The organism is Mesorhizobium sp. M0698, assembly GCF_040320455.1.
In the GTDB taxonomy this organism is placed as follows: Bacteria; Pseudomonadota; Alphaproteobacteria; order Rhizobiales; family Rhizobiaceae; genus Mesorhizobium.
The window spans coordinates 112,532-167,323 of record NZ_JAMYPQ010000012.1; the positions used below are offsets into that span (position 1 = coordinate 112,532).

At 62.8% G+C, this 54,792-nt stretch carries 60 protein-coding genes and 1 pseudogene (2 of these 61 only partly in view); 32 read left to right on the forward strand and 29 right to left on the reverse strand.

Annotation, left to right across the window (positions count from 1 at the left end):
* The 5 genes from NKI16_RS22475 to NKI16_RS22495 form a co-directional block, all read left to right on the forward strand.
* Positions 1-387, forward strand: partial view of a carbohydrate ABC transporter permease gene (locus tag NKI16_RS22475; RefSeq protein ID WP_352575248.1) — the end only. 537 nt of this gene lie to the left of the window's left edge; the window shows 387 of its 924 coding nt (coding positions 538-924); its start codon lies beyond the left edge, outside the window; it ends in the stop codon at positions 385-387.
* Between the two features lie 8 nt (positions 388-395).
* Positions 396-1,235 (forward strand): carbohydrate ABC transporter permease, encoded by an 840-nt coding sequence (locus tag NKI16_RS22480; RefSeq protein WP_023679838.1) that lies wholly within the window; start codon positions 396-398, stop codon positions 1,233-1,235.
* Positions 1,232-1,609, forward strand: coding sequence for a DUF4304 domain-containing protein (locus NKI16_RS22485; RefSeq protein WP_352620797.1), 378 nt, complete (start codon positions 1,232-1,234; stop codon positions 1,607-1,609). Before NKI16_RS22480 ends, NKI16_RS22485 begins: the two co-directional genes overlap by 4 nt.
* 92 nt (positions 1,610-1,701) lie before the next feature.
* Positions 1,702-2,757 (forward strand): Gfo/Idh/MocA family protein, encoded by a 1,056-nt coding sequence (locus NKI16_RS22490; RefSeq protein WP_023679836.1) that lies wholly within the window; start codon positions 1,702-1,704, stop codon positions 2,755-2,757.
* A 15-nt stretch (positions 2,758-2,772) separates the two neighbouring features.
* Positions 2,773-3,771, forward strand: coding sequence for an ABC transporter ATP-binding protein (locus tag NKI16_RS22495; protein WP_023679835.1), 999 nt, complete (start codon positions 2,773-2,775; stop codon positions 3,769-3,771).
* Between the two features lie 208 nt (positions 3,772-3,979).
* Here NKI16_RS22495 and NKI16_RS22500 read toward each other — a convergent pair whose 3' ends face one another.
* From NKI16_RS22500 to NKI16_RS22520, 5 genes are all read right to left on the reverse strand, one after another.
* Positions 3,980-4,825, reverse strand: a complete 846-nt coding sequence (locus NKI16_RS22500; RefSeq protein WP_352620795.1) for a fumarylacetoacetate hydrolase family protein — start codon at positions 4,823-4,825, stop codon at positions 3,980-3,982.
* A 166-nt stretch (positions 4,826-4,991) separates the two neighbouring features.
* A complete protein-coding gene (locus tag NKI16_RS22505; protein WP_254815741.1) occupies positions 4,992-5,723 on the reverse strand; it encodes an SDR family oxidoreductase in 732 nt (243 codons plus the stop codon).
* Positions 5,724-5,899: 176 nt separating this feature from the next.
* Entirely contained in the window at positions 5,900-8,272 is a 2,373-nt protein-coding gene (locus NKI16_RS22510) for an aldehyde dehydrogenase family protein (protein WP_352691316.1), read from the reverse strand.
* 13 nt (positions 8,273-8,285) lie between these two features.
* A complete protein-coding gene (gene deoC, locus NKI16_RS22515; protein WP_031211867.1) occupies positions 8,286-9,335 on the reverse strand; it encodes a deoxyribose-phosphate aldolase in 1,050 nt (349 codons plus the stop codon).
* A gap of 162 nt (positions 9,336-9,497) precedes the next feature.
* Complete coding sequence (locus tag NKI16_RS22520) at positions 9,498-10,325, reverse strand: ferredoxin--NADP reductase (protein WP_023677121.1); 828 nt, start codon at positions 10,323-10,325, stop codon at positions 9,498-9,500.
* A gap of 218 nt (positions 10,326-10,543) precedes the next feature.
* Between NKI16_RS22520 and NKI16_RS22525 the strand changes: the two genes are divergently transcribed.
* The 3 genes from NKI16_RS22525 to NKI16_RS22535 are packed head-to-tail and all read left to right on the forward strand — an operon-like array spanning position 10,544 to position 14,686.
* Positions 10,544-12,628 carry a hydantoinase/oxoprolinase family protein gene (locus NKI16_RS22525; RefSeq protein ID WP_352571525.1) on the forward strand — a complete coding sequence of 695 codons (2,085 nt, stop codon included), beginning with the start codon at positions 10,544-10,546 and terminating at the stop codon, positions 12,626-12,628.
* Position 12,629: 1 nt separating this feature from the next.
* Entirely contained in the window at positions 12,630-14,315 is a 1,686-nt protein-coding gene (locus NKI16_RS22530) for a hydantoinase B/oxoprolinase family protein (protein WP_352782503.1), read from the forward strand.
* Entirely contained in the window at positions 14,312-14,686 is a 375-nt protein-coding gene (locus tag NKI16_RS22535; RefSeq protein WP_352617851.1) for a hypothetical protein, read from the forward strand. The genes NKI16_RS22530 and NKI16_RS22535 overlap by 4 nt, the downstream gene beginning before the upstream one ends.
* Before the next feature lie 45 nt (positions 14,687-14,731).
* On the opposite strand, the gene NKI16_RS22540 is transcribed toward NKI16_RS22535, so the two are convergent.
* From NKI16_RS22540 to NKI16_RS22555, 4 genes are all read right to left on the reverse strand, one after another.
* A complete protein-coding gene (locus NKI16_RS22540) occupies positions 14,732-15,388 on the reverse strand; it encodes a methionine ABC transporter permease (RefSeq protein WP_352782501.1) in 657 nt (218 codons plus the stop codon).
* On the reverse strand, positions 15,369-16,433 hold the full coding sequence (locus NKI16_RS22545; RefSeq protein WP_352782630.1) for a methionine ABC transporter ATP-binding protein: 1,065 nt from the start codon (positions 16,431-16,433) through the stop codon (positions 15,369-15,371). The genes NKI16_RS22540 and NKI16_RS22545 overlap by 20 nt, the downstream gene beginning before the upstream one ends.
* A gap of 133 nt (positions 16,434-16,566) precedes the next feature.
* Positions 16,567-17,415 (reverse strand): MetQ/NlpA family lipoprotein, encoded by an 849-nt coding sequence (locus tag NKI16_RS22550; protein WP_023677115.1) that lies wholly within the window; start codon positions 17,413-17,415, stop codon positions 16,567-16,569.
* Positions 17,416-17,760: 345 nt separating this feature from the next.
* Complete coding sequence (locus NKI16_RS22555; RefSeq protein WP_023677114.1) at positions 17,761-18,060, reverse strand: DUF1236 domain-containing protein; 300 nt, start codon at positions 18,058-18,060, stop codon at positions 17,761-17,763.
* A 204-nt stretch (positions 18,061-18,264) separates the two neighbouring features.
* On the opposite strand from NKI16_RS22555, the gene NKI16_RS22560 reads away from it, so the two are divergent.
* On the forward strand, positions 18,265-19,053 hold the full coding sequence (locus NKI16_RS22560) for a DUF1236 domain-containing protein (RefSeq protein WP_352683906.1): 789 nt from the start codon (positions 18,265-18,267) through the stop codon (positions 19,051-19,053).
* Positions 19,054-19,158: 105 nt separating this feature from the next.
* Here the strand turns inward: NKI16_RS22560 and NKI16_RS22565 are convergent, their stop codons facing one another.
* Positions 19,159-19,401: a polymerase gene (locus tag NKI16_RS22565; RefSeq protein ID WP_352782499.1), complete on the reverse strand. Its 243-nt coding sequence runs from the start codon at positions 19,399-19,401 to the stop codon at positions 19,159-19,161.
* Positions 19,402-19,648: 247 nt separating this feature from the next.
* Positions 19,649-20,203, reverse strand: a complete 555-nt coding sequence (locus tag NKI16_RS22570; RefSeq protein ID WP_352575226.1) for a DUF4142 domain-containing protein — start codon at positions 20,201-20,203, stop codon at positions 19,649-19,651.
* Between the two features lie 233 nt (positions 20,204-20,436).
* On the opposite strand from NKI16_RS22570, the gene NKI16_RS22575 reads away from it, so the two are divergent.
* Positions 20,437-20,679 (forward strand): hypothetical protein, encoded by a 243-nt coding sequence (locus tag NKI16_RS22575; protein ID WP_352755699.1) that lies wholly within the window; start codon positions 20,437-20,439, stop codon positions 20,677-20,679.
* 75 nt (positions 20,680-20,754) lie between these two features.
* On the opposite strand, the gene NKI16_RS22580 is transcribed toward NKI16_RS22575, so the two are convergent.
* The gene (locus NKI16_RS22580; protein WP_023720549.1) at positions 20,755-21,066 is read right to left on the reverse strand and encodes a hypothetical protein; all 312 of its coding nucleotides are present in this window, start codon (positions 21,064-21,066) and stop codon (positions 20,755-20,757) included.
* Between the two features lie 309 nt (positions 21,067-21,375).
* Between NKI16_RS22580 and NKI16_RS22585 the strand changes: the two genes are divergently transcribed.
* Complete coding sequence (locus tag NKI16_RS22585) at positions 21,376-21,540, forward strand: DUF3309 family protein (protein WP_023677107.1); 165 nt, start codon at positions 21,376-21,378, stop codon at positions 21,538-21,540.
* A gap of 266 nt (positions 21,541-21,806) precedes the next feature.
* Here the strand turns inward: NKI16_RS22585 and NKI16_RS22590 are convergent, their stop codons facing one another.
* The gene (locus tag NKI16_RS22590) at positions 21,807-22,004 is read right to left on the reverse strand and encodes a hypothetical protein (protein WP_292655400.1); all 198 of its coding nucleotides are present in this window, start codon (positions 22,002-22,004) and stop codon (positions 21,807-21,809) included.
* A 558-nt stretch (positions 22,005-22,562) separates the two neighbouring features.
* Here NKI16_RS22590 and NKI16_RS22595 point away from each other — a divergent pair.
* Together NKI16_RS22595 and NKI16_RS22600 are read left to right on the forward strand one after the other, a co-directional pair.
* Positions 22,563-23,237 (forward strand): Crp/Fnr family transcriptional regulator, encoded by a 675-nt coding sequence (locus NKI16_RS22595; RefSeq protein ID WP_502894436.1) that lies wholly within the window; start codon positions 22,563-22,565, stop codon positions 23,235-23,237.
* 169 nt (positions 23,238-23,406) lie between these two features.
* Positions 23,407-23,934, forward strand: a complete 528-nt coding sequence (locus tag NKI16_RS22600; RefSeq protein WP_292655403.1) for a YciE/YciF ferroxidase family protein — start codon at positions 23,407-23,409, stop codon at positions 23,932-23,934.
* A 136-nt stretch (positions 23,935-24,070) separates the two neighbouring features.
* Here NKI16_RS22600 and NKI16_RS22605 read toward each other — a convergent pair whose 3' ends face one another.
* Positions 24,071-25,069 carry an ATP-dependent DNA ligase gene (locus tag NKI16_RS22605; protein WP_352782497.1) on the reverse strand — a complete coding sequence of 333 codons (999 nt, stop codon included), beginning with the start codon at positions 25,067-25,069 and terminating at the stop codon, positions 24,071-24,073.
* A 424-nt stretch (positions 25,070-25,493) separates the two neighbouring features.
* Between NKI16_RS22605 and NKI16_RS22610 the strand changes: the two genes are divergently transcribed.
* Entirely contained in the window at positions 25,494-26,198 is a 705-nt protein-coding gene (locus tag NKI16_RS22610; protein ID WP_352782495.1) for an MgtC/SapB family protein, read from the forward strand.
* A gap of 202 nt (positions 26,199-26,400) precedes the next feature.
* Entirely contained in the window at positions 26,401-27,663 is a 1,263-nt protein-coding gene (locus tag NKI16_RS22615) for a DUF763 domain-containing protein (RefSeq protein WP_352614262.1), read from the forward strand.
* 10 nt (positions 27,664-27,673) lie between these two features.
* Here NKI16_RS22615 and NKI16_RS22620 read toward each other — a convergent pair whose 3' ends face one another.
* The 6 genes from NKI16_RS22620 to NKI16_RS22645 form a co-directional block, all read right to left on the reverse strand.
* Positions 27,674-28,117: a PPC domain-containing DNA-binding protein gene (locus NKI16_RS22620; RefSeq protein ID WP_352782493.1), complete on the reverse strand. Its 444-nt coding sequence runs from the start codon at positions 28,115-28,117 to the stop codon at positions 27,674-27,676.
* A 24-nt stretch (positions 28,118-28,141) separates the two neighbouring features.
* Positions 28,142-28,294, reverse strand: coding sequence for a peptide ABC transporter permease (locus NKI16_RS22625; protein WP_352457805.1), 153 nt, complete (start codon positions 28,292-28,294; stop codon positions 28,142-28,144).
* A 201-nt stretch (positions 28,295-28,495) separates the two neighbouring features.
* Positions 28,496-30,211, reverse strand: a complete 1,716-nt coding sequence (locus NKI16_RS22630) for an HAD family hydrolase (RefSeq protein ID WP_352782491.1) — start codon at positions 30,209-30,211, stop codon at positions 28,496-28,498.
* 4 nt (positions 30,212-30,215) lie between these two features.
* Positions 30,216-31,187, reverse strand: a complete 972-nt coding sequence (locus NKI16_RS22635; RefSeq protein WP_352571871.1) for an SDR family oxidoreductase — start codon at positions 31,185-31,187, stop codon at positions 30,216-30,218.
* 49 nt (positions 31,188-31,236) lie between these two features.
* Entirely contained in the window at positions 31,237-32,346 is a 1,110-nt protein-coding gene (locus tag NKI16_RS22640) for an FAD-dependent oxidoreductase (RefSeq protein WP_352571870.1), read from the reverse strand.
* A 9-nt stretch (positions 32,347-32,355) separates the two neighbouring features.
* On the reverse strand, positions 32,356-32,679 hold the full coding sequence (locus tag NKI16_RS22645; RefSeq protein ID WP_352571869.1) for a hypothetical protein: 324 nt from the start codon (positions 32,677-32,679) through the stop codon (positions 32,356-32,358).
* A gap of 202 nt (positions 32,680-32,881) precedes the next feature.
* Here NKI16_RS22645 and NKI16_RS22650 point away from each other — a divergent pair, with 202 nt between their 5' ends.
* From NKI16_RS22650 to NKI16_RS22705, 12 genes are read left to right on the forward strand one after another with little or no spacing between them, the layout of a single operon-like run.
* Complete coding sequence (locus NKI16_RS22650; RefSeq protein ID WP_502896720.1) at positions 32,882-33,538, forward strand: cytochrome c3 family protein; 657 nt, start codon at positions 32,882-32,884, stop codon at positions 33,536-33,538.
* The gene (locus NKI16_RS22655; protein ID WP_352923697.1) at positions 33,522-36,689 is read left to right on the forward strand and encodes a TAT-variant-translocated molybdopterin oxidoreductase; all 3,168 of its coding nucleotides are present in this window, start codon (positions 33,522-33,524) and stop codon (positions 36,687-36,689) included. Before NKI16_RS22650 ends, NKI16_RS22655 begins: the two co-directional genes overlap by 17 nt.
* A complete protein-coding gene (gene nrfD, locus NKI16_RS22660) occupies positions 36,584-37,870 on the forward strand; it encodes an NrfD/PsrC family molybdoenzyme membrane anchor subunit (protein ID WP_502897615.1) in 1,287 nt (428 codons plus the stop codon). The genes NKI16_RS22655 and nrfD overlap by 106 nt, the downstream gene beginning before the upstream one ends.
* Positions 37,867-38,394 (forward strand): DUF3341 domain-containing protein, encoded by a 528-nt coding sequence (locus NKI16_RS22665; RefSeq protein ID WP_352457813.1) that lies wholly within the window; start codon positions 37,867-37,869, stop codon positions 38,392-38,394. The genes nrfD and NKI16_RS22665 overlap by 4 nt, the downstream gene beginning before the upstream one ends.
* Before the next feature lie 2 nt (positions 38,395-38,396).
* Positions 38,397-38,930 carry a c-type cytochrome gene (locus tag NKI16_RS22670; RefSeq protein ID WP_352457837.1) on the forward strand — a complete coding sequence of 178 codons (534 nt, stop codon included), beginning with the start codon at positions 38,397-38,399 and terminating at the stop codon, positions 38,928-38,930.
* On the forward strand, positions 38,927-40,075 hold the full coding sequence (locus NKI16_RS22675) for a hypothetical protein (RefSeq protein ID WP_352571865.1): 1,149 nt from the start codon (positions 38,927-38,929) through the stop codon (positions 40,073-40,075). Before NKI16_RS22670 ends, NKI16_RS22675 begins: the two co-directional genes overlap by 4 nt.
* Entirely contained in the window at positions 40,068-40,520 is a 453-nt protein-coding gene (locus NKI16_RS22680) for a hypothetical protein (RefSeq protein WP_023677086.1), read from the forward strand. Before NKI16_RS22675 ends, NKI16_RS22680 begins: the two co-directional genes overlap by 8 nt.
* Positions 40,517-41,266 carry an SCO family protein gene (locus tag NKI16_RS22685; RefSeq protein WP_352457816.1) on the forward strand — a complete coding sequence of 250 codons (750 nt, stop codon included), beginning with the start codon at positions 40,517-40,519 and terminating at the stop codon, positions 41,264-41,266. The genes NKI16_RS22680 and NKI16_RS22685 overlap by 4 nt, the downstream gene beginning before the upstream one ends.
* On the forward strand, positions 41,263-42,234 hold the full coding sequence (gene coxB / locus NKI16_RS22690; RefSeq protein ID WP_352620771.1) for a cytochrome c oxidase subunit II: 972 nt from the start codon (positions 41,263-41,265) through the stop codon (positions 42,232-42,234). Before NKI16_RS22685 ends, coxB begins: the two co-directional genes overlap by 4 nt.
* A complete protein-coding gene (gene ctaD, locus NKI16_RS22695; protein ID WP_352571862.1) occupies positions 42,231-43,868 on the forward strand; it encodes a cytochrome c oxidase subunit I in 1,638 nt (545 codons plus the stop codon). The genes coxB and ctaD overlap by 4 nt, the downstream gene beginning before the upstream one ends.
* A complete protein-coding gene (locus NKI16_RS22700; protein WP_352571861.1) occupies positions 43,865-44,503 on the forward strand; it encodes a cytochrome c oxidase subunit 3 in 639 nt (212 codons plus the stop codon). Before ctaD ends, NKI16_RS22700 begins: the two co-directional genes overlap by 4 nt.
* Positions 44,500-44,754 carry a cytochrome C oxidase subunit IV family protein gene (locus tag NKI16_RS22705; protein ID WP_023677081.1) on the forward strand — a complete coding sequence of 85 codons (255 nt, stop codon included), beginning with the start codon at positions 44,500-44,502 and terminating at the stop codon, positions 44,752-44,754. The genes NKI16_RS22700 and NKI16_RS22705 overlap by 4 nt, the downstream gene beginning before the upstream one ends.
* A 47-nt stretch (positions 44,755-44,801) precedes the next feature.
* Here the strand turns inward: NKI16_RS22705 and NKI16_RS22710 are convergent, their stop codons facing one another.
* The 3 genes from NKI16_RS22710 to NKI16_RS22720 form a co-directional block, all read right to left on the reverse strand.
* Positions 44,802-45,095, reverse strand: a complete 294-nt coding sequence (locus NKI16_RS22710) for a hypothetical protein (RefSeq protein WP_352571860.1) — start codon at positions 45,093-45,095, stop codon at positions 44,802-44,804.
* 478 nt (positions 45,096-45,573) lie between these two features.
* The gene (locus NKI16_RS22715) at positions 45,574-46,974 is read right to left on the reverse strand and encodes a phospholipase D family protein (protein ID WP_352571858.1); all 1,401 of its coding nucleotides are present in this window, start codon (positions 46,972-46,974) and stop codon (positions 45,574-45,576) included.
* 63 nt (positions 46,975-47,037) lie between these two features.
* Entirely contained in the window at positions 47,038-47,853 is an 816-nt protein-coding gene (locus NKI16_RS22720) for an endonuclease/exonuclease/phosphatase family protein (protein WP_023677076.1), read from the reverse strand.
* A gap of 243 nt (positions 47,854-48,096) precedes the next feature.
* Here NKI16_RS22720 and NKI16_RS22725 point away from each other — a divergent pair, with 243 nt between their 5' ends.
* Together NKI16_RS22725 and NKI16_RS22730 are read left to right on the forward strand one after the other, a co-directional pair.
* On the forward strand, positions 48,097-48,999 hold the full coding sequence (locus tag NKI16_RS22725; RefSeq protein WP_352571857.1) for an alpha/beta fold hydrolase: 903 nt from the start codon (positions 48,097-48,099) through the stop codon (positions 48,997-48,999).
* 63 nt (positions 49,000-49,062) lie between these two features.
* Positions 49,063-49,473, forward strand: coding sequence for a DUF427 domain-containing protein (locus tag NKI16_RS22730; RefSeq protein ID WP_352473066.1), 411 nt, complete (start codon positions 49,063-49,065; stop codon positions 49,471-49,473).
* 32 nt (positions 49,474-49,505) lie between these two features.
* Here NKI16_RS22730 and NKI16_RS22735 read toward each other — a convergent pair whose 3' ends face one another.
* The 4 genes from NKI16_RS22735 to ku form a co-directional block, all read right to left on the reverse strand.
* Positions 49,506-49,922, reverse strand: a complete 417-nt coding sequence (locus NKI16_RS22735) for an HD domain-containing protein (RefSeq protein ID WP_352923701.1) — start codon at positions 49,920-49,922, stop codon at positions 49,506-49,508.
* 128 nt (positions 49,923-50,050) lie between these two features.
* Positions 50,051-50,422: an avidin/streptavidin family protein gene (locus NKI16_RS22740; RefSeq protein WP_352571855.1), complete on the reverse strand. Its 372-nt coding sequence runs from the start codon at positions 50,420-50,422 to the stop codon at positions 50,051-50,053.
* Positions 50,423-50,497: 75 nt separating this feature from the next.
* A complete protein-coding gene (locus NKI16_RS22745) occupies positions 50,498-51,898 on the reverse strand; it encodes a PAS domain-containing HWE histidine kinase family protein (protein ID WP_352782486.1) in 1,401 nt (466 codons plus the stop codon).
* A 93-nt stretch (positions 51,899-51,991) separates the two neighbouring features.
* Positions 51,992-52,825 carry a non-homologous end joining protein Ku gene (gene ku / locus NKI16_RS22750; protein ID WP_023677071.1) on the reverse strand — a complete coding sequence of 278 codons (834 nt, stop codon included), beginning with the start codon at positions 52,823-52,825 and terminating at the stop codon, positions 51,992-51,994.
* Positions 52,826-52,944: 119 nt separating this feature from the next.
* Between ku and NKI16_RS22755 the strand changes: the two genes are divergently transcribed.
* Positions 52,945-53,409: an NUDIX hydrolase gene (locus NKI16_RS22755; RefSeq protein WP_352577665.1), complete on the forward strand. Its 465-nt coding sequence runs from the start codon at positions 52,945-52,947 to the stop codon at positions 53,407-53,409.
* Between the two features lie 54 nt (positions 53,410-53,463).
* On the opposite strand, the gene NKI16_RS22760 is transcribed toward NKI16_RS22755, so the two are convergent.
* Positions 53,464-54,066, reverse strand: a complete 603-nt coding sequence (locus NKI16_RS22760; protein ID WP_352577664.1) for an alpha-ketoglutarate-dependent dioxygenase AlkB — start codon at positions 54,064-54,066, stop codon at positions 53,464-53,466.
* A 112-nt stretch (positions 54,067-54,178) separates the two neighbouring features.
* On the opposite strand from NKI16_RS22760, the gene NKI16_RS22765 reads away from it, so the two are divergent.
* Both NKI16_RS22765 and NKI16_RS22770 read left to right on the forward strand, forming a co-directional pair.
* A complete protein-coding gene (locus NKI16_RS22765; RefSeq protein WP_352588791.1) occupies positions 54,179-54,394 on the forward strand; it encodes a KTSC domain-containing protein in 216 nt (71 codons plus the stop codon).
* 161 nt (positions 54,395-54,555) lie between these two features.
* Positions 54,556-54,711 (forward strand): annotated as a pseudogene (locus NKI16_RS22770) (histidine kinase); the annotation flags it as partial.
* Positions 54,712-54,748: 37 nt separating this feature from the next.
* Here the strand turns inward: NKI16_RS22770 and NKI16_RS22775 are convergent.
* Positions 54,749-54,792 carry the end of an acetate/propionate family kinase gene (locus NKI16_RS22775; protein ID WP_352782484.1) on the reverse strand. Its footprint extends 1,138 nt past the window's final position, so 44 of the gene's 1,182 nt are visible here — the last part of the coding sequence; its start codon lies off the right edge, out of view — the gene reads right to left on this strand; it ends in the stop codon at positions 54,749-54,751.

Consider the following 54,792-nt stretch of genomic DNA (forward strand, 5'->3'; position numbering starts at 1 on the left):
ATGCTGATCTATGCGGCGCTCTTATCCATCCCCGAAGAGGTGATCGAGGCGGCTGAATGCGACGGCATCACCGGCATGTCGCAGTTCTGGAAGATCAAGCTGCCGCTGATCCTGCCGTCGATAGGCATCATCTCGATCCTGACCTTCGTCGGTAATTTCAACGCGTTCGACCTGATCTACACAGCGCAAGGGGCGCTGGCCGGGCCGAACTATTCAACCGATATCCTCGGCACCTTCCTCTACCGCGCCTTCTTCGGCTTCCAGTTGCAGATCGGTGATCCCAACATGGGCGCGGCAATCGCCACGATGATGTTCCTGATCATCCTGGGCGGCGTCTGCGTCTACCTGTTCCTCGTGCAGACGCGCCTGCGTCGCTACCAGTTCTGAGGCGCCACATGAGCACGGCAACCCGCTCGCTGCCCCGCACCATTGGCGCGCATGCGATCCTTCTGACCTACACGGCGATCGCGCTGTTTCCGGTAATCATCGTCATCGTCAACTCATTCAAGTCGCGCGCCGCCATCTTCGGTGCGCCGCTGGCGCCGCCGACGCCGAAAACCTTCGATCTAATCGGCTACACGACGGTGATCGGCCAGGGCGATTTCATCCACTATTTCCAGAACAGCCTTGTCGTCACCGTCGCCTCGCTGTTCTTCGTGCTTTTGTTCGGCGCCATGGCGGCTTTCTCGCTGTCGGAATACCGCTTCCGCGGCAATTCGCTGATGGGGCTCTATCTGGCGCTCGGCATCATGATCCCGATCCGCCTTGCCACCGTCGCCATCCTGCAATTGATGGTGGCGAGCGGGCTAGTCAACACGCTGACGGCGCTGATCCTGGTCTATACCGCGCAAGGCCTGCCGCTTGCCGTCTTCATCCTGTCGGAATTCATGAAGCAGGTCTCGGACGATCTGAAGAATGCGGGCAGGATCGACGGCCTGTCCGAATACACCATCTTTTTCCGGCTGGTGCTGCCGCTGGTGCGCCCATCGATGGCGACCGTCGCCGTCTTCACCATGATCCCGATCTGGAACGATCTGTGGTTCCCGCTGATCCTGGCGCCGTCGGAGGAGACCAAGACGGTGACGCTCGGCGCCCAGCTGTTTCTCGGCCAGTTCGTCACCAACTGGAACGCCATCCTGGCGGCGCTGTCGCTGGCAATCATGCCGGTACTGATCCTCTACGTCATCTTCTCGCGGCAGCTGATCCGCGGCATCACTTCGGGGGCGGTCAAGTGAGTGAGGGTCGGGACGCGATCATTCGAGGCCTCACCGAGTCGGCAATCCGCCACAGATTCCGCGGCGTTCGCCAAACAAACTATTATCGCGAATGGCCGGAAACGGTCTGTCTGCTTAACCTTCAGAAGTCTGCCTGGGGACCGCAGTTCTATCTCAATGCAGCAGTCTGGCTGACTCGGTTCGGGATCGAGCGTCGACCAAAGGAATACAACTGTCATATCATCTGGCGTGTCAACTCCCTGATGGTTAGCGAGCAATCCAAGGCATTCACCGAGGCGCTGGATCTGGATCGTCCGTTGCCGGACGACCGGAGGTCTTCTCTGATCAAAGAGGGGGGTCGATACATACGGGTTCGGACTTCTGGCACGTTGTGAAAGCGAAAAGGCTGCTCTGCAGATCGCCAGTGAGTATGGATCGAGTATTAGGATGGACCTGAAAGCCCGCGCTCTACAAAAGGCAAACTGAAATGGACCAACCTCTTCGCGTTGTCATCGCCGGCCTCGGCAACATGGGGCGCAGCCATGCGCTGGCGTATCACACCAATCCGGGATTCCAGATCGCCGCGCTGGTCAACCGCTCCGATGTGCCGCTGCCGGAAGGGCTTTCGAGCTACGGCATCAGGCGCTCCTTCGACGAGGCGCTGCGTGACGAACGGCCCGACGTCGCCTGCATCGCCACCTATTCCGACAGCCATGCTGACTATGCCGTCAAGGCGTTCGAGGCCGGCTGCCACGTCTTCCTCGAAAAGCCGCTGGCAACCACCGTCGCGGATGCAGAGCGCGTGGTCGCGGCAGCCAAGGCCAACGGCAAGAAACTGGTGATCGGCTACATCCTGCGCCATCACCCGTCCTGGATCCGGCTGATCGCCGAGGCACGCAAGCTCGGCGGCCCTTACGTGTTCCGCATGAACCTCAACCAGCAATCCTCCGGCCATAGCTGGGAGACGCACAAGCAGTTGATGCAGACGACATCGCCGATCGTCGATTGCGGCGTGCATTATCTCGACGTGATGCTGCAGATCACCGACGCCAGACCAGTCGAGGTGCGCGGCATGGGGCTACGGCTGAGCGACGAGATCGCGCCGTCGATGTACAATTACGGTCATCTGCAGGTGCTGTTCGACGACGGTTCGGTCGGCTGGTACGAGGCCGGCTGGGGGCCGATGATTTCGGAGACGGCTTTCTTCGTGAAAGACGTGATTTCGCCCAATGGCTGCGTGTCGATCGTCATGAAGGAGGGTGTCAGGTCCGACGACATCGACACCCACACCAAGACCTCGACCATCCGCCTGCACAGTGCGGCGACCGGAGCCGACGGCAAATTCGCCAAACCGGACGAGATGCTGTCGATGCAAGGCGAGCCCGGCCATCAGGACCTCTGCGACCTGGAACAGGCGTTTGTGCTGAAGGCGATCCGCGAGGATCTGGACTTGACCCGTCACATGGACGACGCGGTGAAGTCGCTCGCCGTCTGCCTTGCCGCAGACGAGAGCGTGCGCAGCGGCCTCGCCGTGAAACTCTAGAACAGGGACGACGCCGTGGGCTCGCTGAACATCGAGAACGTAAAAAAGGCCTTTGGGCCGGTCGAGGTGCTGAAGGGCATCAACCTCGAGGTGACCGATGGCGAGTTCGTCGTCTTCGTCGGTCCATCCGGCTGCGGAAAGTCGACACTGCTGAGGGTCATCGCCGGGCTGGAGGACTCGACCTCGGGCCGCGTGGTCATCGACGGGGCGGACGTCTCCGCCACCCCGCCGGCCAAACGCGGCATCGCCATGGTGTTCCAGACGTATGCGCTCTATCCGCATCTGACGGTGAAGAACAATATGGGCCTCGGCCTCAAGCAGGCGGGCACACCGGCGGCCGAGATCGACCGCCGCATCGGCATCGCCTCCTCGATGCTGTCGCTGGAGCCCTACCTCTCGAGGCGGCCGGCCGAGCTCTCCGGCGGCCAGCGCCAGCGCGTCGCCATCGGCCGCGCCGTGGTGCGTGAGCCCAAGCTGTTTCTGTTCGACGAGCCGCTGTCGAACCTCGACGCCGCACTGCGCGTCAACACCAGGCTGGAGATCGCGCAATTGCATCGCCGGCTGAAGGCCACGATGATCTATGTCACCCACGACCAGGTCGAGGCGATGACGCTGGCCGACAAGATCGTGGTCCTTAATGCGGGCAGGATCGAGCAGATCGGCGGACCGATGGAGCTTTACAATTCGCCGGCAAATGAATTCGTCGCCGGCTTCATCGGCTCACCGAAGATGAACTTCGTCGACGGCGCCAGGCTTGGCGAAACGGCAAAGACCATCGGCGTCCGTCCCGAACATCTGACCGTCGATCCCAAGTCCGGCGCCTGGAAAGGCACGGTCGTCCATGCCGAGCACCTTGGCGCCGACACCAACCTCTATCTCGACTGCGAGAAGGCCGGCTTGATCACAGTGCGCATTTTTGGCGTCTATAACGCCGAACCTGGTGCCACGCTCTACGCGACGCCGGATCCGGCGAAGACATACCGGTTTGGAGCCGACGGGAAGGTGCTGAAATAGCTGGTGCCGACTCCCCTTCTCCCCTGTGGGAGAAGCTGGCCGAGCGAAGCTCGGTCGGATGAGGGGTGTTGGAAGGATCGCTGCCCTGAAAGCGTAAGTGCCTAAAATCCCCTGATGTTTTCACGCCTCGTTTCTTCCAGCACCCCTCATCCGTCTCGGCGCTGCGCGCCGATCCACCTTCTCCCACAAGGGGAGAAGGAAGAGCGCCCTACGCATCCGCCTTGAACGTCTGCTTCTGGATGCCCAGCCCCTCGATACCGAGCTCGACCACATCGCCGGGCTTCAGGAAGACCGGCGGCTTCATGCCGAGGCCGACGCCGGGCGGCGTGCCGGTCGAGATGATGTCGCCCGGGTGCAGCGACATGAACTGGCTGAGATAGGAGACGAGATAAGCGACGCCGAAGACCATGGTCTTGGTCGAGCCGTTCTGCATCGTCTTGCCGTTGACCGTCAGCCACATCGGGATGTTCTGCGGGTCCTTGACCTCGTCCTTGGTCACCAGCCACGGGCCGATCGGCCCGAACGTGTCGCAGGACTTGCCCTTGGTCCACTGGCCCTGGCGCTCGGCCTGGAAGGCGCGCTCGGAGACGTCGTGCGCGACGCAATAGCCGGCGACATAATCCAGCGCCTCGGCCTCGGTGACATACTTTGCAGTCTTGCCGATCACCACGCCGAGCTCGACCTCCCAGTCGGTCTTCACCGAGCCGCGCGGGATCAGCACGTCGTCATTCGGCCCGACAATAGCCGAGCTTGCCTTCATGAAGATGATCGGCTCCGGCGGCACGGCGGCACCGGTTTCGGCGGCGTGGTCGGAATAGTTGAGACCGATGCAGATGAATTTGCCGGTGCCGGCGACGCAGGCGCCGATCCGCGGCTTGCCGGAAACCGCCGGCAGCGTCTTCGGGTCGAGCTTCGACAATGTCTCGAGCGATGCCGGGTCAAGCGCCTTGCCGGCAATGTCGGTGACATGGGCGGAGAGGTCGCGGATCGTTCCATCGGCATCGAGCAGGCCGGGGCGTTCGCTCCCCGCCTCGCCATAGCGCAGCAGTTTCATGCAGTTTTCTCCCAGTTGCGACCAGAGGCCGTTTGCAAACTCGCTCCGCTGCGGCGAATGGCGTGGGTTTCGAGAACCGGAGCGGAGCGTACTTAAAGTACGTGAGCACCGGAAGCGCAGAAAGCCGCGTCAGGCGCCCGGCGGAGTAGGGTTTTCAAATGGCCTCTTAGATCGACCAGCCACCGTCGATATTATAAGCCTGCCCCGACGTATAGGTGGCGCCGGCCAGATAGACGGCGAGATCGGCGATTTCCTCGGGCGTGCCGAGCCGGCCCATCGGCTGGCGGGCGATGAAGGCGGCGCGAGCTGCTTCGTAGTCGCCCTGCGCATGCATGCGGTCCTGCAGCGACGGGCTTTCGACCGTGCCCGGACAGATCGCATTGCAGCGTATGCCCTTGCCGACATAGTCGGCGGCGACCGACTTGGTCAGGCCGATGACGGCTGCCTTGGTCAGGCCATAGACGAAGCGGTTCGGCACGCCCTTGGTCGAACTGGCCAGCGATGCCATGTTGATGATCGAGCCGTCGCCGCGCTCCAGCATGCCGGGCAGCACGGCGCGGATGGTGCGGATCATCGAGCGGACATTGAGATCATAGGCAAAGTCGAGATCGCCGTCCTTCATCTCGAGGATCGAGCCGGAATGGACGAAGCCGGCGCAATTGAACAGCACGTCGACGGCGCCGATCTCGGCAAAAGCGGCGTTCACCGCCTCGTCGTTCAGCACGTCGAGCTTGCGGGTCTTGATACCGGGCGTCTTGCCGAGGTCGGCGAGCACCACCTCGTTGATATCGGTGGCATGGACGACGGCGCCGGCCTTGGCGAACGCCAGCGCGCTCGCCCGGCCGATGCCTTGCGCCGCCGCCGTGACGACAACGATTTTGCCTGTCAGATCCGCCATGCTTTTCTCCTCGCCCGTCTGTGGTCGTTCGGCTTTTACCGGCGCAAGGCCGGGGCGCAATGTGCCAGCCGGGCACTACCATCCCGCCTGTTTCGATATTCGCCTGCCAGCCAAATGTTTTTTCTCGGTAAAGAACATTTGTTGGCCCGTCAAGCCCGGACGTCCCTCCGGGACACTCAGTCGCCGTAGGGCACCCAGACGTTCTTGACCTCGATCGCTCGGCGCAGCAAGGCATCGCCGGCTGCTTCGTTCGACGCCCAGTCGAGGCTGTGGCCGTTGCCGGTCCAGACGCGTTTGAGATTGCCGATGGACTCGGCCTCGGCCTTGGCGCAAGTCTCGGCATCGGCGAACACCCAGAGCCCGTCGACATCGTCATGCTTGGCCAATACGCCGGCAAGCTCGGCGCTACTGCCGGTGACGATATTGATGGCGCCTGCCGGAACGTCGGAATATTCGACGACCTGGTAGAGGTCGGTGGCAAGCAGCGGGTATTTTTCGGACGGCACGGCGACCACGGTGTTGCCCATGGCGAGCGCCGGCGCCACCAGCGAGATCAAGCCAAGCAAAGGTGCGTTGTCCGACGCGACAATACCGACGACCCCGACCGGTTCGTGCAGTGCCAGCGTGACGGCGCGGGCCGGCGGCTGGTGGACGCGACCCTCGAATTTGTCGGCCAAGCCGGCATAGAGGAACAGCCGCTCGATCGACAGTTCGACCTCTTCACGCGCCGCCTTGGCGGTCGCGCCGGTAAGTTGGGTGAGGCGCACAGCAAACTCGTCGGCGCGGCCCGAAAGGTTTTCGGCCAGGTAATAGAGCACCTGGCTGCGGTTGTAGGCGGTCGCCTCCGGCCAGGCCTTGCAGGCGCGCGCGGCCGCGACGGCGTCGCGGATATCCTTGCGGTTGCCGAGACCAACCTCGCCGGCAAGCTTGCCCTTGGCGGTGGCGACGGCGAAGGAATAATTGCCGTCCGGCCGGACCTGCTTGCCGCCGATGAACAGCTTTGCCGTGCGGTCGATGGCGTCGCCTTCGGCCTGCTCGACAGGTTGCGCCGAAGACGTCGCCGGTTTGATAACCGGGCCGAGCGGCAGTTTTGCCGAGAGATATTCGAACATGCCCTCGCGCCCGCCTTCGCGGCCAAAGCCGCTCTCGCGGTAACCGCCAAAGCCGCAGGAGGCGTCGAACATATTGGTGCCGTTGACCCAGACGACGCCGGCCTTCAATTGCGGCGCGACGTGCAGGGCAAGATTGATGTTCTCGCTCCACACCGAAGCGGCCAGGCCATAGCGCGTGTTGTTGGCGAGCTCGACCGCTTCCTCGGTGTTGCGAAAGGTCATGGTGGCAAGCACCGGCCCGAACACCTCTTCCTGTGCCAGAATGTTAGCCGGCGAAACACCTGTCGCCAGCGTTGGCAGATGGTAATAGCCCGAGGAGGGCAGCGCCGAGTCCGGCTGCCAGCAGATTGCGCCCTGCTTGGCGCCCTCGGCGATCAGGCCCTTGACGCGATCGAGCTGGGTCAAATCGACCAGCGGGCCGATATCGGTGTTCTTGTCGAGCGGGCTGCCGACGCGCAGCCGGCTCATACGCGTCTTGACCTTGGCGATGAAGGCATCGGCGATGCCCTCCTGCACCAGAAGGCGCGAGCCGGCACAGCAGACTTGGCCCTGGTTGAACCAGATGCCGTCGACCAGCCCCTCGACGGCGCTGTCGAGATCGGCATCCTCAAAGACGACAAAGGCCGACTTGCCGCCAAGCTCCAGCGACAGTTTCTTGCCCGAACCGGCGGTGGCTTTGCGGATGATCTTGCCGACCTCGGACGAACCGGTGAAGGCGATCTTCTGGATGCCGGGATGATTGACGATTGCCCCACCCGCTTCCGGCCCGCCCTGGACGATGTTGACGACGCCCTTCGGCACGCCTGATCGTTCACAGATCTCGGCGAACAGGATCGCGGTGAGCGGCGTGAATTCGGCTGGCTTCAGCACCACGGTGCAGCCGGCGGCGAGCGCCGGCGCGATCTTCCAGGCCAGCATCAAGAGCGGGAAGTTCCACGGGATGATCTGGCCGACGACGCCGACCCCCTTATGGCCTGGAAAATCCCTGTCCAGCGCCTGCGCCCAGCCGGCATGATGGATGAAATGGCGGATGGCCAGCGGCACGTCGATGTCGCGGCTTTCGCGGATCGGCTTGCCATTGTCGATCGATTCCAGCACCGCGAACAGGCGTTGGTGACGCTGCATGGCGCGGCCGATGGCGTAGAGCACTTTGGCGCGTTGATAACCGGTGCTGGCGCTCCATTTCGGCAGCGCTTTTGTGGCGGCCGAAACCGCCGCGTCGATATCGGCGGCACCGGCATCCGACACCTTGGCCAGCAGCTTTCCCGAGGACGGATCGCTGGTGTCGAAGGTTTTGCCTCCGCTGGCTGCCTTCCAGTCGCCGCCGATAAACAGCGCTTTGCCGAAATCCCGCGCGGCAAGCCACGCATCGGCCTCGTTGCGCGCCTCCGGCGCCGGGCCGTATTCCATGGCATGATAGCGTTCGAGAATGTTCATGGCGCGCTCCGAATCACGCCATCGCGTGGCGATGATTGGCCGAGTAGTGGCCGGTCAGATGATGCTCGAGCTGGCGCTCGATGTCGGTCAAAAGGCTCGATGCTCCGAAGCGGAACAGCTCCGGCTCCAGCCACGGCCGGCCCAGTTCTTCTTTCATCAGCACCAGCCAGTCGAGCGAGGCTTTTGCCGTGGAAATGCCACCGGCCGGCTTGAAGCCGATGAGATAGCCGGTTTCCTCGAAATAGGCGCGGATGGCGCGCACCATGGCAAGGCCGACCGGCAGCGTCGCGTTGACGCTTTCCTTGCCGGTCGAGGTCTTGATGAAATCTGCACCCGCCATCATCGCCACCATCGAGGCGAGCATGACGTTGCGCAGCGTCGCGAGGTCGCCGGTGCCGAGGATCACCTTCAGATGGGCCTCGCCGCAAGCGGCGCGCATCGAGACAATCTCGTTATAGAGCTCCTGCCATTTCGCCCCGAATACCAGGCCGCGCGGGATGACGACGTCGATCTCGTCGGCGCCGTCCCTTACCGATGCTTCGATCTCCTGCAGACGTGTCGAAAGCGGTGCAAGGCCGTGCGGGAAAGCCGTGGAAACGGCGGCGACATGGACGCCGCTGCCGCGCAGCGCTTCGACGGCAGTGGCGACGAAGGGCTGATAGACGCAGACCGCCGCCGGGCGGATCTTTTCACCAGTAATGCCGAGCCCCTCGGCAATGTCGCGACGGAACGGGTTGACCGCCTTGGCACAAAGCCGGCGCACGCGCTCTTCCGTGTCGTTCGAGTTCAGCGTCGTCAGGTCCATGCAGGCGACGGCGCGCAGCAGCCAGGCGGCCTGGTTATCGGCCTTGATCGAGCGTCTTTTGGTCAGGCTGGCGACGCGGCGTTCCAGCGCCGAGCGGTTGACGCCGCGCATCGATTCCATGAAGCCGAGATCGAGCCTCATGCCGGGATTGCGAGCAATGCCATGGGCTTGCGGGATTGGTGCATTGGCGGCGGCGCGTGCCGGCAGCGGCGTGACCTTCGATATGCCGACGTCGGTTTCGCGGATTGTGCTGCTCATCTCCTGCCCCTTGTTCAGCGACTTATGCCGAAGATAGACCGTGAAGCAGCGCTTCACGAGTCCTTCAAGCGGTCATAGCGGAAAAAGACAGTCAAGGCAGCCGATTTTTGACCGCATGATCAAAATCAGGGTCTCGAACCAGTGGACGCTGAACTGCGCGTCTCAGCCGACGAAGGCGCGCTCGACGACGAAGCTTGCCGGATGATGCAGCGAGCCTTCCTGGAAGCCGTGGCTTTCGGCCAGTTCCTTGACGTCCTTCAGCATATGCATCGAGCCGCAGATCATGATGCGGTCGGTTTCGGGATTGAGCCTGTCGATGCCGAGATCGGTGTAGAATTTGCCCGAGCCGATCAGCGCGGTGATGCGGCCCATGCGCTCGGAGGTCTCGCGCGTCGTCGAATTATACAGCGTGACGCGGCCGCCGGTCAGTTCGCCGATCAGCGGATCGTTCTCCAGTGCGGCCACCAGTTCCTGGCCGTAGGTGAGCTCGGCATTGTCGCGGCAGGTATGGGTCAGGATAACCTGCTCGAACTTCTCATAGGTATCGGGATCGCGCAGCAGGCTGGCGAATGGAGCAATGCCGGTGCCGGTCGAGATCATGAACAGGCGCTTGGCCGGCGTCAGCGCGTCGACCACCAGCGTGCCGGTCGACTTCTGCCGTATGATGACGGTATCGCCGATCTCGATTTTCTGCAGCTCCGAGGTAAGCGGGCCGTCCGGCACTTTGATCGAGAAGAATTCGAGTTCGTCGTCCCAGGCAGGGCTGGCGATCGAATAGGCGCGGAACACCGGCTTCTCGGCATTGGGCAGGCCGATCATGACGAACTCGCCGGAACGGAAGCGCAGCGATTGCGGCCGGGTGATGCGGAACGAAAACAGCCGGTCGGTATAATGCTTCACCGAGACGACGGTTTCGGCATAGACATTGGCCGGTATCGGGAACTGCAACGGCCGGGCGCCGGCAGTGTTGAACGCGGATATGGTGTTCATCAAACCTAACCTTCCGGGCCAGCTCAGCGCCCGCGCCAAATCTTCACCTGCGCGCCCGAACCGGTCAGGTTCCAGCGTGCCGTTTGCACACTCCGAAGCGGTAAGCTCTTGTGTCCGGAATTTATTAGTATACAAACGATATTTGCGTCAAGACGCCGCCGTAAAACAGCTTTCCAAACTGAGGCATGTAAGCAGTTCGGGCATTTCGGGTTTCGACAATGGAACAGAATTTTTCGGCGCAAGCTCTGGATTCGACGGGCAGCGTCGTCGCCGGTATCGATGTCGGCGGCACCTTTACCGACCTGCTTCTGATCGACGGCCGTGACGGCGGCCGGGTGCATATCGCCAAGACCCCGACGACGGTCGACAACCAGGCTTTCGGCGTCGTTGCAGCTCTTGGTGCCACCGGCTTTCCCGTCGACGGCATCGACCTCATCGTGCACGGCACGACGACCACCACCAACGCGGTGCTGGAGCGCCGGCTGGCCAAAACCGGCATGATCACCACGCGCGGCTTTCGTGACGTCATCGAGCTTGGCCGGCGGACACGGCCGCAAGCCTATGGCATGACAGGCACGTTCGTGCCGATCATTCCGCGCAATCTGCGGCTCGAAGTGTCGGAGCGGGTCGAGGCCTCGGGCGCGGTGCGCATACCGCTCGACGAGGCCGAGATGCGGGCAGCGATTTCACAACTGATCGCGGCCGGCTGCGAATCCCTCGTCATCCATTTCCTGCATTCCTACGCCAACCCGAGGCATGAGCGGCGTGCCGCCGAGATCGCGGCCGAGCTTTGGCCGAACGGCTACATCACGACAGGCCATGCGCTGCTTTCGGAAGCGCGCGAATTCGAGCGCGGCGTCACCGCTTCGGTCAACGCCTCGGTGCAACCGATCCTCGAACGCTATGTCGAGCGGCTGCGCAAGGAGCTGGCGTCAAAAGGCTACGCCCGCGACTTCCTGATCATGAACGGCAATGGCGGCATGATCTCGGCCCGCTTTGTCACACGTGAGTCGGCCAAGACCGTCATGTCCGGCCCCGCTTCCGGCGTCATTGCTGCCGCCTATACGGGAAAACGCGCCGGCTTCGAAAACCTGGTCACCTATGACATGGGCGGCACCTCGACCGACGTGGCGCTGATCCGCAACGCCGAGCCGGCGGTGTCGAACGAGATCGAGATCGAGTATGCGATGCCGATCCACGTGCCGATGGTGGCGGTGCATACGGTCGGCGCCGGCGGCGGCTCGATCGCCCGCGTCGATGCGGCCGGTCTGATCCAGATCGGCCCGGAAAGCGCCGGCGCCAATCCCGGCCCGATCTGCTACGGACGCGGCGGCTTGGAGCCGACCATTACCGACGCTAATCTGGTGCTCGGCAGGCTGGCGCCGAAGAAGCTGCTCGCGGTGGAAAACCCGGTCACCGTCGAACGGGTCACCGGCATATTCGAGGACAGGATCGGCCGCGCCACAGGCTTGTCCGGCGTCGAGGCGGCGGGTGCGGTGCTGCGGCTCGGCAACGTGAAGATGGCCGGCGCCATCCGCATGGTGTCGGTGTCGCGCGGCCACGACCCGCGCGATTTCGCGCTGTTCGCCTTCGGCGGCGCCGGGCCGCTGCATGCGACGGCACTGGCGCGCGAGCTCGGCCTGCCCAAGGTGCTGGTGCCGGCGCGGCCGGGCATCACCAATGCGCTCGGCTGCGTCGTCGCCGATCTGCGCCATGATTTCGTTAATACGGTCAACCAGCCGGTGGCCCGTCTCGATGAAATCCAACTCCACGAGACATTGGAACGGCACCGAAACGAAGGCAAGGAGCTGATCGGCAAGGAGGCGGTGAAGCCGGAAATGATCCGCGTCACGCATTCCGCCGACATGCAGTTCGTCGGCCAGACGCATATCATCAACGTGCCGCTGCCGTCGTCTGCGGTGACACGCGAGGGACTGCAGCAACTGTTCGAGAAGGCCTATTTCGCCCGCTTCAAGGTCCAGTTGCCGGAAATCCGCGCCAATCTGGTCAACCTCAACACCTCGGTCACCGGCGTGCGGCCGGCAATCGATCTGTCCCGGCTGATCGACCCGGCTGGGCGCGCCAAAACGCTCGAAGAGGCGCGGCGCGAGATCCGGCCTGTCTGGTATGGCGGGCGCTGGTACGACACGCCGGTCTACAGCAGAGAGAAGTTGCCGCTCGACGCAACAATCGAAGGTCCGGCGATCCTCGAACAGATGGACGCGACGACTGTGCTGGAGCCCGGTGACCGGGCGCGATCGGATGCCGACGGCAACATCATCATCGATATCGGCGAGGCCTGAGATGGAAAAACTCGACGCCATCACCCTTTCGGTCATCCAGGCGGCGCTACAGCAAGTCTGCGACGAAATGGACCTGACATTTTCGCGCGCCGCCTTCTCGCCTGTCATCGCCGAGGCCAATGACCGTTCGGATGGCATCTATTCGGCGCTCGATGGTTCGCTGATCGCGCAAGGCAGCCAGGGCCTGCCGGTGTTCGTCGGCGTCATGCAGTATTCGACCAAAACGGTGATCGAGATGATCGCCGACGGTCGCTGCCTGCCGCCCGAGCCAGGCGATATCTACATCGTCAACGATCCCTATCTCGGCGGCACCCATTTGATGGATGTGCGCTTCGCCATGCCGGTCTACCGCGACGGCAGGATATTCTGCTGGCTGTCGAACACCGGCCACTGGCCCGACATCGGTGGTTCGGTGCCGGGCGGCTTCTCCGCCTCGGCAACAGCGGTCGAGCAGGAAGGCTTGCGGCTGCCGCCGGTGAAATTATTCAAGAAGGGCATGCTCGACCCTGAGATCTACGCCATCATCTGCTCCAATATCAGGGTTGCCGACCAGCGCATCGGCGACATCCGCGCGCAGGCGGCGGCACTGCTGATCGGTCAGGACCGACTGAACGGAATCCTGGATCGTTACGGAGATGAAACGGTCGTCGATGCGATCGCCGAACTGCGCCGCCGCGCCGCTGAACAGATGCGCGTCAACATATCGGCCATTCCCGACGGAATCTATCGCTCGCAGGCCTTCGTCGATTCAGACGGGGTGGTAAACGAGCCGCTGATCATCGCGCTGGCAGTCGAGAAAAAAGGCGACACGCTCAGCTTCGACTTCTCGGGCTCATCAAAGCCCTGCGCCGGGCCGATGAACAGCGTGCTGGCGACGACCTTGTCCTCGGTCTATCTCGCCATGCGGCACATTTTCCCCGATGTGCCGATCAGCGCCGGCGCCTTCGAGCCGCTGATCGTCAAGCGGCCGGAAGGCACCTTCCTCGACGCCAAATATCCGCGGCCGGTATCGGGCTGCGCGGCCGAGGTTTCGCAGCGCATCGCCGAGGCGGTGTTCGCGGCGATGGTGCAGGCGTTGCCGGACAAGGTGACGGCGGCTCCCGCCGGCTCCAGCGGCAATTTCGCGCTCGGCGGCAACGATCCGGCGCGCGGCCGCGATTATGTCATGTACCAGATCTCCGGCGGCGGCTATGGCGGCAATGCCGGTCACGACGGCCTGACCAATGGCTGCTCGACCATCGGCATTTCCAAGTCGCCACCGGTCGAAATCATGGAGCAGGCCTTCCCGGTGCTCTACCGCCACTACGCCCTGCGCGAAGGCTCGGGCGGCGCCGGCAAGCATCGCGGCGGTTTTGGCCTCGCCTATGAGGTCGAGATCCTGCGCGGCGACGCCCGCGCCTCTTTCGTCATGGATCACGGCCGCTTCGGCCCGCAAGGCGCGCTCGGCGGCAAGGACGGCGCGGTCAACACGGTCACCGTGTTCCGCGACGGCAAGGAACATGTGCCGCCGCACCTCTCCAAGGAACAGGACATCGCGCTGAAGGCAGGCGACCGCGTGCGCGTTAGCACGCCGGGCGGCGGCGGCTACGGCGATCCGTTGCAGCGGGATCCGGAATTGGTCGCTCGGGACGTCAGGCTAGGGTACTATACCGCCGAGCAAGCCAGGGACCTGTTCGGGATCAAATGAATCCACAAGAGAAATTCAAATGCCGTGTCTGCGGCCTCGATCAATCTCCCGATCTGCCATGGGGCGAGAACGGCAAAGAACCCAGCTACATCATATGTTCGTGCTGTGGAGTGGAGTTCGGCTACGAAGACGACGGCCTCGGCAATTGTTTGTCAATTCGCCGGCATTGGGTGGAGGTTCGGCGATGCAAGTGGTTCGCGCCGGAGGATCGGCCGCTTGATTGGGACATGCCCGCTCAAATCAGAGGTATTCCGTTAGCCTATAAAGGCGCAGAGGATGAGCAACTGATCCAACGATATCTGCAGGCCGGAGAGCCGCCGCTACAAGGCTTGGCGGCGCTGAGCGCGGTGGAGAAGCCGGACCGGCTGTGAGGGTTTTACCGGGTGCTGGCATATCGCCCAGACCGCTGCGCACCGCTATGCCCTGTGGTCCAGCCTCGCGACCAGCCGGTCGCCGGCCCACTGGATGCCGCAGACCAGGATGATCAGCACAATGACAACGGCGATCATGACGGACGTCTCGAAGCGCTGGTAGCCGTAGCGGATGGCGAGGTCGCCGAGCCCGCCGGCGCCGATGGCGCCGGCCATCGCCGAGGCGCCGATCAGCGTCACCAGCGTCACCGTGAAGCCGGCGACGATGCCGGGCAACGCTTCCGGCACCAGCACCTCTCGAATGATCGTCCAGCGGTTGCCGCCCATGGCGCGTGCTGCCTCGATCAGCCCGTGGTCGACCTCGCGCAGCGACACTTCGGCGATCCGGGCATAGTAGGGCGTCGCCGCGATCGACAGCGGCACAATCGCTGCCCAGGTGCCGATCGAGGTGCCGACGATCAGCCGCGTCACCGGGATCAGCGCAACCAGCAGGATGATGAAAGGCACCGAGCGGAAGCCGTTGATGACCGCTGCGAGCGCGCGGTTCACCCACAGGTTTTCGGCGATACCGCCGCGGTCGGTGGCGACCAGCGCCAGGCCGAGCGGCAGCCCGAAAACCAGCGAGATGAGGCCGGAGGCGGCCGTCATCAGGATCGTTTCCCAGATCGAACGGACGAGAAGCTCAAACAGAACCGGCGACATGGCCAAGCACCTCCACCCGCGCTTGGCGGGCTTTCAAGAACGCGATCACCTCTGCCAGGTGAGCTTCATTGCTGCCGGCGACCGCCACGAACAGTGTCCCGACAGGCTGCAGCTGGACGTGATCGATGCCGCCATGCACGAGGCGGAACGAGCCGGGAACTGCCGAGGCAAGATCGGACAAAAGCGGGCTTCGGGCGGCCTCACCCGCCACGTCGATCCTGAGGATCGCCTCCACGCCGGCGTTCTGCGTTAGCCGGCTTGCGATCTCCGCCGGCAATTGCGGCCGGATGCCGCCGAGCAGGCTTTGTGTGATCGCCGACTTCGGATCGGCAAACACCGACCACACCGGCCCTTGCTCGACGATCCGCCCAGCGTCGATCACCGCGACACGATCGGCGATCGAACGGATCACCTCCATCTCATGGGTGATGAGCAGGATGGTCAGGCCGAGCTGCCGGTTGATATCTCTGAGCAAGGCGAGGATGGAGCGCGTCGTCTCCGGGTCCAATGCCGAGGTCGCTTCGTCGGACAGCAGCAGCGCCGGGCGCGCCGCAAGCGCCCGGGCAATGCCGACGCGCTGCTTCTGCCCGCCCGACAGCGACGCCGGATAGGCTTTCGCCTTCTCCGACAGGCCGACGAGCTCGAGCAGCTCGGCAGCGCGCGCCAGGCGTTCGGCCCTGGGCCGGCCTTCGATCTTGAGCGGCAGCGCTACATTGTCTTCGACCGTCTTGGCAGACAGCAGGTTGAAATGCTGGAAGATCATGCCGATACGCCGGCGCAGCGGTTGCAATTCGCGCTCGCCGAGCCGGCTGATGTCGCGGCCTTCGATGAAGACCTGTCCTGTATCCGGCCGCTCCAGGCCGTTCAGGCAGCGTATCAGCGTCGACTTGCCGGCGCCGCTCCGGCCGATGATGCCGAGGATCTCGCCCTGGCGCACGCTGAGCGATACGCCGTCCAGCGCCGCTGTCGCGCCGAAGCAGCGCTTCAGCTCGATGAGGCGCACGACATCGTTCGGTCCCGCGGAGCGGCCGCCGACGGGATGCATGACTTCGGTGACCGAGGCGAAATGCTGGTTCATGAAAGTTCCTGTATTCGTGCCCGCAAAACGCGATCGCGGTCCGCGTTGGAGCGCGGACCGCTTTATCATGCCGGGCTTCAGCGCCAAGTCGAGCTCGGTATCAATAGGCGCTGATGCCGGTTCCCTTGTAGACTCGGTCGAATTCGGCCTTCACCTTTTCGTTCTGGTAGGAGGCGACCAATGTCTTTACCCAGGGCTGGTTTTCATTGCCGGCCTTGACCGCGATGAAGTTGCGGTAGGGATTGTCGGCCACCGCCTCCTGGGCGATGCGGTTCTCCGGTGTGAGGCCGCTTTTAAGCGCCCAATCCGTGTTGACCACGGCCCCGTCGAGGTCTTCCACCGAGCGCCCGACAATCCCGGCGTCAAGCTCCTTGACGACCAATTTCTTCGGGTTTTCGGCAATGTCGGTCGTCGTAGCCAGAATGCCGGTGCCTTCCCTGAGCTTGATCAGACCTTCGCTCTGCAGAACGCGCAGTGCGCGGCCCTCGTTGGACGGGTCGTTCGGCACGCCAATGACGGCGCCTTCGGGCAGGTCGGCAATCTTCGTGTACTTCTTGGAATAGAGGCCGATCGGCCAGACCCCGGTATAGCCGACCGGGACGATGTGATAGCCCTGCGTCTTGATCTGGTTGTCGAGATAGGGCTTGTGCTGGAAGGCGTTGGCGTCGATTTCGCCACGCTCGAGTGCTTCATTCGGCTGGGTGTAGTCGTTGAACACCACGGTCTCGATCGTCAGCCCCCTCTCCGCCGCCTGGGCGGTGACGACGCGCCACACATCCTCGTCCTCGCCGCTCATGATGCCGACCTTGACCGCCGTCTTGTCTTCGGCGAACGACGGCGCAGCAAGGCCGACAATCCCAACCGCCGACGCGAAAAGTACAGCCAGACCGGCGCGCCGGTTTATACTTGCGGAGAGAAATGAGAGCAAAGTGTTGGTATTCCCAGACATGATCTATCCCGTCGGTTCTGAAGTCGTTGCGGCCAGGCGGAGTGCCAAGCCTTGCTGGCATCATCGGGAATGCTGACCGTCGGATCAAAGCACCGTATTTCCCGCGAAATGCGAAGCCAGGAATATTCTCTCAAAGTTTCGGGCCTGGCGAGCACAGGGCGTGCTGGGATCATGCGTTCTAAGCCAATGCTGGTTCAGAAATTGTCCGGACGTCGTCTCCGATATGAGGCCCGCCGTGCTTCGAAGCGGCGGGCCTTTCTGCGTCCGAATGCCCAACACGGGCAGCAGTGTGGGATGTCGACAATGCTGGACGCGCCGCATGTCCCTTCAAAGCGACGCGCTTGCTCACTCGATGACCTTTACAATCCTGCGCGTGCCAGGATCGACCAGGACGGTCCGATTGTCGACGACGACATAGCGGTATTTGACGTCGGGAACCTCATGAAGCTCGACGGTATCGGGCAGGGTCGAGCCGACATTGAGCTCCACGCCGGGAAGCTGCACGGACGCCAGAGGCTGCTTTTTCACATACTCGCGTACGATCGTCTCCTGCTGCGGTTCGATGACCACGTCCTGAGCGGCAGCGGCGCCAATACCCGCAAGCAGCAAGAACCCAGCCGCGGCTGCCGAAAGATGCATTCTCATGATCGTCTCCTTTCGTCGTGAGCCACCTCTGCGCTGCGCCGCGTCATGCTGTTCGCAGCGGGGTCGCTATAGGCCGGTAACGTCATCAGGTGGAGCTTGTTCCGCCACTCGGATCGCTTGCCGTTTCGCTCCATTAGTTTGGAACAAAGTTTTTTAGCCGCGGTTTTACGCGGTGAAGGGACGCGTTTTCCAAGGAGATCTCTCATGAAAGGCGTTCTGATCACCAGCATGCTAGCAATCAGCGTCAGCTGCGGGGCTGCACTTGCCCAGACGCAGCAGTCGACCGACGACCAGTCCGGCGCCAATTGTGCAGCCGGCACTGCCAATTGCCAGAACGGCGCCAAAATGGGCGAGCAGGCCCAGGGCAAGGCCGGCGCTACGACTGATCAACAGGCGCAAGGCAACAAGAAGCTGAAGACCGATGAGCAAGCCCAGGGCAAGGCCGGCGCAACGACTGACCAGCAAGCCCAGGGCAAACCGAAACTGAAGACCAACGAGCAGGCTCAGGGCAAGGCTGGCGCCACGACTGACCAGCAGGCCCAGGGCAACACAAAGATGAAGACCGATCAGCAAGCCCAAGGCAAGGCCGGACCCACCACCACCGAGCAGACCCAAGGCAACACGAAAATGAAGACCGAGGAGCAGGCTCAGGGCAAGACTGGGACCACGACCACCGAGCAGACTCAGGGCAATGCCTCGACGCAGACGCAAGACCAGAGTTCGACCGCGTCCATCAACAATGTAACCGTTGAACAGAAGACGGAGATCACGCAGGTCATCAAGGAGACGAACGTCCAACCGGTTTCCAGCGTCGATTTCGACATCTCTGTCGGTGTCGAGGTTCCGCGAAAGAAGGTCCGGCTGCATCGCCTGCCGGCGCGCATCGTCAAGATCGTTCCGGCTTACGAAGGCTATGAGTATTTCGTGCTCGCCGACGGCCGGATCGTCATCGTCGACCCGAATACCTACAAGATCGTGATTATCCTGACCTAGTCGTGGCCAGACGGTCTACCGTGAGTTGATGCACCAAAAAAGCCCGCCGCGCAGCTCGGGCGGCGGGCTTTTCCGTACCCGGCTCCAGCGTCTGCAAATCGCAAATCAAGGTCCGTCCTCGGGGCGAGGAGCGAGCACGGTGTGATCGATGGTGTCGGGCAGGCAGGGACTGGGCACGCAGCTTGTTCGGACTGACGCGGTGGTCATGGCATCGATATCCGTAACCAGCACCATTCTCGCGTAGTGCCGCGACCACAGCGGCTCTCCAAACAGGACGAAGACGCCGCCAATCATCAAGGCCAGCAACATGAGTGCCGTAACATTTGCAAATATCTCGCCGTAGCGCATGAAGGCAGCCTGTCCCGTTCGGAAAGCGATTTCAGCCTGTGACAGCGGCGACCAGGACGGCGCCGAAAGCCGGCGCTACTATCCTTGAGGCCCCGCGAATGCCGCCTTCCATTGGATCCTCCCCGAACAAGCCGGATAAATAACGGCACTCTCGGTGCTTTGTTCCCGGCCGTGTGGCCGGACGACAGCTGCGTCACACAGGCCGTGTGTGGGGCGGCCTTTCGTTTGCAAAAGGCACTCTTCGCTCTCATTGATGCGCGGCAGCGAGGTCCTTGAGATGACGTTCGTGCATTTGCAGCACCGGCAGCGTCTTCTTGGCAAACTCCTTCATCGCCGGATCGTCGCCGGAATTCGCGTAAGCGGAAAACAGCGCCACCGCTTCCTTATGCGCCTGGGTCTGCATGTCGATATATTTCGATTGGAAGCTGTCCCCGCTGGCCTCCTTGAGTTGGTCGAGCAGCGCCTGGTGCTTGGTGTCCAGCGACGGGCCGGCTGGCGCGGTGGCCGAAGTCGTCTGACCCTTGCTGAGCGCCGCCTTGAAGTCCTCGCCGGCCTTGGTGTGGTCCGTGACCATTTGCGCCGCGAATGCCTTCACGTCGTCGGCAGTCGCCTGCGTCTGCGCAAGTCGGCTCGATTCGATTTCGAATGTATTGGCGATGGGCACGGTCTTGACGAACGTCGCGGTGTCAACCTTGCTCATGGTGTCGGTCGTTAGAGGCGTCAGCGTCGCCGATTGGGCAAAAGCAGCCAAAGGTGCGCCAGCCATCATCGCTGCCGCAGTGATGGATAGAAGGGTTTTCATGGGGGTTCTCCGAGGCTGATGTCATCCCTCCGATGGCTCAACGCGCAAGCTGCGGCGAGGTTGCCTGGTCGTGGCGGCCACAGCCGCCGCCACGCCAAACAATGGTTTGGAAACGCAAAACAAAAGACGCCGGCTGCGTCCTGCAAAGTGCAACGCAAGCCACGAGATCGTACGGAATCGTACAAGCTCTTTCGCTTTGCGGCAGTCTTGCTATCGTTGGCTGGGAGAGATGGGTGGAGGCTTCCGTGGGGCAGATCAAGTCGCCGCTAGGAATCGGTATTGACACCGACGCTGCCGTTCATACCATCATGGCCGACTATCATTCCGGCGACATTCTCTCGACCACCGTCGTCATAGCCGATTTGCGCAAACGCTTTCCCTGCTTCCGGCAAACCGACGAGGAGCTGGTTGGCTTCATCGTTCGGGCGCTGGACGGTCGGGATATCGCGGTCAGCTTCGACCACCGCGGCCGCTAGGCTGATTTTACGGCAAAACCAGCCGGCCGCGGAGCTTATGCTCCGCGGCCTCGTCAGGCTGTGATGACCGGGCGCTTACTTGCCGCAGTGGTTGTCGTTCACCGTCGGCGCCATCGTGCCCGGAGCCTTGCCGGTCGCATCGGGCAGAGCCCCCTGCGGGCCAGGCGGGCAATTCCGGTCGGCATTCGAATTCGTCGTTGAGAAATCGCGAATGCTATTCGTGATGGTCGAATCCGTGCCGGTGTCAGGGCCGCCATTATCCGGGACTACGACCGTCCGCCCGCTACCGTCGGCAGCGGCTCCGGACGGGTCGCCGACGTTCTGGGCCATCGCTGACGTGGCCAGACCGATCGTAAGCGCCGAAGCGGCGAGAATTTTCGTGAGCATGATGCTTCTCCTTTTTACGAGGGTCGTCGCGTTGCGACTACGAAAACAACCGTTCGGGCGGGCGAAGGTTCCGACAAATTCCCCATGAAATTCAGCATGTTCTCAGGTGTTCAAGGCGACCGCCATGCCATTCTCCGCGGGCATGCATCTGTGGACTTTTCTGACGGCACGGCCCGGCATTTTGCTCGCCGCATGAGCGTACGCCTTACCGTTCCGCCGGAACAGGAATGCTTCTTGCGAGTTCATACCTTTGTACAATGCGACGCGCTGATGCGAATGGCGGCAGCGCAAACAAGGAGAGCAGACATCATGGGCCTTGGAACCATTCTCATCATAATCTTGGTCCTTGCCTTGCTTGGCGGCTTCAGCGGCTTGGGCGGCGGACCGTTCTATGGCACCGGCTATTACGGTGGTGGCGGCCTCGGCCTGGTGCTGCTTATCGTCATTATCCTGGTCCTGCTTGGGCGCATTTAATGCATGTCGCGCAAAAGTGTGCAGCGGTTTTGTGATAGCGACATGCATAAAACAGGAACCTAAAGCGCATCGCATGAGGCCGGTCGAACGCGACGCGCCTTAGTGTCCGTTCACGACAAAAACGCCTGCCGCTTGGCAACAAGCGCCGGGCGTTTTGTCGTGAAGAGACAAGATTTCCAAGATCCTTGGCCAACCAGGATCCTTGGCTAAAAACGGCGACCCGGTTCCGAACCTTTCGGCACCGAGGACACCACCATAGCAGCAGCTTAGTGTTGTCGATCGGCGGCCAGCGCTTCTTTCAGATCGGCGCTGAGCACACCCTCGTTGAACAGTGACATGATACGGGCGGCCAACCGCTCGCGGACAGGACTGTCGTCCGCAACACCCAACTCACGGCAGCAGTCGTCGAGCGCTTTTTTCAGCACGCTCAGTTCGGCTGGAGTTGCTGCACCTTGCATCGACATGCCATCCTCCCTTGAAAAAGGGCGAAAGCGCGAAGCGTCTTTCAAGCGTCCACTCGCCATGTCTGTGTGGACGACTCCAATTCAATTAGCGCCGCTCTCGTCCAAACTCAATGTACGGAAATTACCAAACAGACAGTTTGGGAACGACTGCCTTGCACCTGCATTGTTGCTGCGATCCAACCCACCCCTCATTTGGATCATTGGGCGTAGCCCACGACGCCCGAATGGAGCCCGTTGCATCCCTCGCGACGGGCTCTTTCGCGTCCGGTGACCTCAATTGTCGTTTTCGTACCAAACCGTCTTTGGTACGTTTCCAACTCTAACTTTCAGTCGGATGTTTTCGTAGGCAAGCGGCAGGAGAAACTGTCGTGCATCGATTCATTTTTTTATTTAGTAGGCTCCATACCTTTCAGTGCTTATATGAGCGTTATCGTCCGCAGGTTATACCGGGCGCGGACGGCTGGGAGATAAAAAAGCTCTTGCCCTGTCTTGGGGCCAGCTATGTCTGATCCAGCAATTTCCAATAGAAATCTATACAGAAACAAGCTGTTGCGCCGGATGAGCGCCGGCGATTTCGCATCTCTCGAGCCGCACATCGAGCGCTGTTCACTGGAGTTACGGCAATCGCTCGAAGTGTCCGGATCGCCGATCGAGGCCATTTATTTCCTCGAGGACGGCATCGGTTCGGTGGTTGCGAAAATGCCGAACGGCAGCGATGCGGAAGTTGGCCTTGTCGGCTTGGAAGGTATGACCGGCTCGGCCCTGATAATGGGCGACGACCGTACGATCCATGATTGCTATGTGCAGCTGGCGGGAGAAGCCGCCAGGATCGACGCCGAGCCGTTCAAGGTGGCGCTGACGCAAAGCCCGACGCTGCGGCTGTTCTTGCTGCGCTACGTGCAATATCTGCATGTCCAGACCGGCTATACGGCGCTGGTCAACGCGCGATCGAAACTTGAAGACCGGCTGGCGCGCTGGCTGCTCATGTGTGACGATCGGGTGGACGGCGGCCGGCTGACGATCACTCACGAATTCCTGTCGATCATGCTTGGCGTAAGACGTCCGGGTGTCACGGTCGCGCTGCAGCTGCTCGAGGGGCGAGGGCTCATCCGGTCCCGCCGCGGCGAAATTATCATTCGCGATCGCGATGGTCTCGTCGCACTGGCGGATGGCGGCTACGGCCTGGCCGAGGCCGAATATACCCGCCTGGTCGAGCATATCGGCGAGCGCTGACGGCGCTTTCCTGGCCGATTGCTGCCGCAGGTCGAGGCCCCTTGCGACACTACACGGCGGGTCGGAAAAATTTTCAAGGCTCCCGGACCGTCAGGGAACTTGTTTCCCGTCGGAGGGTTATGGGACGCCTCTACTTTGCGAGGCGGCACCAACCATTCGGGAGAGGATCATGGCGACCACGAAAAAGGCCGCGAAGGCGGCAAGCAAGGGCCTTGAGGATCTGTTCCTCGACGGGCTCAAAGACCTCTACTACGCCGAGAAGAAGATACTGAAAACACTGCCCAAAATGGCCAAGGGCGCGGAGTCGGAAGAAGTGACCGCCGCCTTCGAGAAACACCGCATGGAAACCGAAGGACATGTCGACCGCCTCGAGGAGGTGTTCGAGAAATTCGGCAAGCCGGCCCGCGGCAAGACCTGCCCGGCGATCGACGGCATCATCGAAGAGGGCTCGGAAGTGCTCGAGGAGTATAACGGTGCTCCCGCGCTCGACGCCGGGCTTGTCGGTGCGGCGCAAGCCGTCGAGCATTACGAGATCGCTCGCTACGGCACTTTGATCGCGTGGGCGGAAGAACTCGGCAAGAGCGACGTTGTCGAGCTGCTCAGGGCAACTCTCAAGGAAGAGGTCGCGACCGACGAAGCGCTTTCCAAGCTCGGCGAAAGCGGTGTCAACGAACGCGCAATGCAAGAAGCCGCTTGATTTCAAAACCGCAACCGAGCCTCGGAAATGGCTGCCAAGGCTCGGTTGGCCGCGGTGAACCGGTGAATTCTGCATTGGTCTGTCATGAACGGTAGAGCGGGCAGCTAGAGCCTTGAAGCGGTGCATCGCTGCGGGCTTACTCGATCTGATCGAACGTGCATTGCCGGGGCTCCTTGTCCGGCCGCCAGCGCAACAGCTTGGTTCCGTGCCGGAACCGGTCGCCTGTCACATGGTCGAAACGAACCTCGACCACCAGTTCAGGCTTTATCGGCTCCCATTGTCCGCTGCGCTCCGTGCTCCAGCGGCTTGGCCCGCCCGGCGCCTTGCCGGTGAAACCCGGTTTGGCCCGCAGTTTTTCCAGCCGCCTGGTCAGCGCCGCCCGGTCGTCCTTGCCGATGGTCGAGGTGAACCCGACATGGTCCAGCCTGCCTTCGTTGTTGTAGAGGCCGAGCAGCAGGGATCCGACTTCGTTGCTGCCGGCGAGATAGCGAAAGCCGCCGACCACGCAATCCGCAGTTCGCAGCCGCTTGACCTTGACCATGGCGCGCTCGCCGGGCCGGTATGGCTCGGCGATCAGTTTTGCAACGACACCGTCGGTCGAGCCATGGCCGGCGCCTTGCAGCCAGCGCTCGGCGGCAGCGGCGTCGTGCGTGCATTTGGACAGGCGCACTTCGGGCCGTCCCGCCGACGCGACAAAGGCCTCGATCGCCCGTCTCCTGGCGCTGAGCGGTTGTTCGATGATGACCTTGCCGCCGGGTTCGGCCAGCACATCGAACAGGACAAGCATGGCGGGCGTCTCGAGGCTCAATTTGCGGATCCTGCTTTCGGCGGGATGGAGGCGCATTTGCAGGGCCTCGAACGAGGACGATCCGTCGACCTCGATGACGATCTCGCCGTCGACCACAAACCGTCGCGACCTCACATCGCGCAGCACCGCGACCAGTTCGGGAAAATAGCGGCCAAGCGGCTTGCCCGATTTTGCACGCAGATCGACGGCATCGTCGCCCTTGAACACGAGGCAGCGAAACCCGTCCCATTTCGGTTCGTACTGCCAAAGCCCGTCGCCGCCAGGAATTGCGTCGGCGGCTTTGGCTTCCATCGGACGAAGGTCGAGCGGCAACGGAAATGCGGTCATGGCTGGTCCGCGCCGCCGCTGAGGCATTCGCTACCGCCGTCGGCCATTCCCCTGCGCCCCGCTTTCCCGCCTCGGCACCTTGCGGCCGGTTTGGTCGGGTGAAGGCGACCGCGGATCGACCTCGTCGGACCCCCCGATCTCCTTGGTGATGCGATAGGCCAGATAAGCGACGGCTCCGGCAAGCAGCAAGCGGACCATGACTGCAAATCCTTCGTTGGCGTGAACCCACCAACCCGCAGGCCGAAGGTTTTGTTCCGCCGCTGCCCATCGCCGGGGTGAATCGTCGGCGGCGCAACCAAAATCCAAGCGCATCGTTTGTTGCTTATCGACGAAAAGAATTTGCGATGAAGACGCTCTTGCCCTTGTTCGCTTTGACCCTGGCGCTATTCCTGGCCAGCAGCGCTTGGCCTGACGGGTGACCGCGATGCTCCTCGTTGTTCCGGTCTGGCAGGACATCGCGGCACGACTGCTTCTGACCGCGCTCGCCGGCCTGTTGATAGGCCTCAACCGCGAGGCGCGCGGGCACGCGGCGGGGCTACGCACCACCGTGCTGGTCGGATTGGCCGCCGCCATCACAATGATCCAGGCCAGTATTCTGCTCGAGACCGTTGGCAAGCACCCGGATTCGTTTGCATCGATGGACGTCTTGCGCTTTCCGCTGGGCGTGTTGACCGGCGTCGGCTTTATCGGCGGTGGCGCCATTCTTCGCCGCGGCAGTCTTGTCAGCGGCGTCACCACGGCGGCCACGTTGTGGGTGATGACGGCGATCGGATTGGCTTTCGGTGGTGGCCAATACGGCTTGGGCGCGGCCGGCACGGCGCTGACGCTGGCCACCTTGCTGGTCCTGAAATGGGTGGACCTTCGAATGTCGCGCGAACACCATGCCCAGTTGGCACTGACGTGGAAGGCCGCGGCTCGACAGGAGCTCGATGCGCTCATCGGGCCGCTTGGCTACCAGGCACGCCTCGTCGCAATAGAGAGGCGCCCAGATCTCAAGGACCCTGTGTTCTCGTTCGAGATCAGTTGGAGGCGGCCCGACACGGGCGCACCGCCAATGGATCTGCTGGCATCGGTGGGCGAGCATTGCGAGATCCAGAAGTTTGATCTCCTCAGCGAACCTGCCCGCTAGAGCGGTTCATCGTTTCACGGAAACGACGAAACGCTCTATCTCTTTGTTTCTGCGCAATCCCGGACGGAAAACCGTTTCACACTTTTCCTGGAATTGCTCTAGCGGCTCGCAACGATCGCGGCCTGGAATCAGGCCATCGCTTCTTCGCGGCGCTTTCGATACCTATCTGTGGAGGCAGGACTCAAGGAGCAAGCAAAAGAGCGTGGCACAGCGATCGGGAAGTGCTGATCTTCCACTTCACGGCGGACGCGTGCCGAAATGGCTCGGCGACCGCATGACACGGCTTGGCGCGGTCATGTGCGAGGCGATCATCCACCATTACGGCCGCGATGAGTTGCTGCGCCGGCTGGCGCATCCGTTCTGGTTCCAGTCCTTTGGCGCCGTAATGGGGATGGACTGGCACTCTTCCGGCATCACCACCAGCGTCGTCGGTGCGTTGAAGCGCGGCCTGTCGCCGCTTTCCGGCGAACTCGGCATCCACGTTTGCGGCGGCCGCGGCGCGCATTCGCGCAAGACCCCGCACGAGCTTGCCCTGATCGGCGAGCGTGTCGGCCTCGACGGGCAAGGCCTGGCGACTGCCAGCCGGCTTGTCGCCAAGGTGGACAGCGCCGCGGTCCAGGACGGTTTCGATCTCTATCTGCACGGCTTTATCGTCACCGACGACGGCAACTGGGTGGTGGTGCAGCAGGGCATGAACGGCGACAGCAAGGTGGCGCGCCGCTATCACTGGCTGTCCGAAGGCCTGAAGAGCTTTGTCGACCAGCCGCATGCTGCCATCGAGGGCGCCAACCAGGGCGAGATCGTCAACCTGACCGACCGGCGCGCTGAAGCGTCGCGCCAGGGACAACTGGACCTTCTGCACGACCTTGGACCGGATCGCATCGTGAGGGAGCTTGCCGCTTTGGAGCGGGGTTCGGCGCCAGCGCCGGAGCCGGCACAAAAGCTGCTGCCGCATCTGGTGATGCCGGCGCACCACGATGTGCGCGAAAGCGACGTCGTCATGCGCCGTCTGCACGGCAACATCGCGGCGGCGGCCGAGCGCGGCCCGACAGATTTCGCCGGGCTTCTCCTCGTGCCCAATGTCGGCGCGCGCACGGTGCGGGCGCTGGCGCTGGTCGCCGAAGTCGTGCATGGCGCGCCGTGCCGTTTTTCCGATCCAGGCCGTTTCTCGCTGGCGCATGGCGGTAAGGACAGGCACCCGTTCCCCGTGCCGCTGAAGGTCTATGACGAGACCATCGGCGTGCTGAAGTCGGCTGTCCAGAAGGCCAGGCTCGGCCGTGACGAAGAGATCGGCGCGTTGCGGCGGCTGGACGACCAGTCGAGGCAGGTCGAGCGCTATGTCACCGGCCCAAGCCTGAAGGAAATCGTCGCCGGGGAGTTCGAGCAATCGCATCTGCTCGGCGGCCGCAGCGTCTTCGGTTGGGAGGTCGTACCCGAAACGGCCGCAGTCAAATCAACGAAGTGATCGGCTCGGATCAAGCCTCCAAGTCGATCAGGGCGACGCCGAGTTCGGGACTGTGCCTGCGGCGCAGATGGCCAGGCGTCTCCACCAATGTGACCTCGAGCGTCGGCCGCACGATGCCGTCCAGCAGATGACCGCCCCTCGTGGTGCCGTCACTCAATCCAAGGACTGCGTGGACGTGCAGGCTGGGCTTGCCGTCGTCGCCGATAGCAACATCGCCGATCGCGCTCAGCACTTCGCACTGTTCCCGGACGGGGATTTTCCGGTAGGTCCTTTCTCCAGGGTCGAACCAGCCGACGGTTGCGCTTTCGAAAGCGCCGAGCGCGGTCAGCGACGCGGCGCCGACGCCACGGTCGACCGCAAACGAGGTCAGCTGCGCAAACGCCTCTTCGCCGGGATCAAGCACAACGACGAACGTTCTCTGTCCGGCGCTTTCGGCAACAAGCTGTGATTTCATGATTTCGCTCCAGCCGTCAGGAATTCAAATCCACCACACCAGCAATGCCAGCAAGACGAGACCCACTAGGCCGGCGATGAAAATGATCCGGCGCGCCCGCGTCCGCAGGATGATCTCGCCCTGCCGCGCCTGTTCCGCTGAAAAGACAGGACCATCCTTGTCCCGATCGTTGCTCATCCATCGTCTCCTTTCGGGCAATTATTCAGCATTGAATAGATCTGGCGCCCGATAGAACACAATCTCGTTTGGCGGATGAGGTTCCACGATGGACCATCGACGGTTGGAACCGACTGGGACTCGGCCGTCTGCCGAGGTGGGACGGAGATCGACCACGAGGTGAACCCAGCCGGCTTGGGACCGGCTGGGCGCCGTTTGCATCTATTCCTTCGGCGCGGTCGCGGGCGCGGTATAGCGGCGGCGCACCGCGTCCAGGACGTGGTTGCGGCTCTCCTGCGCCGAAAGTGTGCCGTCTTTCTCCGCTTCGGCGGTTTCGCGCGCCAGTTCCTTGTCCCTGATCTGGTGGCGAAACCATTCGGAATAGTCGCCGGCGCGCAAATGATGTTCCCAGGTCCTGTCGTCGATGCCCTCGGCGATCTGGGCGAAAATCATCAGATTATGGGCGCGGAGGTTCATCGCATTGTCGGGGCCGCGGAAATAGAAGCTGCCCTTCTCGTCCAGCTGGCCCTCGGCATATTTGCGGCTGTGGCGCTTGAGCGACTGTCGCGGTTCGATCGGCTCGACCATGGCAGGTTTCTTGCGCGCCTGCGGCCGCCAGAACAGCACGCGCTCGTCTTTTGGAGAGTTCAGGTGCTTGTCCTTTGGCGGTTCGGTGCCGGTCTCGTGACAGAACGTCTTGATGACCTTTTTCGCCTTGGGGCCGAGTGCGATGACGGCGGTGACCAGCCGCAATGCCTCGGTTGAGATCGCGTCCGGATGAACCGTGATCAGGATCGTGCCCGGCAATTCCATGGCCAGCACCATTGGCGTGTCGTCGCGCCGCTTCGGCAAGAGGTGATGCGCCTCGTCGATGATCAGCCAGTGTGGTCGTGCCGTGCGGAAGCGAACACCGCCAAGGCCCGGCAGCAGGTCGGCAAAGAAGTCCGGCCGCTCGTTGACGCGCAGCGCCAGGCCATTGACGACCAGATTGTTGTCCGGCTTCTCCAGGAGATCGAGCAGTTGCGTCTTCGTCGGCGCGTTCGAGCCGTCGCCCAGCCGGACGGCGCCTTCGAGGCCGTCATAGTCGCCTTCCGGATCGAAGATGCAGAACTGGAACTTTCTCTCGACGAAGCGCTCCGTCAGTGCGGTCGCCAGGGTCGATTTGCCGATGCCGGAGCTGCCGGCGATCAGCACCGTATCGGTTGGCGACAGATACACCTCCTTGCCATCCTCCGAGCCAAGCAGAATGCCATCGCGGTTCGGCACAAGCTCGCGATCGCGCTCGACCACCTTGGCGATCAGTTCCTCGACGCCTTTTCCGCGCGCGCCGCGTGTCACGAGATCCGCCGTATCCTTGACTGCCGGCAGTGCGTTGTCGACGGCGACGCTGAAGCCGCAGGCGCGCAGGAAGGCGTGGTCGTTTTCGGCGTCGCCGACACCGACGACGTTGTGCGGCGACAATCTGAGGTCCTGAAGCGCGGCTGTCAGCCCGGTCGCCTTGTTGATGCCGCTGGGCAGGATCATCACCGCGCCCTTGTTGAAGATGATTTCCAGCTCCAGCCCCAATTTCTTGATGACCTCGAGCGCGGTAGCCTGATGCGGTTCCCAGGTTGCGACGATCGAGCGTCCGACCGAAAGCGGTTTGACACCGCGTTTCCTGAGTTTGGCGATGAACTCGGGGGCGGGCGGCGGAGATATCGTCCGCTCCTCCTCGCTGGCCGGCGTGTAGATCAGCGCCCCGTTTTCCGCGACCACCTTGTCGAAGATCGCGACTTCGGGAAAGACGCGTTTCAGGTCGGGCAGCTCGCGCCCGGTGACGAGAATGAGTTTGCGGCCACTCTTCTTGAAGCGTTCAAGCGCCGCAAGCGTCTTCTCGGCAACGACCCCTTCATGCGCCAGCGTGCCGTCATAATCAGTGGCCAGGGCAATGAAATACATGCCGTCAATAGCCGCCCACGATCGGCAATATCTCGCCGGTGATGTAGCTCGAGCAGTGCGGCGAGGCGAGGAACACGTAGGCCGGCGCGATCTCCTCCGGCTGCGCCGGCCGTTTCATCGGCGTATCAGCGCCAAATTTCGAAACATCGCCGGCTTCCTTGTCCGAGGGGTTGAGCGGCGTCCAAACCGGGCCTGGCGCCACGGCGTTGACCCTTATGCCCTTCTCGACAAGGTTGCCCGAGAGCGCGCGGGTGAAGGCATGAATGCCGCCCTTGGTCATGGAGTAATCGACCAGTTGCTTCGAGCCCTCGATGCCGGTCACTGAACCGGTATTGATGATCGCCGAACCGGGTTTCATGTGCGGCACGGCCTCCTGCGCCATGTGGAAATAGCCGTAGAGGTTGGTCTTCAGCGTCGTATCGAAATGCTCCTCGGTCAGCTCGCTGAAATCGCTGGAATGGACCTGGAAAGCGGCATTGTTGACCAGCACGTCGATCCGCCCAAACTCCTGCACGATCTCAGCCACCGCGTTGTGGCAGTGGTTGCGTTCGCTGACGTCGGCCTTGATCAGGATGCAGCGCCGGCCTTCCGCTTCGACGGCCCTTTTGGTATCTTTGGCGTCCCTATCCTCCGAGAGATAGACGATCGCCACATCGGCGCCTTCACGCGCATATAGCACGGCCACCGCACGGCCGATGCCTGAATCGCCGCCGGTAATGACGGCCACTTTGCCGTCGAGCTTTTTCGATCCGATATAAAATGGCGCATCGTAAAGCGGCGCCGGCTCGATCGCCCATTCATGGCCCGGCTTCGGCTGGTGCTGCTCGGGGAAGGGCGGCTCGGGATATTTGCGGGCGCCGGCCTGCATGGCGCCTTTTTGCTTGCCATTGGATTTGGACTTGTCCTTCTCGTCGATACGGCGCTGGATATGCCGTTGCTTGGCGGCCTCGCCGGCGATTTCCGATTTCATCTGCATGGTCATCTCCCTGGCTTGAAACCCAACAACGCATATCCGGCGAAAAGGTTTATGCGACCACGTCATTCCTTGAGCCCGGCGACACGCTCAGCAGCGGCCGTTGCAGCAGCGGCAGATGGCCGACGACGCTGAAGGCCGCGTTCCTGACGCCTTGCATGATGCCGTTGTCCGATTGGGCCAGCGAGAGGATGCGCTCGCTGAGCGTGATCCACCGTTGCCCCACCGGGTGGCGTTCGCTTGTGTAGCCGGCAAGCGTGCCGTCGACGAAACGCCTGGCGAATGACGCGGCGTCCTCGATGCCGAGATTCATGCCGCGCGCGCCCAACGGCGAATGCACATGCGCGGCATCGCCTCCCAGGAAGACGCATGCGGTTTGATAGCGCGGCGCCTGTCGTACCGGAATATGGAAGCGGTCGGCCCGCAACAACCGCGTGATCCGGTAATTGCCGGGGATGCGCGCCAACGCATCCTCGCTGTTTGAAACCGCGCGATAGCGCTTCTCGCCGATCGGGATGACGAAACCGACGTCGCCGTTCCTGTGAAGAAATGCGTGGGCGGCCATCGGCTCATAGGGCCAATCGTCGATGTCGGCGTCGGCAATGCTCCATTGCCGCCGATGCGTGTAGCCATCGAAGCCGATGCCCATGGCATCACGCACGGTGCTTTGCGCACCGTCGGCTCCGAAGACAAGGTCGAAACTTGCCTCGTCACGGCCGTCTGGCGCCTCGATCCGCACCTCGGCGCGGCCTTTGTGCTCGGCCATGCCGACAAATGTGCTTCGCCATTCGACGTCGATGCCAAATCCCTTGAGCGTATCGGTCATCAGCGATTCGGTGTCGCGCTGCGGCAGCGACAGCAGGAAATTATGGCGGTGCGGCAGGATCGAGAAATCGATCTCGCCGAGCGCTCGTCCTTCGAAGTAGAAACGGGCTCGGCGAATTTTCAATCCTTCGGCGAGCAATCGGGCAGCGACTTTGGACGGTTCAAGGATGTCGAGGCTGTGCGAACTGATGCCGACCGCCTTGGCGAGCGGCGTCGGGCCTTCCTTGCGGTCGATGATGCGAGGTGCAATGCCGCGCCTTGCCAGTTCGACTGCCGCCGTCAGCCCGGTCGGGCCGGCGCCGACGATCAGGATGGAAGCGTCCCGCGAAGCCGTCATCGTCGGGCGTCAGCTTTTTGGCAGTGCGTAGGCAATGATGTCGTCGCCGATCCTGGTCTCCATGAAATGGTGGCCGCCGGGTGCAAGGGTCGCCAGCCAGGTCAGGACGTAAAGCCATACACCGGCGGCATTGCCGGCAAGCAGCAGGCTGCCGGCGGCCAGCAGGGCGATCCCGGCGGGCAGATAGTACCAGGATCCGCCCAGCGCGATCAGCCAGGCACCGCCCCCTCCGATCAGCAGGCCGAGGATCGTCAGCAGCGCGCCGACGAACATCGTCCACCAGAAGGCAACGCCGGACCGGCGGCGAATGGGATGGGGGTGGGGGATGGTCATGATGCTTATCCAGGTGAAACAGAACGTGACCTCATCCGAACGTATGGAGGGTTCGATGGTTTCCGGTCAGCCCGACCTGATGGGCCAGGGCGGGGTAACCATTCTGTGATCTCCGCTGCTCCAGCCGGAACTTACCCACGCAGCCGCAGTTAGGCACTTTGGGGGGTGAGTATGGTTTGCTGGATGCGAAATCGGCGAGGGGATGCCGCAGGTCTTTTCAAGGAGTGCCAACGGCATTTCACGCTTCGCTCTGTGGGGCGCGTGTTTCATGGCCATCTTTGCGGCTCTCGGCGGTACCGCCGTCTTGCGTTCGGACTTCGTCACCGGCGTTGGCCGGCCGTTGGCGCAACCAGTGCCGTTCAGCCACAGGCACCATGTCGGCGAGCTCGGCCTCGATTGCCGTTATTGCCATAGCGGCGTCGAGACTGCGTCATCGGCGGGTCTGCCGGCGACCGAGGTGTGCATGACCTGCCATTCGCAGCTGTTCACCAACGCGGACATGCTGGCGCCGATACGGGCAAGCCTTGCTTCCGGGCAGCCATTGCAGTGGCAGCAGGTGAACAGTGTCCCCGACTTCGTCTATTTCAATCATTCGATCCATATCGCTAAAGGCGTCGCCTGCGAGACGTGCCATGGCGAGGTCGACGACATGCCGCTGATGCGGCGGGCGCACGCACTATCGATGGAATGGTGCCTGGCATGCCATCGCGATCCCGAGCCTAATTTGCGTCCGCCGCAGGACGTGTTCCTGATGCACTGGAAGCCACCGGCCGGCATCGCCGAAATCCGCCGGTCACTCATCAGCCTTCTCGATATCCACCCCGAGACCATGACCGACTGTTATGTCTGCCACCGCTGACAAACCGATCGCGGCTCCAGACATGGCCGGCCTGCGCGAACGGCTTTCGCCCGGCCCGGAGCTGTGGCGAAGCCTCGACGAGCTCGCCGATACGCCGGAATTCCGCCGCTTCGTCGATGCCGAATTTCCCTCGATCGCCGAGCGCATCCCGCGGCTCGACCGGCGCACGCTGCTGAAGCTGATGGGTGCATCGCTGACGCTGGCCGGGCTTGCCGCCTGCAGCCGGGCCGAAGACATCCTGCCTTATATCCGCCAGCCGGAAAACATCGTTCCCGGCAAGCCGCTTTATTACGCGACCACGCTTTCGAGCGATGGCTACGGTATCGGTGCGGTGGTCGAAAGCCATGAGGGCCGGCCGACCAAGGTGGAAGGCAATCCCGGCCATCCGGCCTCGCGCGGTGCGACGGACGCCATCATGCAGGCGGCGGTGCTGTCGCTTTTCGACCCCGATCGCTCGCGCATGCCGCTGAAACACGGCGAACCGGCGGCCTATGGCGACTTCCTTGCCGACATGGCCGAGCTCACCTCGCAGCTGGCCGGCTCAGGCGGTGCCGGCGCGGCGCTGCTGATCGAGGCGACGACCTCGCCCACCATGAAGGCGCAGCTCGAGGCGCTGCGCGCGCGCTACCCCAGGCTGAGGCTGTTCCAGCACGATCCCCTGGCAACGCCATCCGGCGCCGAAGCCACGCAGACTCTTTTCGGCAGGGCGCTTGCACCGGTCTACCGGTTCGATCGCGCCGACGCGATTGTCAGTCTCGACGCGGATTTCCTGGGCGAGGGCCCCGGCCGTCTCGCTTACGCCCGTGACTTTGCCGCGCGGCGTCGCGTGCGCCGGGCGGACGATACGATGAGCCGGGTCTATGCGGTGGAATCGACGCCGACGATCACCGGCGCTGCCGCCGATCACCGCAGGCCGGTGCGGCCGAGCGAGGTCGAAGCCGTCGCCGCGGCGCTGAGCGCGGTGCTTGGCGGCGAAGCGGCGCCAAGCGCCTTGGCACTGGACCCGGCCTGGTTGGCTGCCACTGCGGACGACCTGAAGGCGGCCGGCCGCTCGGCGCTGATCGTGCCGGGCGCCCATCAAACACCGTTCGTCCATGCCGCGGCTCTTGCCATGAATGCGCGGCTTGGTGCGCTTGGCAACACCGTGGAACTGATCGAGCCGCCCGACGCGATGCCCATCGAGGGCGACCTCGCTGCACTTTGCCAGGCGATCGCCGCGCGAGATATCGACACCGTTGTCATACTCGGCGCCAATCCTCTCCACACCGCACCTGCGGGGCTCGATGTCCGCGACGTGTTTTCGCAGCTGAAGCTTCTTGTCCACTGGGGTCTCTACCGCGACGAAACCGCCTTCGTCGCACACTGGCATGTCCCTGCTGCGCATGATCTCGAGAGTTGGAGTGACCTGCGCGCCCATGACGGAACCGCGTCGATCGTGCAGCCGCTGATCAGGCCGCTTTACCAGGGGCGGGCGGTGCATGAAATCCTGGCCGTGCTTGGCGGTGAATTAGCTGTTTCTGCGCTGCCGCTCGTCCGCCGGACATGGGCACAAACGACTTGGGCGCAAGCACTGGACGATCCCGCGTGGCGAAAGGCGCTTCGCGACGGCTTTGTATCCGGCAGTGCCAGCACTCCAGTCGATGTTGCGATGCCGGCGGATTTGCGCGGCCTGAACCCGCGCGTCGAAGCGGCCAAAGGCGTCGAAATCCGTTTCGTCGCCGATCCCTGGCTGCGCGACGGACGCAATGCCAACTCGTCCTGGCTGCAGGAATTGCCGCGGCCACTGAGCAAGATCGTCTGGGGCAATGCAGCGCTGATGTCGCCAGCGACGGCGGGGCGGCTTCAGGTGGAAAACGCCCGGGTCGTCAATATCGCCTCGAACGGCACGGACATCGATGCGCCGGTCTGGATCATGCCTGGCCATCCCGACGAGACCGTGACACTTGCTCTGGGCTTCGGCCGGAAGCTCGGTTCGGTGGCAGCACTCGCCGACGGCCACGACGCGTACAGGCTGCGAAGCCTCGAGGCTCCCTGGATCGTCTATGGCGCCACGGTCGCGCCGCGGGACGGCAGTGCGCGGGTCATCACCACGCAACACCATCAGGCGATGGAGGGCAGGGCGATCGTTCGCCATGCCTCGCTCGAGGCCTTCCGCAAAAATCCACACTTCGTGCGCGACGGCGCCCCGCCCGCGCCAACCGGATCGCTCTATCCCGACTGGCAATACAGCCAGGAAGCCTGGGGCATGTCGATCGACCAGTCGGCATGCATCGGCTGCATGGCTTGCGTTTCTGCCTGCCAGGCGGAAAACAACATCGCCACCGTCGGGCCGGACGAGTCGGCACTCGGCCGTGAGATGCATTGGCTGCGGATCGACCGCTACTACTCCGGCCCGCTCGACGATCCCGACGTCTTTTTCCAGCCGGTGCCTTGCATGCATTGTGAGAAGGCGCCGTGCGAGGTCGTCTGTCCGGTCAACGCCACCACCCACACCCATGACGGGCTGAACGCGCAGGTCTACAACCGCTGCATCGGCACGCGCTACTGCTCGCAGAACTGCCCCTACAAGGTGCGGCGCTTCAACTTTCCTGGACTTCCAGGAATTCGACAAGGATGCGGCCGGACCGGAACAGGCCGCGCACAATCCAGACGTCAGCGTCCGTTCGCGCGGTGTGATGGAAAAATGCACCTACTGCGTCCAGCGCATTTCCGAAAAACGCATCAAGGCGCAGATCGAAAACCGCCACATCGCCGACGGCGAAGTGGTGACCGCCTGTCAGCAGGCCTGCCCGACACAGGCGATCGTTTTCGGGGACCTCAACAGCAAGGGCGCCGCTGTCGTGCAGGAAAAAGCAGCGCCGCAACACTACGCCTTGCTCGAGGACCTCAACACGCGACCCCGCACCACCTATCTCGGCAAGATCAGGAATATCAACGGCCGTCTCTCGCCAGGCGGGAAAGCCGATGGCTGAGGCTATTGCTGGAAAACCGGGCGCACTGCCCGTTCTGCGCGGCCGGCACGACCTTCCGGAGATCAGCGGCCGTATCAGTGCGATCGTCCTCGACGGCAGGCTGCCGCGCTATTTCTGGACCGCGTTTTTCGCCTGCTTCGTCTTCGTCCTCATCTTTCTCTATTCGATTACCTATCTGATCTCGGTCGGCGTTGGCGCCTATGGCGTCAACATTCCGGTTGTCTGGGGCACGATGATTGGCAATTTCGTCTGGTGGATTGGCATCGGCCATGCCGGCACGCTGATCTCGGCGGTGCTTCTGCTTCTGCGCCAACCATGGCGCGCCTCGATCAACCGCTTTGCCGAGGCGATGACGCTGTTTGCCGTGGCGATGGCGGGGCTTTTCCCGATCCTGCATCTCGGCCGCCCGTGGTTCTTCTACTGGCTGCTGCCGCTACCCAACACGCATATGCATTGGCCGCAATGGCGCAGCCCACTGGTCTGGGATTTCGCGGCGATCGCCACCTATGCCAGCGTTTCGCTGATGTTCTGGTATATGGGCCTGCTGCCCGATCTCGCCGTCCTGCGCGACCGGGCGAAATCGCGCCCGGCGCAGCTGTTGTACGGGATACTGGCGCTCGGCTGGCGCGGTTCGGCCTTTCATTGGGCGCGCTACCAGACGGTCTATTTCCTGATGGCGGCACTGGCCACGCCGCTGGTCGTCTCGGTGCATTCGATCGTCTCGCTCGACTTCACCTTCGCCATCACGCCGGGCTTCCATTCGACTATCTTTCCTCCCTATTTCGTTGCCGGCGCGCTGCTGTCCGGCTTCGCCATGGTGCTTACCATCGCCATCCCGCTGCGCTGGGCGTTTTCGGTCCAGGATCTGATCACGCCGCGGCACATGGACAATGCCGCCAAGCTGATGATCGCCGCCGGCATGATCGTCATCTACGGCTATGCCTCCGAGGCTTTCTTCGCCTGGTATTCGGGCGAAACCTATGAGCGCACGATGATGTGGCAGCGCGCCTTCGGACCTTATGCGCCGCTGTTCTGGACCATGCTCGCCTGCAACGGCGCTGTTTTGCAATTGCTCTGGTTCCGCCGGGTGCGCCTCAACATGGCGGTGCTGTTCGCCATTGCCCTGATCATCAATGTCGGCATGTGGGTCGAGCGCTACGTCATCGTCGTCACCGGGCCAAGCCGCGATTACCTGCCGTCGTCCTGGGGCGAACAATCACTGAGATGGCTCGACTTCGGCATCCTGTTCGGCTCGATCGGCACCTTCTTCGCATTGGTCTTCCTGTTCATCCGCGTCCTGCCGGCCATCACCATTTTCGAGGTCGAGGAGCTGGCCGGGGAGAGGGGCGGCGCAAGATGAGCCTTTACGGCGTCATTGCGGCTTTCGCCGATCCCGAAGCGCTGACCGAGGCGGTCCGCACCATGCGGGCGCGCGGCTACCGGCGCATGGACGCGTTCTCGCCGTTCCATGTGCATGGGCTGGCCGACATGCTCGGCATGCGCAAGACGCGCTTGCCATGGGCCATCCTTGGCGGCGCCGTCGCCGGCGCGGTGTTTGTCTATGGCCTGATCCTCTATTCGGTCGAGATCGATTTTCCGCTCAATGTCGGCGGCCGGCCGCTGCATTCCTGGCCGGCCTTTCTCGTCATCGCCTTCGAGGCCGCGATACTTGGCGCTGCGCTGGCCGCATTCTTCGGCATGCTGGCCGCCAATCGCCTGCCCGAATATTACCACCCGGTCTTCAACGCCACGAGCTTCACCTATGCGCGCGGCGGCAAGTTCTATCTGCTCGTCGAGGCCGCCGATCCGAAGTTCCGCAAGGGCGTGACCAAGGGCCAGCTGACACGGCTCGGCGCCGAAACCGTCGAGGAGGTGGAGGCGTGAACATGCGCACGATCCTGCTGTCGGCAGCCTTGCTGGTCGCCGGCTGCCGGCAGGACATGGAGGACCAGCCGCGCTACGATCCGCTCGAAAGCAGCAACCAATTCGCCGACGGCATGTCGGCGCGGGCGCCGGTCGAGGACACAGTCGCACGCGATGCCGATCTTTCGCCGGTACCCGACACTTTTCCCTATCCGGTCACGATGACGCTGCTGCGGCGAGGCCAGCAACGCTTCGACATCTTCTGTTCGCCTTGCCACGGCCGCGCCGGCGACGGCCACGGCATGATCGTCGAGCGGGGCTTTCCGGCGCCGCCGACCTATCACCAGGACGCGTTGCGCAAGGCGAGCGACAGGCATTTCTACGACGTCATCAGCAACGGCTATGGCGCCATGTATTCCTACGCGGCGCGTGTCCCGCCTGCCGACCGCTGGGCGATCGTCGCCTATATCCGCGCCCTGCAATATTCGCGCGATGCACCAATTGCCGAGCTGCCGGAAAGCCTCCGCGCCGAGCTCAATGCGGAGCCGGATCGATGATGCGGGCGATGATGCGGCTTGCCGCCGAACGTTTGATTCTGCCGGCGCTTGCTGTGGCCGCCGTCGGACTTGTGCTTTGCGCCACGGGATTGGCCTTCGACTTCAGAGCCACATTGGCCGGCTGGCTGCCTGCGGCGCTCTTCCTGCTCGGCCTGCCGCTCGGGGCGCTGACCATCCTGATCGTGCATGGGCTGACCGGCGGCCGCTGGGGCGAGGCAATCCGCCAGCCGCTGCGCGCTCTCGTCGCGACGCTGCCGCTGGCGCTGCTTCTGCTGCTGCCGGTTCTGCTCAGGCTCGACCTGGTCTTTCCCTGGGCGAGTGCCGACGCGGCTGCATTGCCCGAGACGGTGCGCCAGAAATTCTCTTATCTGAACGTTCCGTTCTTTTTGCTGCGCTTTGCCGCCTGCGCCGCGATCTGGCTGGTGGTGGCGTGGCGCGTGCTTGACTGGACAACGACCGATAGCGGCCGTGGCAGCGCCGGCCGCGGCAAGGCCTATGCCGCTGGATTGATTGCGCATGGGCTGGCGGTCACGATCTTTGCCATCGATTGGATGCTCTCGCTTGAGCCGGAGTTCTCCTCGACCATCTATGCGCTGCTGGAAGCGTCCGCCGAAGTCGTTGGCGCTTACGCCCTGGCGATGACGGTACTGTGCGTGAACCGCTCGATCGAGGTCATGCCGGGCGGCGAGGAGGATGTCGCGCTCGGCGAGGATTTGGCCAACATGCTGTTCGGCTTCGTGTTGCTCTGGACTTACCTGTCGTTCATGCAATGGCTGGTGACCTGGGGCGGCGACCTGCCGAACGAGATCCGTTGGTACCTCATCCGCAGCAGCAATGGCTGGCAGTATCTGCTCTGGCTGCTGATTGCGCTGCAATTCGCGGTCCCCTTTGCCGGGCTGCTCAGCCGGGATCTGAAGCGCAGCCATGCCGGCCTGCTGTCGATCTGCGGCATCGTGCTGGCCGGCCACTACGTCGATGTCCTCTGGCGGATCAGACCGCCGTTGGCGGACGGTAATGTGATCGCATTCTGGTACGATCTTGCCGCGCTGGCAGGAGCTGGCGGCCTCTGGCTTGCGCTGCTGCTTTTCGCGCTTGGCCGGCCGGACCGGATCGCCCTCTGGTGCCGGAGGCCGGTCCATGGCTAGGGCAGCCCGCCATCCCGAAACGCGCGACGTCTGGCCGGGCGCGCTGCTTGCCTTCGCGGCCGGCCTGCTGCTGCTCCTGGCCGCAACAGTCATCGTCCTCGGGCTCGTCTTCGACACCAGGCCGTTCGGGCCGCTGCCGGGGCCATCATCGGTCGGCAACCGGGCCAGTCCAGCCTTGCAGCGCTTTCCAGAAGACGACCTCGCTGCCTTCCGCAAGGCGGAGGAGCAGGAGCTGAACAAGGTCGGCTGGGTCGACCGCACCGCCGGCATTGCCCGCATTCCGATCGAGGACGCCATGTGGGCGATCGTCAGCCATGGTTTGCCGAACTGGGGGCAGCCGGCGCCGGCCGCCGGCGCCGACTGCCGATTGGTCGAGGCCGAGATACCACGCGCGCCACAGGCCGCGCGCTGCCGGACCGCGCCAGGCCAGGGAGGCCGGCCGTGAAGGCCTGGCTAACCGCTTTTTCCCTTCTCGCGGCACTGCCGGCCATGGCTTTCGCACGCCCGGCCTTCGATCCCGAGATCGGCGCGCAGCTCAGCCTCGACCGGGTGTTTCGCGATGCGTCCGGCGAGCAGCGCACGATCGGCCAAATGCTTGCCGGCCGGCCGGCGCTGCTGATTTTCGGCTACGACAAATGCCCGAACCTTTGTGGTGTGACCCAACAGGCGGTCGCCTCGGATTTGAAAAAGACCTCGCTCGACCCCGACACCTATCGCGCTTTGTTCGTCTCGATCGATGCCGCCGACACGCCCGAAGATGCGGGCGATGCGCAAGCCACGGTCGCCGCGGCGGCCGACGCGAGGAACCTGTCGGCGTGGCGGTTCCTGACCAGTGCCGACGGCGCCGGCGGCGCCCTTGCCGCGGAAGCCGGCATCAGTTTCGACACCCGCGCCAGGATCGACCAATTCGCCCATCCGATCGCGGTCATCGCGCTGACGCCAAAAGGCCGGATAGCGCAGGTGCTGCCGGCGCTGAGCTTCACGCCGCGCGATCTTGAGCTTGCCCTTGTCGAGGCATCTTCCGGCAGGCTCGGCTCGATCGCCGATCATGTCTTCCTGCTCTGCGCCGGCTTCGATGCGTCCAAGGGGCGATATACGCCGGCGATCTGGGCTGCGTTGAAGCTCGCCAGCATCGTCATGGTGGTGGGGTTGGCGACGGCCATACTGCTGGCGCGCGGGAGGCGGGCGTGAGCTTCGGCATCCGGTTTTTCCCGCAGGAAGCCTCGTCCATCGCAGGCAGCGTCGATGCCTTGTTCTACACATTGCTGGCTTTCGCACTCGCGCTCGGCCTGTTCCTGACCGTTCTCGTTGTCGGCTACGCCGTCAAATATCGTATCGGCTCCGCAGCCGACCGTACAGGGGCGCGTGCCCGCAGCCTGCCGCTGGAGATGACGTGGACCATTGCCAGCCTGGTGATGGCCTTCATCTTCTTCGGCTGGGGCGCAGTCCTTTTTGTCCGGCGCGACCGTCCGCCACCGGACGCCGTCGAGATCGCCGGCCTCGGCAAGCAATGGATGTGGGAATTCCGCCATCCCGGCGGCCAGCGCGAGATCAACGAGCTGCACGTGCCGGTCGGCAAGGCGGTGGTGGTGTCGCTGGCATCACAGGACGTCATCCACTCCTTCTACGTGCCAGCCTTTCGGGTCAAGCAGGATGCCGTTCCCGGACGCACGGCCAATGTCTGGTTCATCGCCACGCAGCCGGGGCGTTATCACCTGTTCTGCGCCGAATATTGCGGCACGCAGCATTCCGAGATGGGCGGCTGGGTGACGGTGCTGGCGCCGGAGCAATATGCATCATGGCTCGGCAGTCAAGGTGAAGGCGAAAGCCTTGCCACGAGCGGCGGGAAACTGTTCCGCGCGCTCGGCTGCTCCGGCTGTCACGGCAATTCCAGCAAGGTGCGGGCGCCCGGCCTCGATGGGGTTTTCGGCCAGCCGGTGGCGTTGGCCAACCGGCAGACGGTCATCGCCGACGAACGCTATCTGCGCGATTCGATCCTTGTCCCGAACAAGGAAATCGCCGCCGGCTACCAGCCGGTGATGCCGAGCTTCGACGGTCTCGTTGACGAAGCCGAACTGCAGATGCTGATGGCCTATCTCAAATCCCTATCGCTCCAATCTCCCTCGTTACCGGCGGCAAAAAACGAGGCGCCGCAATGAGCAGCGATTTGGCGTCGGCAAGCTATCTCGCAGAAGGTGCCGGGCCGCGCTCCTGGCTGCTGACAACCGACCACAAACGGGTGGCGTGGCTCTATTTCGTCTCGCTGACGGCCTTCTTCTTCCTCGGCGGAACCTTTGCCGTGCTGATGCGCATCGAGCTTGCGACGCCGGCCGGCGACCTGGTCTCCGACGATGTCTACAACCGGCTGTTTTCGCTGCACGGCATCATCATGGTGTGGTTCTTCCTGGTGCCGTCGATCCCGGCAACGCTCGGCAATTTCCTGCTGCCGCTGATGATCGGCGCGCGCGACCTCGCCTTTCCCCGGCTCAACCTGGCAAGCTGGTACGTCTTCATGTTCGGCAGCCTGTTCGCGCTCGCCTCGGTGGTTTTGGGCGGCGTCGACACCGGCTGGACCTTCTACACGCCGCTGTCGACGCTCTATGCCAACGGGTTTGTCTCGACCGCGGCATTCGGCGTTTTCATCGTCGGCTTTTCGACGATCATGACCGGCATCAATTTCATCGTCACCGTCCACACCTTGCGAGCGCCTGGCCTCACCTGGTTCCGGCTGCCGATCTTCGTCTGGACCCTGTACGCCACCAGCCTGGTGATGGTGCTGGCGACGCCGGTGCTTGCAGCATCGCTGATCCTCATCGTGCTGGAGCGCGTCTTCGGCATCGGCATCTTCAATCCCGCCCTCGGCGGCGATCCGCTGCTGTTCCAGCATCTGTTCTGGTTCTACTCGCACCCCGCCGTCTACATCATGATCCTGCCAGGTATGGGAGTGGTCTCGGAAGTGCTGCCTTGCTTTAGCCGCCGGCCGCTGTTCGGCTACAAGGCCGTCGCCCTGGCTTCGATGGCGATCGCCGTCTTCGGCTTTCTCGTCTGGGGCCACCACATGTTCGTCAGCGGGCAGTCGGCCTATGCCGGCGTGGTGTTTTCGTTCCTGTCCTTCTGCGTCGCGATCCCATCGGCGATAAAGGTCTTCAACTGGAGCCTGACGCTGCGCAAGGGCGAAATCAGCTTCGAGACGCCGATGCTTTATGCGCTGTTCTTCCTGGCATTGTTCACCTTCGGCGGGCTGGCCGGCCTTTTCCTTGCCGCGCTCGCCATCGACGTCCACGTTCACGACACCTATTTCGTCGTCGCCCATTTCCACTACATCATGGTCGGCGGCATGGTGACCGCCTACATGGCAGGGCTGCATTTCTGGTGGCCGAAACTCACCGGCCGAATGTATTCGGAGGTTTGGGGGCGTATAGCCGCGGCGGTCACCTTCATCGGCTTCAACCTGACCTTTTTTCCGCAATATGTGCTCGGCTTTCTGGGCATGCCGCGGCGCTACCATACCTATCCGCCGGAATTCGCTTTCTGGCACATCCTGTCGTCGGCAGGCGCCGTGGTGCTGGCGATCGGCTATCTGATGCCGCTCCTCTACTTGGCATGGTCGCTGTTTCGAGGCGCGCAGGCGCCGGCCAATCCGTGGCGAGCGACCGGGTTGGAATGGCAAACAAGCTCGCCGCCGCCAGCGCATAATTTCGATCGCATGCCGACCGTCACCAGACCAGCCTACGACTATCCGATGAAAGGCCTGACCGAGAAACGGTCGGACCCGGTGGAGGATCTGGTTTGAAGTCACCAACGACAAGCATCGCCTTCGACCGGCCGGCTCGCGAAACGGCAGCCGACAGCTTTGCCATGTGGGTGTTCATCGGCTCCGAGGTGATGCTGTTCGGCGCCATCCTGCTCGTCTTCATGTTTGCCCGGTTGAGTTATGGCGACGCCTTCGCCGGGGCGGCGAAGCATCTGTCGCTGCCGTTGGGCACGGCCAACACCGTCGTCCTGATCACCAGCAGTTTCGCTGTGGCGCTCGCCCATATGTACACGGCCGCGCGGCGATGGCGCGCCGCTGGCTGGGCATTGGCTGCGACGGCGCTGCTCGGCGTCGTCTTCCTGGCGATCAAGGCGACGGAGTACGCCAGGGAATTCAGCGAAGGGCTGGCGCCGGTGCTCGGCGCACCTTTCATCTATAAGGGCCCGGATCCTGTTCATGCCGAATTCTTCTTCGGCCTCTATTTCGCGATGACGTCACTGCACGCCTTGCATCTGATTTGCGGCGTAATCGTCATCGGCGGCATCCTCGCGCTGTGGCCACGCACGATCGAGGCCAGCCGGTTCCGGCGCGTGCAGGCAATCGGCCTCTATTGGCATTTCGTCGATATCGTCTGGGTCTTCCTGTTCCCCGTCCTCTATCTGATCAACAGATGAGCGAGTTCCGCAAACTCACGCTTGCTTATATCGGGCTTTTAGCCTTGCTGGCCCTGACCGTCGGCTCGTCCTTCCTCGCGCTCGGCGGCTTCAATTCGGCACTCAATCTGGTGATCGCCGCGGCCAAGACCGCCGTCATCGCCATCCTGTTCATGCATCTGGCCAGCGACGGCGTCCTGCCGCGTCTTGCGGTCGCTGCTGCCGGGTTTTGGCTGATGATCCTGTTCGGGCTGACGCTGATCGGACAATAGGCCGAAGCGGCGCACCTCGTGATGCCTTGCCTGCGCTCGGACCGGCCTTACAGGGCCGGCTTTTGCTCGGCCGCTGACGTAGAAATCTTTTGGCCATGGCCATTGCCATTGAGTTGCCTGGCCTCGTCCTCGGCTGCGTCTTCGAGCTTGGCGACGAGCAGATCCTTGAGGTCGCCAACCTCTTCCTCGATGTCTTCGATGGGTACGCCGGCGTCGGCCGCCTCTTCCTTGCATTCCCTGGCGAGGATTTCCGCCTCCCTTTCAAGCCTGATCGGAGGCGGCGGCACATGAACGTTTTCGTGGATCCAGTCCTGCAAGAATTCTATCGCACTGTCACTCATGGCGCTCACCTATAGCGGCAACCCTGTAGTGCACATTAACGTACGTGCTGCAAAATGGATGCTTGGCAACGCCGGATTTCGGGTAGCGATACTTGACGATAGCGTGATTGCTAGGAACTGGAGCTTCTGCAGCCAAATGGAATCACTTGGCGTCGCGGAATTGCGTCTAACCAGACAGTTGGAGCGGGATCTAATTTGAAAGCATCCCGCCCTAAGACGTGTTGCGCCGACGCGCCGGTGTTGCTCGATTCGGATCGCTTGTCGGCCGACCATCGTCATCGGCAGCAGCCGGTCGTGCCGGCCGCTCAGCGGCGCGGTCGGGGCGCATTTTGCGTTTATGCGCCATCCAGAACGGCAAGAGCTCGGCAAGAAAACTGTATATCGTGGTCTTCATCGGCATGCTCCGGACAACGGTTACAACTCGTGGTCCCGCATTTCCGTTCCGACAAAGAGTTGCGTTCCGACAAATCCGTCGCTTCTACAATTGCGATTCGATCGGCAGGCAGCCAACCAGCGCTGCAACGATGCGCCGATAGAGACTGGCCTCCGGTTCACGCGAACATTGCCGCATCTCGCCATCCGCCATGCCGAGCCACCGCAAGGCGCCTTTGTCCAGGACCAGCTGATAGCTCGTCTGCGGTGACTTTTCGTGCTCGAACAGCCGGCGCAACTCCATCACCAGATTGGCATCGTGGAAAAGCACGCCCATTTCCGCATTCAACGACACCGAACGCGGATCGAAATTGAAGGAACCGACAAACCCCAGCGTGTCGTCGACCGTAAAGGCCTTGGTATGGAGGCTGGCTCCCTTTGAGCCGAAAACGGAGATGTTGGCCTGGCGGTTGAAGGGTTGCAATTCGAAAAGCTGGATACCTTTTTTAAGCAGCTTGCGGCGGTATTTGGCATAGGCGCCGTGCACGGCGGCGACGTCCGTCGCGGCGAGCGAGTTGGTGAGGATTGCAACCTCGGCGCCACGATCCACCAGCTTCGACAGGATGGCCAACCCGGTGCGGCCGGGGATGAAATAGGGCGAGACAATTTCGAGGCGCTGCCTGGTCGCCGCGATAGCGGGAAGCAGCTCTTTGGTCAGCCAGTTCCTACGCCGCTTGCCGCGCACCTTTTCCGGCGGATCGGAAATGACGCGAACGCCTTTCGTCCAGCAGACGTCGCTGTGCGCTGCAATGAACTCCGTGATCGTGCGCCAGGCACTGAGGCTGTTCAAAAGCTGGCCGTCCGCGGTCGCATCGAGATTGTCGAGGAAATCGGCGCGCGAGCCCACCGCAGCCGGATTGAGCAGCTGGATCGGCTTTGCCGCCTCGCAATTCCAGAACGCCTCGAAGATCTGCATCGTCTGCCCTACGGCAGGACCGAGAAGCAACAGGTCGAGATCACGGAAATTTGTCTCCGCGGCGTCGAAATAGGCATCGCCGATATTTCTTCCTCCGACGATGGCCAGGCTCCCGTCGGCGATCCAGGCCTTGTTGTGCATGCGGCGGGTCATCGCAAACAGCCGGGCGACCATCTCCAGCGAGCGAAAGATGCTGCCGTTCCTCATGCCGCTGGGGTTGAACAGCCTCAGCTCGATGTTCTTGTAGCTGTTGAGCGCCAGGTAAGCGGCGTCGCTGTTGCGCGGATTTATATCGTCCAGCAGCATGCGGACGCGGACACCGCGCTCCGCCGCCTTGACGACCTCCTGCATCAGCAGCCGGCCGCTATGGTCGTCGTGCCAGAGATAGTACATCAGGTCGAGGCTGCTGGTGGCACTGCGCGCGGCAAGGATTCGTGCGGCAAACGCGTCATAATTGTCGGCGATCAGCACCAGCCCGCTATTGCCGGCAGCGATCTTGTCCCGGGCAAACCGCGAAATGGCTGTATCCATAAAGTGCACCGACAAACATCAGCGAAGCAAACCGTCTGAAATCTGACTAACAACCCTTCAGGTTCATTCTGGTTGCAGTCGCGGCTGCCGTATCGCGTCCAGGTTCAGCCGGGCCTTGATCGGCAGATGATCGGAAGCCCGCTGCGCCAGCGGCGTCTTGTGCACCTCGATGCTGGAAATCAGGTGCGGCGGCCTGGCCAGGATGCGGTCGAGCGCAAACAGCGGAAAGCGCGACGGAAAGCTCGGCAGAACCGCATCGATCGGACCGAAATGCGGCAGCAGGGCCAGCAGCGAAGACCTGTTGCGGACCCGCCATTCGTTGAGGTCGCCGAGCAGGATTGTTGGCCGCAGAACCGGGTGCGTGGCTTCGACCAGCGCGTTGGCCTGCTGCGAGCGCGAGCGCCGCAGCAAGCCGAAATGTGCGGCTATGATCCTGAGCGAGACGCCCTTCAGCTCCAGGTCCGCGATGACCGCGCCGCGCGGCTCCAGGCCGGGCAGCCGGATCTGGTTCACGCTTTCGACCACGCCGCGGCGTGCCAGGATCAGATTTCCATGCCAGCCATGGCTGCGGCGGTTTTCCGGGATGTGTGTGGGGACGAGGTCGCTGTCGCGCTCGAGTGCTGCGAGATCCAGCAATCCCTGCCTGCTTCCGGTTCTTTCGTCGGCCTCCTGCAAAGCAATGATATCGGCGTCGAGTTCCTTGACCACGGCCGCGACCCGCTCCGGATCGAACCTGCCGTCGGTGCCGACGCATTTATGTACATTGTAGGATGCAACCGTAGTGCATGAAATTTCATTGCCGGGTGCCGCAAACCGCGGCACTTCCCTTCGCAGCGCAGCGCCAAGCGACCTTGGGAGGGTAGGCGATCGATCCAGCATGTGGTCCATTTGCTGTTGAGTCGGCGAGTGGCGGCCATTGCGATTATGGCGCGTGCGGAGGTCTGAAACAACGACGACCTTGCAGAACCGTTCCCGTCGGTCTTCTTCCACCGCGAGCAGCGGTGAGGTTTCACCGGAAGTCTGCCTCTGTCATGGAACAATCGCAGCCGCGCGCGGTTCAGCAAACTTGCGCCGAAAACGATCTGACGCCATGCGGCGTGATCGAAACGGGATGGCCGGATCATGGAAACACCCGCCTTCTGCACCACGCCGTTGCTGCGCATCGCGTACATCGCTGGCGGCCCTGGAGCCGGCGCGCCCGTCCTGCTTCTCCACGGCTGGCCGGACGACGCAACCACCTTCACGCGCATTGCGCCTGTCCTGCATCGTGCTGGTTTCCGCACCTTTGCGCCGTGGCTGCGTGGGTTCGGCAAAACCACCTTCCTGTCGGACGAGACCATGCGATCCGGTGAAATTGCCGCCATGGCTCAGGACGTGATCGATTTCGCCGACGCATTTGCCCTCGGCCGTTTTGCGGTCGTCGGCCACGATTGGGGCGCTCGGATCGCTTACCTGCTCGCCTCGGTATTTCCCGAACGGATACGCTGCTGCTCGGCATTGTCGCTTGGCTGGCAGCCGGGCGAATTCGCAACGCCGCCGTTGGACCAGGTCAGGGCATTCTGGTACCAATGGTTCATGGCAACGGATCGCGGCGCCGAGATCGTTCGCCAGCAAGGCAAGGCGTTCGCGCATTTTCAATGGGAAAGCTGGAGCCCGCCCGGCTGGTTCGAGGAAGAGCTTTTTGACAGCGTTGCCGCTTCCTTCGAAAATCCCGATTGGGCCGACGTGACGTTGCACTCCTACAGGGTTCGCTGGGGCGAAGCCGATCCCGATCCGCGCTACGCCGATCTTGCCCGGCGCCAGATTTCCGCCAAGTCCATTCCCGCGCCTACTCTGACGATCCACGGCGATGCCGACCGCGTTGTGCTGCCGCAATCGTCCGAAGGCAAGGAACGATACTTCACGGGCCATTACGAGCGCCAGCTTCTGGCTGGCATCGGCCACTTTCCGACGCGCGAAGCACCCGAGCGCGTTGCCGATCACCTTGTCGGGTTCCTCGACAGTTTCGGAAGAGGAGAAGCGTAGAACTGGAACCCTGACCGGCGATAGTACGTTTCGGGAAGGCAGCGCAGTCAACGGAGAAGTCGAATGCAGTCCTTAGCCGCAGATTCCGCCCCCCGCCCAGGCCCGCTCAGGATTGTCCCGTTCGATGGAACCGTAACCGTTCGGTTCTCCGATGCCATTATTGCGTCGAGCGAGCGGGCAAAGGTGCTCTATGAAGACGGCCATGATCCTGTTTTCTACATACCCTTCGAGGACATCTATTTCGACCTCTTGGAGAAGACGAACACGACGAGCCACGGCCCGCTGAAGGGCACGGCAAGCTATTGGCGTGTTCATGCGGTCGGTTCGTCGGCAGAAGACTTCATGTGGGCCTACGAGACGCCCGACACCCCGGCATTGGCGATCGCCCGCCATGGTGCGTTCGATCCCGGCAGGGCGCGGATCGACGCCGATCCCGCGGAAGACAAGCGGCACACGCCGCACGTCACCGAGTAGACCCCACATCGGCGACAGCCGCCAGCTGTCCGTCAGCTCGCGAACTCTTCCCTGAGAATGCGCAGGCCGTCTTCGTATTTCGCTGTCGAGGCACCGATCTGCCGTGCCTGCCATAGATTGTCGGCGAGATCGGCGTGCTTGACCGGCAATGCCAGCGGGTTGGCCGCAGCCCTGCGAACGAACGCGGCATCGCCCTCGTTCGGCAGCCGCGTCATGGCGTCGACGGCCGATACGATGGACGGCCCGAACCCGGCCGCCTCAAGCCGGTCGCGGTTCCAGCCGTCGCCTTTTTCGATGACGTCGTGAAGATAGGCGATGGCTTTCTGGTCGAGCGTTTCGACGGCATCGACGACCCGGCGGCAATGTTCGATATAAAGCCGCCCTGTCCTGTCCGTCTGCCCGGCATGAGCCTGTTCGGCGATTTTCGCTGCGCGATAAAGCACGCTCATTAGGTCGACCCCGTAACGAACAGCGCATGTCCTGGCTAACGCGCCATCGTCAGCGCGAGTTCCGATGCACCGCGGGAACCCTGCTGCCTCACTTGCGAGCTGAATGCCGCGGCGGCGGGCCCGACACGTCAGGAGACGCGTTCAAAACTGTCGAGGCTGGTTCCAAAGGCGCGCCAGGCGGGCAGTTTCCTGGCTCGGGCCGGGGCACCTTCCTTTTCCGCCGACAGAGCGGCATCCGCAACGGTGTGCCACAGCATCTCCAGCTTCCCATCCCTGAGAATGCCGGTATAGCTCACCGCTGCGGCTCCGACCCGCCCTTCGGCCGCGCAGGTGAAGCCGATGACATCTCCATGGCAGGCTCCGAACAGCGGCACGGTCATGCCGAAGAAGGCGCTGTCCTCTAGCGCCGTCCTGAAGGTTCCGCTGATCCGTCCGCCCTCTTCGCTGGTCAGTTCGACCACCGACCCGTACTGATTCCGCCAGGTGCCCAGCCAACTCATCGCTGCTCCTCCTGATTGCTACCACAGGGATTGCGCTAACACACGGCCGCCAAGCCGCGGCCGAGGCAGCGGCCTTCAATCAGCCGCGATGCCGGCCGTCGACATCTGAACGAAGCGCAGCGGCGCTTCCAGCGTCCAGCTGATGCCGTGCCTGGCGAATTCCAGGCGGCCGGTGCCGCTGAGCGCCTGCGGCGTGACGCGTTTGAGCACAACCGTTCCGAAACCGCGTCGCGTGTTTTCATCCACCAATGGTCCGTCCAGCTCCCGCCAGACAAGGCGGAAGCCATCGCTGCCATCGGCGGCTGGGGTCACGGTCCATTCGACCTCGACCCGTCCGTCATGGTGCGACAGCGCTCCGTGCTTTACCGAATTGGTGGCCAGCTCGTGAAAGGCAATGCCGAGATATTGCACGGCGTTCGGCTGCAGCATGATCATCGGCCCGCTCATCGACAGCCGGGCCTGTGTCGCGAAGGCCTTGGTCTGGGCATGGATCAATTCGCCGATGGTCGCGCCACGCCATTCCGCATCGACCAGGAGGTCGTGCGATTCCGAAAGCGCCATGATGCGTTCCCGGACCCGTGAAAGGAAGGCCTCTGGCGTACCCGCCAGCTTGCTGGTCTCGCGGATCATCGAGACGATCACCGAATACTGGTTTTTAACGCGATGGTTGACTTCGCGCATGAGTGTGCGGATGCGCCGTTCGCTTTCCTTGTGGGGGCTGATGTCGCGCGCGATCTTGGAGGCGCCGATGATACGCCCGATGCCGTCGCGTATCGGCGAGATGGTGAGCGAAACCGGAACCAGGGTGCCGTCCTTGCGCTGCCGGATAGTCTCGTATGAAGGAATCCGTTCGCCGGCGCGAATGCGGCTGATGATCATGGCTTCCTCATCCAGGTGGTCGGGCGGGATGAGGATCGTCACCGGGCGCCCGATCGCCTCGGCGGGCGTATAGCCGAACAGGCGTTGTGCCGCGTCGTTCCAGCTGGTGATAATGCCGTTCAAGTCTTTGGACACGATGGCGTCCATCGAGGATTCGACGATGGCGGCGAGCCTTATGCCGGCGTCGTCGGCCAGCGTCTGCATGCGCAGGTCGAGCAGGGTGTTGATGGCACCGACAACCTCGCCGGCTTCATTGCGAAGCAGGACCGGATGCGCACTGAACGGGATGAGTTGGCCGTCCGGCCGCTCGGCGATGGCTCGGCCCCCACGAACGTCCCGCTCCTCGAGCAAGGCAACGGCCATTGGACACTCGTCATGCGTCATCGGTCGCCCGTCGAGGTGGCGAAGCTTCCATGACCCGCACCAGCGATCCTGGCCGATAACCGGACGATATCCCCAGAGATCGGCAGCGGCTTCGTTGAAGAAGGTGATGTAGCCTTGTTTGTCGGTGGTGTAGACGGCCACAGGCAACGCCTGCATCAGATCGGCGGAGGAAACTTGCGGGATCCCGCCAGTCCTTAGTTCAACGACGTCCACCAGTCCCCCGCTCCGCTTGGCTTGCCGACGGATTGCTACGTCATCTAAATGCGCGCGAGCGTTTTCGGTTCCGTTCGATCCGCTTTCGGACATTCAGGCTGATTTGCGTTTCGGGGCCGTTCTCGGCTTTTTGCTGGGAGCCTTGCCGCCTTCCTGCGCCAGGCTTTTGCGCAGAACATCGGCGAGATTGATGACGTTCGTCTTGGGCTCAGGTGCCGGCTTGGGCGGTTTCTTGCCCTTGCGCTTGGCCTCGATCATTGCAACCAGCGCCTTTTCATAAGTATCGTCGAACTTCGACGGGTCGAATTTGGCGGGCTTCTTGTCGATCAGCAATTGCGCGATTTCCAGCATCTCGGGATCGACCTTGCGAGCCTTCAGCCCTTCGAACACCGCGTCCGCCGCGACCACTTCATTGTGGTTGCGTAATTCCGTCATCAGCATGCCCTTGCCCAGCGGCTGGATCAGCACCTCTCGGCCTCGCTGGTACAGCACGACGCAGGAGCGGGCTGCTACCTTTTTCCTGGCCATGGCGTCCCGGATCACCGCGAAAGCCTCCGTGGAGGGCGCGTCGGCCGGAACGAGATAGTAGGGTTTTTCGAGGTAGCGTGCGTCGATTTCGGCGGCAGGCACGAACTCGCCGATCTCGAGCGTATGCTGCGATACCATCTTCAGTTTCTTGATTTCGTCCGGCTCTATATGGATGAACTCACCCTTTTCGACCTCATAGCCTTTTACCTGCTCCGCCGCCTCGACCGTATCGCCGGTCTCCTCGTCTAGATAGGCGCTCTTGACCGGGAGACCGTCCTTGCGGTTCAGGATCCTGAAATGCACTTTCTCGGCCTCGCTGACGGCACCGATGATCTTGACGCCACAGGAAACCGATCCGACTTTCATAAAGCCCTTCCAGGCAGCTCGCGGCGTCGCCATGTCGATCACTCATTTGTCGAACGGACGGAACGGCTGCGCGCGGAAATCGTTCCGCCATGGCAGGCTGTTCCATATGCCGGCCCGGACGTTCGTTTCATTTTCGTCAGGGGAATAGCGGAATGGCCCAACGCAGCGCAGGATTGCTCATCTTTCGCCGAAGGGAAGGACATCTCCAGGTCTTGCTGGTGCATCCGGGCGGCCCATTCTGGGCGAAGAAGGACGACGGCGCATGGTCGATCCCGAAGGGCTTGGTCGACGAGAACGAGGACGAGCTGGCGGCAGCAAAACGCGAGGCCGAAGAGGAACTCGGTCTTGCCATCGACGGGGATTTCGAAAGCCTTGGCAGCTACAGGCAGCCGGGCGGCAAGCTCGTCATCGCATGGTGCGTCGAGACGGATTTCGACAGCGACGCCATCAGCAGCAACACCTTCGTCATGGAATGGCCGCCAAGGTCCGGCTCGATGAAGGAATTTGCCGAAGTCGACAAAGCGGGCTGGTTCTCCCTGCCTGAAGCCAACCTCAAGATCCTGAAAGGCCAGCGCGCCATGCTGGCGGAGTTTGCCGGCCGGCATGGCGACGGATGAATTTGTTTCAGCCCAGTTCTTAGGGCAGTGCTCGGGCTTCCTCACCGCTCTGCTTTAAGCGCGTTGCGGCCGCAGCGTGCGCAACGTGATCGAATAGCGGTGCTCCGCAACCGGCGGAATGCTGTGCTCCCATTCGTTGCGCGCAGCACCCGTCATCAGATAGGCCGATCTTGGCTCGACGGTGACCGTCTTGCGGTCCCATCGCGTGCCGTTTTTCCGCCGCAGGCGAAAGCTGCAGGCGGCCAGCAGGGAAACACCGGCGACGGCCTCGGAATGAGGCTTGTCGCGGTGCCAGCCGATACCGGCGCCCGGCCGGTACTCGTTGATCAGCACCTGCACGAAGGTCTCGGCGGGCAGGCGGGCGAAGGCTGCAACCTTTTCCCTGAGCGGCAGCAGAAAGCCGGGTATCGGCGGTGCCTCGACGACTTCGCGCCGGTCGTAGTCATAACGCAGCCCAAAACCGACCACCCGCCGATTTGCCAGATGGCCGTGAAAGTCGAAGGCCTGAAAAGGCAGGGTTGCGAGCTGGCTCGCGAACGCTGCTTCTTCGTCCGGCGTGATCAGTTCGGGCCGGTAGCGGAATCCTTCCGGCAGGTCGTCGGCGGCGGCAAAGAGATCGCCCTGGCGGGCTGCAGCCGATGTCTTGGGCGATGGCATCAACCGTATTTGGTGAAGCCGGCCCGTAGCGGCAAGGCTGGCTTCGGCAGCAAGGAACCTCGCTCTCAGTGCAGGGTTATTCACACGACGGCGTGGATTGGACCTGTCGAGGATGCCTTCAACTGCGATCAGAAGCATCGATTACCAGCCGGCGACGAGGGTACTCTCCGTATGGTTCGTCCCGAGCGGAAACCGCTATGATTACGAGGACGTGCCGCCGCAGGTCCACGCGGCATTCCGCAAAGCCTCGTCAAAGGGCCGGTTCTTCAACGAGCATATTCGCGACCGGTACAAATACCATCTGGTCGAGCAGAGCCATTCGAGGTGAGCCTTCAGCCGCTTCTCAACCACGATCTCGGCTCTCCGCCATGCCTGGCCGCGTGGTGGCAATGAGCGGACTTCGCAGTTGGCGAGCGACCTGATATTGATCATGGTCCCACCCAAAACATCGAAAGCTTGGAATGTCCGCCGAAGCCGAAAAAACCGAGCGAAGGCGAGACCTGGCCGAAACCCGGCAAGCTCGGAGCACTGATCGCTCAATCGCTGACCGAAAATGCCAAAGCCCGGTTCGAGGTGGATTCTGCCCCCGGCAAAGGAACGCGGGTGACCATCGTGTTCAACAGATCGGCCGCCCTCGCGACGTAGCCGGTCGAGCAAGCGCCGCCATTCGAGGCCATCCGCCTCAGCCGGGCCCCTCCATCACCTTGCGCGTGTGGCGGGCGATGA

Excerpts from the sequence above, each read along its gene's own strand:
- NKI16_RS22765 (WP_352588791.1), top strand. The coding sequence starts at position 54,179 with ATGCCTTCAACTGCGATCAGAAGCATCGATTACCAGCCGGCGACGAGG.
- NKI16_RS22530 (WP_352782503.1), top strand. The coding sequence starts at position 12,630 with ATGGAAAAACTCGACGCCATCACCCTTTCGGTCATCCAGGCGGCGCTA.
- ctaD (WP_352571862.1), top strand. The coding sequence starts at position 42,231 with ATGAGCAGCGATTTGGCGTCGGCAAGCTATCTCGCAGAAGGTGCCGGG.
- NKI16_RS22580 (WP_023720549.1), bottom strand. The coding sequence starts at position 21,066 with ATGCTCACGAAAATTCTCGCCGCTTCGGCGCTTACGATCGGTCTGGCC.
- NKI16_RS22480 (WP_023679838.1), top strand. The coding sequence starts at position 396 with ATGAGCACGGCAACCCGCTCGCTGCCCCGCACCATTGGCGCGCATGCG.
- NKI16_RS22555 (WP_023677114.1), bottom strand. The coding sequence starts at position 18,060 with ATGAGAATGCATCTTTCGGCAGCCGCGGCTGGGTTCTTGCTGCTTGCG.
- NKI16_RS22655 (WP_352923697.1), top strand. The coding sequence starts at position 33,522 with ATGTCTGCCACCGCTGACAAACCGATCGCGGCTCCAGACATGGCCGGC.
- NKI16_RS22760 (WP_352577664.1), bottom strand. The coding sequence starts at position 54,066 with ATGCCATCGCCCAAGACATCGGCTGCAGCCCGCCAGGGCGATCTCTTT.
- NKI16_RS22640 (WP_352571870.1), bottom strand. The coding sequence starts at position 32,346 with ATGACGGCTTCGCGGGACGCTTCCATCCTGATCGTCGGCGCCGGCCCG.
- NKI16_RS22545 (WP_352782630.1), bottom strand. The coding sequence starts at position 16,433 with ATGCATCCCGTCGGCGGCCGCTCCGCGGGACCGAACGATGTCGTGCGC.
- NKI16_RS22585 (WP_023677107.1), top strand. The coding sequence starts at position 21,376 with ATGGGCCTTGGAACCATTCTCATCATAATCTTGGTCCTTGCCTTGCTT.
- NKI16_RS22565 (WP_352782499.1), bottom strand. The coding sequence starts at position 19,401 with ATGCGCTACGGCGAGATATTTGCAAATGTTACGGCACTCATGTTGCTG.
- NKI16_RS22725 (WP_352571857.1), top strand. The coding sequence starts at position 48,097 with ATGGAAACACCCGCCTTCTGCACCACGCCGTTGCTGCGCATCGCGTAC.
- NKI16_RS22560 (WP_352683906.1), top strand. The coding sequence starts at position 18,265 with ATGAAAGGCGTTCTGATCACCAGCATGCTAGCAATCAGCGTCAGCTGC.
- NKI16_RS22595 (WP_502894436.1), top strand. The coding sequence starts at position 22,563 with ATGAGCGCCGGCGATTTCGCATCTCTCGAGCCGCACATCGAGCGCTGT.
- NKI16_RS22540 (WP_352782501.1), bottom strand. The coding sequence starts at position 15,388 with ATGTCGCCGGTTCTGTTTGAGCTTCTCGTCCGTTCGATCTGGGAAACG.
- NKI16_RS22755 (WP_352577665.1), top strand. The coding sequence starts at position 52,945 with ATGGCCCAACGCAGCGCAGGATTGCTCATCTTTCGCCGAAGGGAAGGA.
- NKI16_RS22535 (WP_352617851.1), top strand. The coding sequence starts at position 14,312 with ATGAATCCACAAGAGAAATTCAAATGCCGTGTCTGCGGCCTCGATCAA.
- NKI16_RS22645 (WP_352571869.1), bottom strand. The coding sequence starts at position 32,679 with ATGACCATCCCCCACCCCCATCCCATTCGCCGCCGGTCCGGCGTTGCC.
- NKI16_RS22500 (WP_352620795.1), bottom strand. The coding sequence starts at position 4,825 with ATGAAACTGCTGCGCTATGGCGAGGCGGGGAGCGAACGCCCCGGCCTG.
- NKI16_RS22600 (WP_292655403.1), top strand. The coding sequence starts at position 23,407 with ATGGCGACCACGAAAAAGGCCGCGAAGGCGGCAAGCAAGGGCCTTGAG.
- NKI16_RS22650 (WP_502896720.1), top strand. The coding sequence starts at position 32,882 with ATGCCGCAGGTCTTTTCAAGGAGTGCCAACGGCATTTCACGCTTCGCT.
- NKI16_RS22605 (WP_352782497.1), bottom strand. The coding sequence starts at position 25,069 with ATGACCGCATTTCCGTTGCCGCTCGACCTTCGTCCGATGGAAGCCAAA.
- deoC (WP_031211867.1), bottom strand. The coding sequence starts at position 9,335 with ATGAGCAGCACAATCCGCGAAACCGACGTCGGCATATCGAAGGTCACG.
- NKI16_RS22710 (WP_352571860.1), bottom strand. The coding sequence starts at position 45,095 with ATGAGTGACAGTGCGATAGAATTCTTGCAGGACTGGATCCACGAAAAC.
- NKI16_RS22625 (WP_352457805.1), bottom strand. The coding sequence starts at position 28,294 with ATGAGCAACGATCGGGACAAGGATGGTCCTGTCTTTTCAGCGGAACAG.
- NKI16_RS22670 (WP_352457837.1), top strand. The coding sequence starts at position 38,397 with ATGCGCACGATCCTGCTGTCGGCAGCCTTGCTGGTCGCCGGCTGCCGG.
- NKI16_RS22490 (WP_023679836.1), top strand. The coding sequence starts at position 1,702 with ATGGACCAACCTCTTCGCGTTGTCATCGCCGGCCTCGGCAACATGGGG.
- NKI16_RS22505 (WP_254815741.1), bottom strand. The coding sequence starts at position 5,723 with ATGGCGGATCTGACAGGCAAAATCGTTGTCGTCACGGCGGCGGCGCAA.
- NKI16_RS22705 (WP_023677081.1), top strand. The coding sequence starts at position 44,500 with ATGAGCGAGTTCCGCAAACTCACGCTTGCTTATATCGGGCTTTTAGCC.
- NKI16_RS22570 (WP_352575226.1), bottom strand. The coding sequence starts at position 20,203 with ATGAAAACCCTTCTATCCATCACTGCGGCAGCGATGATGGCTGGCGCA.
- NKI16_RS22665 (WP_352457813.1), top strand. The coding sequence starts at position 37,867 with ATGAGCCTTTACGGCGTCATTGCGGCTTTCGCCGATCCCGAAGCGCTG.
- NKI16_RS22610 (WP_352782495.1), top strand. The coding sequence starts at position 25,494 with ATGCTCCTCGTTGTTCCGGTCTGGCAGGACATCGCGGCACGACTGCTT.
- NKI16_RS22590 (WP_292655400.1), bottom strand. The coding sequence starts at position 22,004 with ATGTCGATGCAAGGTGCAGCAACTCCAGCCGAACTGAGCGTGCTGAAA.
- NKI16_RS22630 (WP_352782491.1), bottom strand. The coding sequence starts at position 30,211 with ATGTATTTCATTGCCCTGGCCACTGATTATGACGGCACGCTGGCGCAT.
- ku (WP_023677071.1), bottom strand. The coding sequence starts at position 52,825 with ATGGCGACGCCGCGAGCTGCCTGGAAGGGCTTTATGAAAGTCGGATCG.
- NKI16_RS22675 (WP_352571865.1), top strand. The coding sequence starts at position 38,927 with ATGATGCGGGCGATGATGCGGCTTGCCGCCGAACGTTTGATTCTGCCG.
- NKI16_RS22525 (WP_352571525.1), top strand. The coding sequence starts at position 10,544 with ATGGAACAGAATTTTTCGGCGCAAGCTCTGGATTCGACGGGCAGCGTC.
- NKI16_RS22715 (WP_352571858.1), bottom strand. The coding sequence starts at position 46,974 with ATGGATACAGCCATTTCGCGGTTTGCCCGGGACAAGATCGCTGCCGGC.
- NKI16_RS22680 (WP_023677086.1), top strand. The coding sequence starts at position 40,068 with ATGGCTAGGGCAGCCCGCCATCCCGAAACGCGCGACGTCTGGCCGGGC.
- NKI16_RS22510 (WP_352691316.1), bottom strand. The coding sequence starts at position 8,272 with ATGAACATTCTCGAACGCTATCATGCCATGGAATACGGCCCGGCGCCG.
- NKI16_RS22620 (WP_352782493.1), bottom strand. The coding sequence starts at position 28,117 with ATGAAATCACAGCTTGTTGCCGAAAGCGCCGGACAGAGAACGTTCGTC.
- NKI16_RS22735 (WP_352923701.1), bottom strand. The coding sequence starts at position 49,922 with ATGAGCGTGCTTTATCGCGCAGCGAAAATCGCCGAACAGGCTCATGCC.
- NKI16_RS22720 (WP_023677076.1), bottom strand. The coding sequence starts at position 47,853 with ATGCTGGATCGATCGCCTACCCTCCCAAGGTCGCTTGGCGCTGCGCTG.
- NKI16_RS22740 (WP_352571855.1), bottom strand. The coding sequence starts at position 50,422 with ATGAGTTGGCTGGGCACCTGGCGGAATCAGTACGGGTCGGTGGTCGAA.
- NKI16_RS22730 (WP_352473066.1), top strand. The coding sequence starts at position 49,063 with ATGCAGTCCTTAGCCGCAGATTCCGCCCCCCGCCCAGGCCCGCTCAGG.
- NKI16_RS22520 (WP_023677121.1), bottom strand. The coding sequence starts at position 10,325 with ATGAACACCATATCCGCGTTCAACACTGCCGGCGCCCGGCCGTTGCAG.
- NKI16_RS22635 (WP_352571871.1), bottom strand. The coding sequence starts at position 31,187 with ATGCAGATGAAATCGGAAATCGCCGGCGAGGCCGCCAAGCAACGGCAT.
- NKI16_RS22550 (WP_023677115.1), bottom strand. The coding sequence starts at position 17,415 with ATGTCTGGGAATACCAACACTTTGCTCTCATTTCTCTCCGCAAGTATA.